The 57068-nt window shown below is 70.5% G+C and carries 49 protein-coding genes (1 of these 49 running past the window's edge); 28 read left to right on the top strand and 21 right to left on the bottom strand.

Annotation, left to right across the window (positions count from 1 at the left end; all coding sequences use genetic code 11):
* Positions 1-17 carry the 5' end (the start) of a LacI family DNA-binding transcriptional regulator gene (locus ABZ297_RS20390; RefSeq protein WP_355348133.1) on the bottom strand. It extends 985 nt beyond the left edge of the window, so the window shows 17 of its 1002 coding nt (coding positions 1-17); the start codon lies at positions 15-17; its stop codon lies off the left edge, out of view.
* Positions 18-83: 66 nt separating this feature from the next.
* The gene (locus ABZ297_RS20385) at positions 84-1301 is read right to left on the bottom strand and encodes a hypothetical protein (protein ID WP_355348130.1); all 1218 of its coding nucleotides are present in this window, start codon (positions 1299-1301) and stop codon (positions 84-86) included.
* 386 nt (positions 1302-1687) lie between these two features.
* Between ABZ297_RS20385 and ABZ297_RS20380 the strand changes: the two genes are divergently transcribed.
* Both ABZ297_RS20380 and ABZ297_RS20375 read left to right on the top strand, forming a co-directional pair.
* The gene (locus ABZ297_RS20380; protein WP_355348128.1) at positions 1688-2872 is read left to right on the top strand and encodes a thiolase family protein; all 1185 of its coding nucleotides are present in this window, start codon (positions 1688-1690) and stop codon (positions 2870-2872) included.
* Positions 2869-4971 carry a 3-hydroxyacyl-CoA dehydrogenase NAD-binding domain-containing protein gene (locus ABZ297_RS20375; RefSeq protein ID WP_355348125.1) on the top strand — a complete coding sequence of 701 codons (2103 nt, stop codon included), beginning with the start codon at positions 2869-2871 and terminating at the stop codon, positions 4969-4971. Before ABZ297_RS20380 ends, ABZ297_RS20375 begins: the two co-directional genes overlap by 4 nt.
* 46 nt (positions 4972-5017) lie before the next feature.
* On the opposite strand, the gene ABZ297_RS20370 is transcribed toward ABZ297_RS20375, so the two are convergent.
* Together ABZ297_RS20370 and dxs are read right to left on the bottom strand one after the other, a co-directional pair.
* Positions 5018-6487 (bottom strand): amino acid permease, encoded by a 1470-nt coding sequence (locus tag ABZ297_RS20370; RefSeq protein WP_355348122.1) that lies wholly within the window; start codon positions 6485-6487, stop codon positions 5018-5020.
* 40 nt (positions 6488-6527) lie between these two features.
* Positions 6528-8408 (bottom strand): 1-deoxy-D-xylulose-5-phosphate synthase, encoded by a 1881-nt coding sequence (gene dxs, locus ABZ297_RS20365; RefSeq protein WP_355348148.1) that lies wholly within the window; start codon positions 8406-8408, stop codon positions 6528-6530.
* Positions 8409-8555: 147 nt separating this feature from the next.
* Between dxs and ABZ297_RS20360 the strand changes: the two genes are divergently transcribed.
* Together ABZ297_RS20360 and ABZ297_RS20355 are read left to right on the top strand one after the other, a co-directional pair.
* Entirely contained in the window at positions 8556-9380 is an 825-nt protein-coding gene (locus tag ABZ297_RS20360) for a neutral zinc metallopeptidase (protein ID WP_355348119.1), read from the top strand.
* Between the two features lie 128 nt (positions 9381-9508).
* On the top strand, positions 9509-10309 hold the full coding sequence (locus ABZ297_RS20355; RefSeq protein WP_355348117.1) for a neutral zinc metallopeptidase: 801 nt from the start codon (positions 9509-9511) through the stop codon (positions 10307-10309).
* Between the two features lie 8 nt (positions 10310-10317).
* On the opposite strand, the gene ABZ297_RS20350 is transcribed toward ABZ297_RS20355, so the two are convergent.
* The 4 genes from ABZ297_RS20350 to ABZ297_RS20335 form a co-directional block, all read right to left on the bottom strand.
* Entirely contained in the window at positions 10318-11523 is a 1206-nt protein-coding gene (locus ABZ297_RS20350; protein WP_355348114.1) for an ROK family transcriptional regulator, read from the bottom strand.
* Between the two features lie 35 nt (positions 11524-11558).
* Positions 11559-12821, bottom strand: coding sequence for an ABC transporter permease (locus ABZ297_RS20345; RefSeq protein WP_355348111.1), 1263 nt, complete (start codon positions 12819-12821; stop codon positions 11559-11561).
* Positions 12818-13582: an ATP-binding cassette domain-containing protein gene (locus ABZ297_RS20340; RefSeq protein WP_350809414.1), complete on the bottom strand. Its 765-nt coding sequence runs from the start codon at positions 13580-13582 to the stop codon at positions 12818-12820. The genes ABZ297_RS20345 and ABZ297_RS20340 overlap by 4 nt, the downstream gene beginning before the upstream one ends.
* Before the next feature lie 64 nt (positions 13583-13646).
* A complete protein-coding gene (locus ABZ297_RS20335; protein ID WP_355348108.1) occupies positions 13647-14750 on the bottom strand; it encodes a substrate-binding domain-containing protein in 1104 nt (367 codons plus the stop codon).
* A gap of 101 nt (positions 14751-14851) precedes the next feature.
* Here ABZ297_RS20335 and ABZ297_RS20330 point away from each other — a divergent pair, with 101 nt between their 5' ends.
* Together ABZ297_RS20330 and ABZ297_RS20325 are read left to right on the top strand one after the other, a co-directional pair.
* Positions 14852-15076 carry a hypothetical protein gene (locus ABZ297_RS20330; protein ID WP_355348105.1) on the top strand — a complete coding sequence of 75 codons (225 nt, stop codon included), beginning with the start codon at positions 14852-14854 and terminating at the stop codon, positions 15074-15076.
* A 46-nt stretch (positions 15077-15122) separates the two neighbouring features.
* Positions 15123-15623 (top strand): GNAT family N-acetyltransferase, encoded by a 501-nt coding sequence (locus tag ABZ297_RS20325; RefSeq protein WP_355348102.1) that lies wholly within the window; start codon positions 15123-15125, stop codon positions 15621-15623.
* Positions 15624-15630: 7 nt separating this feature from the next.
* Here ABZ297_RS20325 and ABZ297_RS20320 read toward each other — a convergent pair whose 3' ends face one another.
* Positions 15631-15861, bottom strand: coding sequence for a hypothetical protein (locus tag ABZ297_RS20320; RefSeq protein ID WP_355348099.1), 231 nt, complete (start codon positions 15859-15861; stop codon positions 15631-15633).
* A gap of 105 nt (positions 15862-15966) precedes the next feature.
* Here ABZ297_RS20320 and ABZ297_RS20315 point away from each other — a divergent pair, with 105 nt between their 5' ends.
* From ABZ297_RS20315 to ABZ297_RS20270, 10 genes are all read left to right on the top strand, one after another.
* Positions 15967-18174 (top strand): Ig-like domain-containing protein, encoded by a 2208-nt coding sequence (locus ABZ297_RS20315; RefSeq protein ID WP_355348096.1) that lies wholly within the window; start codon positions 15967-15969, stop codon positions 18172-18174.
* 162 nt (positions 18175-18336) lie between these two features.
* Positions 18337-19476, top strand: coding sequence for a GntR family transcriptional regulator (locus ABZ297_RS20310; RefSeq protein WP_355348093.1), 1140 nt, complete (start codon positions 18337-18339; stop codon positions 19474-19476).
* 55 nt (positions 19477-19531) lie between these two features.
* Positions 19532-20824, top strand: coding sequence for a sugar ABC transporter substrate-binding protein (locus tag ABZ297_RS20305; protein WP_355348090.1), 1293 nt, complete (start codon positions 19532-19534; stop codon positions 20822-20824).
* Positions 20825-20826: 2 nt separating this feature from the next.
* The gene (locus ABZ297_RS20300; RefSeq protein WP_355348087.1) at positions 20827-21753 is read left to right on the top strand and encodes a sugar ABC transporter permease; all 927 of its coding nucleotides are present in this window, start codon (positions 20827-20829) and stop codon (positions 21751-21753) included.
* A complete protein-coding gene (locus ABZ297_RS20295; RefSeq protein WP_355348084.1) occupies positions 21746-22558 on the top strand; it encodes a carbohydrate ABC transporter permease in 813 nt (270 codons plus the stop codon). The genes ABZ297_RS20300 and ABZ297_RS20295 overlap by 8 nt, the downstream gene beginning before the upstream one ends.
* Before the next feature lie 29 nt (positions 22559-22587).
* A complete protein-coding gene (locus ABZ297_RS20290) occupies positions 22588-23595 on the top strand; it encodes a Gfo/Idh/MocA family oxidoreductase (RefSeq protein ID WP_355348081.1) in 1008 nt (335 codons plus the stop codon).
* Positions 23592-24362, top strand: coding sequence for a sugar phosphate isomerase/epimerase family protein (locus tag ABZ297_RS20285; RefSeq protein ID WP_355348078.1), 771 nt, complete (start codon positions 23592-23594; stop codon positions 24360-24362). Before ABZ297_RS20290 ends, ABZ297_RS20285 begins: the two co-directional genes overlap by 4 nt.
* A complete protein-coding gene (locus ABZ297_RS20280; RefSeq protein WP_355348075.1) occupies positions 24359-24580 on the top strand; it encodes a hypothetical protein in 222 nt (73 codons plus the stop codon). Before ABZ297_RS20285 ends, ABZ297_RS20280 begins: the two co-directional genes overlap by 4 nt.
* On the top strand, positions 24567-25592 hold the full coding sequence (locus ABZ297_RS20275) for an NAD-dependent epimerase/dehydratase family protein (protein WP_355348072.1): 1026 nt from the start codon (positions 24567-24569) through the stop codon (positions 25590-25592). Before ABZ297_RS20280 ends, ABZ297_RS20275 begins: the two co-directional genes overlap by 14 nt.
* Before the next feature lies 1 nt (position 25593).
* Positions 25594-26601 carry a dihydrodipicolinate synthase family protein gene (locus tag ABZ297_RS20270; protein WP_355348069.1) on the top strand — a complete coding sequence of 336 codons (1008 nt, stop codon included), beginning with the start codon at positions 25594-25596 and terminating at the stop codon, positions 26599-26601.
* Positions 26602-26651: 50 nt separating this feature from the next.
* Here ABZ297_RS20270 and ABZ297_RS20265 read toward each other — a convergent pair whose 3' ends face one another.
* A complete protein-coding gene (locus ABZ297_RS20265) occupies positions 26652-27797 on the bottom strand; it encodes a dipeptide epimerase (protein ID WP_355348066.1) in 1146 nt (381 codons plus the stop codon).
* 393 nt (positions 27798-28190) lie between these two features.
* On the opposite strand from ABZ297_RS20265, the gene ABZ297_RS20260 reads away from it, so the two are divergent.
* The gene (locus ABZ297_RS20260) at positions 28191-28517 is read left to right on the top strand and encodes an FAD-dependent oxidoreductase (protein WP_355348063.1); all 327 of its coding nucleotides are present in this window, start codon (positions 28191-28193) and stop codon (positions 28515-28517) included.
* Positions 28462-29160 carry an FAD-dependent oxidoreductase gene (locus tag ABZ297_RS20255; RefSeq protein ID WP_355348060.1) on the top strand — a complete coding sequence of 233 codons (699 nt, stop codon included), beginning with the start codon at positions 28462-28464 and terminating at the stop codon, positions 29158-29160. The genes ABZ297_RS20260 and ABZ297_RS20255 overlap by 56 nt, the downstream gene beginning before the upstream one ends.
* Before the next feature lie 227 nt (positions 29161-29387).
* On the opposite strand, the gene ABZ297_RS20250 is transcribed toward ABZ297_RS20255, so the two are convergent.
* Positions 29388-30113 (bottom strand): sulfite exporter TauE/SafE family protein, encoded by a 726-nt coding sequence (locus tag ABZ297_RS20250; RefSeq protein WP_355348057.1) that lies wholly within the window; start codon positions 30111-30113, stop codon positions 29388-29390.
* A gap of 268 nt (positions 30114-30381) precedes the next feature.
* Between ABZ297_RS20250 and ABZ297_RS20245 the strand changes: the two genes are divergently transcribed.
* Positions 30382-31323 (top strand): neutral zinc metallopeptidase, encoded by a 942-nt coding sequence (locus ABZ297_RS20245; RefSeq protein WP_355348054.1) that lies wholly within the window; start codon positions 30382-30384, stop codon positions 31321-31323.
* 38 nt (positions 31324-31361) lie between these two features.
* Here ABZ297_RS20245 and ABZ297_RS20240 read toward each other — a convergent pair whose 3' ends face one another.
* The 4 genes from ABZ297_RS20240 to ABZ297_RS20225 all read right to left on the bottom strand — a co-directional run bounded on the left by ABZ297_RS20240 (position 31362) and on the right by ABZ297_RS20225 (position 38303).
* Positions 31362-32030 (bottom strand): hypothetical protein, encoded by a 669-nt coding sequence (locus ABZ297_RS20240; RefSeq protein WP_355348051.1) that lies wholly within the window; start codon positions 32028-32030, stop codon positions 31362-31364.
* 382 nt (positions 32031-32412) lie between these two features.
* On the bottom strand, positions 32413-34419 hold the full coding sequence (locus ABZ297_RS20235) for a CBM35 domain-containing protein (protein ID WP_355348048.1): 2007 nt from the start codon (positions 34417-34419) through the stop codon (positions 32413-32415).
* Positions 34420-34692: 273 nt separating this feature from the next.
* Positions 34693-37431: an aconitate hydratase AcnA gene (gene acnA, locus ABZ297_RS20230; RefSeq protein WP_355348045.1), complete on the bottom strand. Its 2739-nt coding sequence runs from the start codon at positions 37429-37431 to the stop codon at positions 34693-34695.
* 143 nt (positions 37432-37574) lie between these two features.
* Positions 37575-38303: a metal-dependent hydrolase gene (locus tag ABZ297_RS20225; protein ID WP_355348042.1), complete on the bottom strand. Its 729-nt coding sequence runs from the start codon at positions 38301-38303 to the stop codon at positions 37575-37577.
* Between the two features lie 375 nt (positions 38304-38678).
* Between ABZ297_RS20225 and ABZ297_RS20220 the strand changes: the two genes are divergently transcribed.
* From ABZ297_RS20220 to ABZ297_RS20205, 4 genes are all read left to right on the top strand, one after another.
* Positions 38679-39407, top strand: a complete 729-nt coding sequence (locus tag ABZ297_RS20220; RefSeq protein WP_355348039.1) for a PadR family transcriptional regulator — start codon at positions 38679-38681, stop codon at positions 39405-39407.
* Between the two features lie 4 nt (positions 39408-39411).
* The gene (locus tag ABZ297_RS20215; RefSeq protein ID WP_355348036.1) at positions 39412-39960 is read left to right on the top strand and encodes a DUF1707 domain-containing protein; all 549 of its coding nucleotides are present in this window, start codon (positions 39412-39414) and stop codon (positions 39958-39960) included.
* Between the two features lie 222 nt (positions 39961-40182).
* Positions 40183-42132, top strand: coding sequence for an endo-1,3-alpha-glucanase family glycosylhydrolase (locus ABZ297_RS20210; protein ID WP_355348033.1), 1950 nt, complete (start codon positions 40183-40185; stop codon positions 42130-42132).
* Positions 42133-42372: 240 nt separating this feature from the next.
* On the top strand, positions 42373-44259 hold the full coding sequence (locus ABZ297_RS20205) for a potassium transporter TrkA (protein ID WP_355348030.1): 1887 nt from the start codon (positions 42373-42375) through the stop codon (positions 44257-44259).
* Positions 44260-44280: 21 nt separating this feature from the next.
* Here ABZ297_RS20205 and ABZ297_RS20200 read toward each other — a convergent pair whose 3' ends face one another.
* The gene (locus ABZ297_RS20200) at positions 44281-45144 is read right to left on the bottom strand and encodes an SDR family oxidoreductase (protein ID WP_355348027.1); all 864 of its coding nucleotides are present in this window, start codon (positions 45142-45144) and stop codon (positions 44281-44283) included.
* A gap of 122 nt (positions 45145-45266) precedes the next feature.
* On the opposite strand from ABZ297_RS20200, the gene ABZ297_RS20195 reads away from it, so the two are divergent.
* The gene (locus ABZ297_RS20195; RefSeq protein ID WP_355348024.1) at positions 45267-45908 is read left to right on the top strand and encodes a TetR/AcrR family transcriptional regulator; all 642 of its coding nucleotides are present in this window, start codon (positions 45267-45269) and stop codon (positions 45906-45908) included.
* A gap of 45 nt (positions 45909-45953) precedes the next feature.
* Here ABZ297_RS20195 and ABZ297_RS20190 read toward each other — a convergent pair whose 3' ends face one another.
* From ABZ297_RS20190 to ABZ297_RS20175, 4 genes are all read right to left on the bottom strand, one after another.
* Entirely contained in the window at positions 45954-47351 is a 1398-nt protein-coding gene (locus tag ABZ297_RS20190) for a sugar porter family MFS transporter (protein ID WP_355348021.1), read from the bottom strand.
* A 72-nt stretch (positions 47352-47423) separates the two neighbouring features.
* On the bottom strand, positions 47424-49886 hold the full coding sequence (locus ABZ297_RS20185; protein ID WP_355348145.1) for a polynucleotide kinase-phosphatase: 2463 nt from the start codon (positions 49884-49886) through the stop codon (positions 47424-47426).
* A 1-nt stretch (position 49887) separates the two neighbouring features.
* Complete coding sequence (locus ABZ297_RS20180; protein ID WP_355348018.1) at positions 49888-51441, bottom strand: 3' terminal RNA ribose 2'-O-methyltransferase Hen1; 1554 nt, start codon at positions 51439-51441, stop codon at positions 49888-49890.
* A gap of 49 nt (positions 51442-51490) precedes the next feature.
* On the bottom strand, positions 51491-52405 hold the full coding sequence (locus ABZ297_RS20175; RefSeq protein WP_355348015.1) for an LLM class F420-dependent oxidoreductase: 915 nt from the start codon (positions 52403-52405) through the stop codon (positions 51491-51493).
* Positions 52406-52524: 119 nt separating this feature from the next.
* Here ABZ297_RS20175 and ABZ297_RS20170 point away from each other — a divergent pair, with 119 nt between their 5' ends.
* Genes ABZ297_RS20170 through ABZ297_RS20155 form a run of 4 tightly spaced genes read left to right on the top strand, consistent with a single transcriptional unit; the run spans position 52525 to position 56366 of the window.
* The gene (locus ABZ297_RS20170; RefSeq protein WP_355348012.1) at positions 52525-53511 is read left to right on the top strand and encodes a hypothetical protein; all 987 of its coding nucleotides are present in this window, start codon (positions 52525-52527) and stop codon (positions 53509-53511) included.
* Between the two features lie 49 nt (positions 53512-53560).
* Entirely contained in the window at positions 53561-54682 is a 1122-nt protein-coding gene (locus tag ABZ297_RS20165) for a histidine kinase (RefSeq protein WP_355348009.1), read from the top strand.
* Complete coding sequence (locus ABZ297_RS20160; protein WP_355348006.1) at positions 54679-55770, top strand: histidine kinase; 1092 nt, start codon at positions 54679-54681, stop codon at positions 55768-55770. Before ABZ297_RS20165 ends, ABZ297_RS20160 begins: the two co-directional genes overlap by 4 nt.
* Positions 55767-56366, top strand: a complete 600-nt coding sequence (locus tag ABZ297_RS20155) for a response regulator transcription factor (RefSeq protein WP_350809438.1) — start codon at positions 55767-55769, stop codon at positions 56364-56366. Before ABZ297_RS20160 ends, ABZ297_RS20155 begins: the two co-directional genes overlap by 4 nt.
* 46 nt (positions 56367-56412) lie before the next feature.
* Here the strand turns inward: ABZ297_RS20155 and ABZ297_RS20150 are convergent, their stop codons facing one another.
* Positions 56413-56937, bottom strand: a complete 525-nt coding sequence (locus ABZ297_RS20150; RefSeq protein WP_355348003.1) for an NAD(P)-dependent alcohol dehydrogenase — start codon at positions 56935-56937, stop codon at positions 56413-56415.
* Positions 56938-57068: the final 131 nt, after the last annotated feature.

Below are 57068 nucleotides of genomic sequence, written 5' to 3'. Positions count from 1 at the left end.
TCTTCCAGCGTGACCACGAGACCTCCCGGAAAGCGGTTTCCCAGTGTGCCAGACCGGCACCTGGGTCCGCATCCTTACATGTCTCAGGCCCAGGGGAACAGGTAATCAAACAGCCCCTTCTGGCTCTGGGTCGGGGTCGGGGCCGGCTGCTGCGTCGCCGGCGGCTGGGTGGTCTCCTGCTGCTCGGGCTTCGGCTGCTCGGTCTCGCGCTGCTGCTCCCGCACGCTGGTGTCGTCCGAGCTGTCCTTGATCGACGTCTTCGCCTCGGACGTGGACCGGTGGGTCGGCCTCGCCGACGCGACGCTGGTGCGAGTGGGCGTCGGGCGCGCGGACGGCTCACGGGTCGGCCGGACCCTGGTCGCCGTCGGGACCGGCGCCTTGGTCTGCGAGATCTCCGGCTCCGGCGTGTCCGACTCCGTGGGATCGGCCAGGGGCTCCTCGGTCTGCTCGGCCTCCTCCGGAGTCGCGGACTTCTCCGGCGTGCCGACCTGCCCGACGCTGGCGCAGTGGCCGCCCGAGCACGGGTCGTCCGAGGACGTGCTGGTCAGCATCCAGCCCGCGCCCGCGCCCAGCACCACGACCGCGGCGGCGGCCGCGACGAGGAGCTTGGTCCGGCGGCGGACCTCTTTGTCCCCGTGCTCGAGGTCCCCATGCTTGCCGCGGTCACCGTCGGGGTCGGACCAGCCGGAGCCCAGGAAGCCGCGCCTGGGGGCGTCCTGGTCGTCGTCGTGGGCCTCAAAGCCCTTGTCGAGCGGCAGGTAGGAGGGGTCGTCGCCGTCGGCGTACCGGTTGTCGCGGCCGGCGTCGCCGTCGGTGCGGAAGGCGCCGGAGTCCGAGCGGAAGGAGTCGTCGTCGGCGCGGAAGGCGCCGGAGTCCGAGCGGAAGGAGTCGTCGTCCGGACGGAAGGCGCCGGAGTCCGAACGGTAGGCGTCGGCGTCGGTGCGGAACGCGCCGGAGTCCGAGCGGTAGGCGTCGGCGTCCACACGAAGGGGGTCGCCGTCAGTCCGGAAGGTATCGGCGTCCGAGCGGTACAGGTCGGCGTCCGGGCGGATGGCGCCGACGTCCGCGCGGGACTTGTCGGCGTCCAAGGGGTCGGCGTCCAGAAGGTCGGGGCTGCCGGCACGCGCGGAGTACGCCTCGCCCTCGGTGAACTGCGGGCCGCCGGCCTCCTGCGGGACGTACTTCTCGGGGACGCCCGTACCGGGCGGCAGGATGTAGGTCTCGTTGCCCGACACCACGATGGCCGGCTGCTCATCGGTGTCGTCCGTGCTCCAACGCGGCGACAGCACGTCGCCGGTCATCTCCGGGTTTAACGGCCTCCCCTGCGCATCCTCATAGGGCCTGTCGTTCTCGTCGCGCGCCACGGTGGACCTCTCTAGTACGAATGCGGACCGTGACCTTTCATAACAGATCCGTCCATCTTTTGTCCGGAAATTTCACTCCAACACCTCACTTTTCTTCCATCACACGGCCTGTCAACCGTTTCAGCGCCCCCTCGATCGGGCAAGGCCCGCCGGTCACGCCGCCTTCCCCCGCCCTGACCGCCCCTCTGACAACCGGGCGCCCCTTGATCACCCTGGCGCTCTTCCTCGGCGCGCCGCCCACGCTGGCCGCCGCCCTCGTCTGCACGTTGGTTACTGGCGAGTAGCATAGGTGGGGAACCCCATCCAGAACGAGGAGCGAATCCGTGCCTTCCTCTCGTGACGTCGTGTTCGTCGACGGCGTGCGCACGCCTTTCGGCCGCTCGGGACCGAAAGGGCTGTACGCGGAGACCCGCGCCGACGACCTGGTCGTCCGCGTCATCCGCGAGCTGATCCGGCGCAACCCGGACCTGCCGCCCGAGCGTGTGGACGAGGTCGCGATCGCCGCGACCACCCAGATCGGCGACCAGGGCCTGACCATCGGCCGCTCGGCCGCCGTGCTGGCAGGGCTGCCCAAGACCGTGCCCGGCTACGCCATCGACCGCATGTGCGCGGGCGCGATGACCGCGGTCACCACGGTCGCGGGCGGCATCGCGTTCGGCGCGTACGACGTGGCGATCGCCGGCGGCGTCGAACACATGGGACGCCACCCGATGGGCGAGGGCGTCGACCCGAACCCGCGCTTCCTGTCGGAGCAGCTGGTCGACCCGAGCGCGCTGGTCATGGGCATGACGGCGGAGAACCTGCACGACCGCTACCCGACGATCTCCAAGGAGCGCGCGGACGCGTACGCGGTGCTGTCGCAGGAGAAGGTCGCCAAGGCGTACGCCGACGGCAAGATCCAGCCGGACCTGGTGCCCACCGCGATCAGGACGGCCGAGAAGGGCTGGGGCCTGGCGGTCGAGGACGAGGCTCCCCGTCCGGGCACCACCATGGAGGCGCTGAGCGGGCTGAAGACCCCGTTCCGCCCGCACGGGCACGTCACGGCGGGCAACTCCTCCGGCATCAACGACGGCGCCACGGGCTGCATCGTGGCCGCCGCTCCCACCGCCGAGGAGCTCGGCCTGCGGCCCAAGATGCGGCTGGTGTCGTACGCGTTCGCGGGCGTGGACCCCGAGGTGATGGGCGTCGGGCCGATCCCGTCCACGGAGCGGGCGCTGCGGCTGGCCGGGCTGTCGATCTCCGACATCGGCCTGTTCGAGATCAACGAGGCCTTCGCCGTCCAGGTGCTGGCCTTCCTGGAGCACTTCGGCCTCGCCGACGACGACCCGCGCGTGAACGCCTACGGCGGCGCGATCGCGTTCGGCCATCCGCTGGCCTCCTCGGGAGTGCGGCTGATGACGCAGCTGGCCAGGCAGTTCGGCGAGCGCCCCGACGTGCGCTACGGCATCACCACCATGTGCGTCGGCATGGGCATGGGCGGCACCGTGATCTGGGAGAACCTGGCATGAGCAACCTCGTGGAACTCGACACCTGGCGCTCGCTGCTCACCGAGCGCGACACGGACGAAGTCGTCACCAAGGCCCTGGTACGCGACGTGGAACTGCCCGGCGGGGCGGGCACGATGGCCCTGATCACCCTCGACAACGGCTTCGACCACACCAAGCCCAACACGTTCGGCCCACGCGGCCTGTTCGCGTTGAACGGCGCGATCTCCGAGATCGCCGCGCGCACCGACCTGGTGGCCGTGGGCGTCACGGGCAAGCCGTTCATCTTCGCCGTCGGCGCCGACCTCAAGGGGGCGGCCACCCTGGCGACGCGCGAGGAGGCGCTGGCGATCGGCGCGCTGGGGCACCACGTGTTCCGGCGGCTGGGCGAGCTGCCGATCCCGTCGTTCGCGTTCGTGAACGGCGCGGCGATGGGCGGCGGGCTGGAGATCGCGCTGCACTGCACGTACCGGACGATCTCCTCCGGGGTGCCGGCTGTCGCGCTGCCCGAGTGCTTCCTCGGCCTGGTGCCCGGGTGGGGCGGCACGCAGCTCCTCCCCCGCCTGATCGGCCCGGCGAACGCGATCAAGCTGGTGATCGAGAACCCGCTGTCGCAGAACCGCATGATCAAGGGGCCGCAGGCGTTCGAGCTGGGCGTCGCCGACGCGATGTTCGAGCCGGCCGACTTCCTGGAGGAGTCGCTGCGCTGGGCGTCGCGGGTCCTGAAGGAGGACGTCACCGTCGAGCGGGCCTCGCACGACGGCGACGACTGGGACAAGGCGGTCGGCGACGCGCGCTTCCTGGTGGACCTGAAGCTGCACGGCGCCTCCCCCGCGCCGTACCGGGCGCTCGACCTGATCTCCCAGGCCCGCACGGCCTCGCGTGACGACGGCTTCGCGGCCGAGGACGAGGCCCTGGCCGACCTGCTGATGAGCGACGAGCTGCGGGCCGGGCTCTACTCCTTCGACCTGGTGCAGCGGCGGGCCAAGCGGCCGGCCGGAGCGCCTGGCAAGGAGCTGGCCCGCAAGGTCACCAAGGTCGGCGTGGTCGGCGCGGGCCTGATGGCCTCGCAGATGGCGCTGCTGTTCGCCCGCCGCCTGGAGGTGCCGGTCGTGCTGACCGACCTCGACCAGGCCAGGCTCGACAAGGGCGTCGGCTACGTCCACGCGGAGGTCGACAAGCTGCTGGCCAAGGGCCGGGTCTCGGCCGACCAGGCGAACCGGCTCAAGGCACTGGTCACGGGCTCGCTCACCAAGGACGCCTTCGCCGACGCCGACTTCGTGATCGAGGCCGTCTTCGAGGACCTGGCCGTCAAGAAGCAGGTGTTCCGCGAGGTCGAGGCGGTCGTGTCGGCCGAGTGCGTGCTGGCCACCAACACCTCGTCGCTGTCGCTGACGGAGATGGGCGCCGAGCTGGAGCATCCCGAGCGGCTGGTGGGCTTCCACTTCTTCAACCCGGTGGCCGTGATGCCGCTGCTGGAGATCGTCAAGGGCGCCTCGACCGACGACGCCACGCTGGCCACGGCCTTCTCGGTCGGCAGGTCGCTGAAGAAGTCGTCGGTGCTGGTCAAGGACGCTCCGGCGTTCGTGGTGAACCGGCTGCTGACCCGCTTCATGGGCGAGGTCGTGGCCGCCGTGGACGAGGGCACGCCGCTGGAGGTGGCCGAGCACTCCCTGGACGACCTCGGGCTGCCGATGACGCCGTTCGCGCTGCTGCAGCTCGTCGGCCCGGCGGTCGGCCTGCACGTGGCCGAGACGCTGCACGAGGCGTTCCCCGGCCGGTTCGGCGTGTCGGAGAACATGGCCAAGCTGGTCGCGTCCGGCAAGCCGGGGGTCTACCGCCCAGACTTCTCGCTCGACCCGGAGGCGGTGGCGCTCTTCGCGGGCGGCACGTCGCCCTCTACGGCCGCCGAGGTGCGGCTGCGGGTGCTGGAGGCGCTGGCGGAGGAGGTCAGGCTCATGCTGGACGAGGGCGTGGTCGCCGCCGCGCAGGACATCGACCTGTGCATGATCCTCGGCGCGGGCTGGCCGTTCCACCTGGGCGGGATCACCCCGTACCTCGACAGGGCCGGCCTGTCCGACCCGAGGTTCCTGCCGCCGGGCGTGGCCTCGCTGCCCGCCTGACCGTGGAAGGCGCCGGACGCCGCGCCGGCGCCTTCTTTCTCCCCGCTCAGCCGGCCGAGCTGTCGGTCCTGGCCGCGCGGCTGTGGCGGTAGCCGTACGCGAAGTAGACCGCCGCGCCGACGACCATCCAGACCAGGAACCGCAGCCACGTCTCGATCGGCAGGTTCAGCATCAAGTAGAGGCAGGCCAGCACCGACAGGATCGGCAGCACCGGCACGAACGGCGTGCGGAAGGCGCGCGGCAGGTCGGGCCGCGTGCGGCGGAGGACGATCACACCGGCCGAGACCACCACGAACGCGAACAGCGTGCCGATGTTGACCAGCTCGGCCAGCTCGCTCAGCGAGATGAACCCCGACAGCAGCGCCGACACCACTCCGATGATCACCGTGAGGCGGGCGGGCGTGCCGAAGCGGGGATGCACCTTCGCCATCGGGCGCGGCAGCAGCCCATCTCGGCACATCGCGAACAGCACCCGGGTCTGCCCCAGCATCAGGATCATCACCACGGTGGTCAGGCCCGCGATCGCGCCGATGCTGATCAGCGCGGCCGCCCAGTGCTGGCCGACCGCGGCGAAGGCGTCGGCCAGCGGCGCCTTGATGCTGAGCTGGTCGTAGCGCTGCATGCCGACCACGACCAGCGAGACCGCGACGTACAGCACCGTGCAGATGGCGAGTGAGCCGAGGATGCCGCGCGGCAGGTCCCGCTGCGGATTGATGGTCTCCTCCGCGGCCGTGGCCACGACGTCGAACCCGATGAAGGCGAAGAACACGACCGCCGCCGCCGAGAAGACGCCGATCACGCCGTACGCCACGGGGGTGACGCCGAACAGCACCTGGATCAGCGGCGCCTTCAACCCCGCCACCGCCGGCGTCGCCCGCGCCGGCGGGATGAACGGCGAGTAGTTGGCGGCCTTGACGAAGAACAGCCCGGCCACGATGACCAGCAGGATCACCGCCACCTTGATGGTCACGATGACCAGGTTGACCCGCGACGACAGCTTGATCCCCGCCACCAGGACCACCGTGAGGAGCAGCACGATGACCATCGCGGGCAGGTTCACCACGGGGTTCTCGCCCGCGATCGCGTCGGGCAGGTGGACGCCGATCGAGTTCATCAGGGACGCGAAGTAGCCGGACCAGCCGACCGCGACCACCGCCGCGGCCAGGGCCATCTCCAGCATCAGGTCCCAGCCGATCACCCACGCGGGGAACTCCCCCAGCGTGGCGAACGAGAAGGTGTACGCCGACCCGGCCACCGGGATCGTCGAGGCGAACTCCGCGTAGCAGAGCGCGGCCAGCCCGCAGACCACGCCCGCGACGACGAAGGAGAGCGCCACGGCCGGGCCCGCGGTCTGCTTGGCCACCTGCCCCGTCAGCACGAAGATGCCGGTGCCGACGATGACGCCGATGCCGAAGACCGTCAGGTCGAGGGCGGTCAGGCGCTTTCGCAGCCGGTGCTCGGGCGCCTCCGTGTCGCGGATCGACTGCTCGACGCTCTTGGTGCGAAAGATATCCACAGCCGGTGATCTGCCCTCACCGGCTGTGATCATGCCTGTTTCAGCGGCGTGCGGGCTGGTTCTCGACGGAGGTGCTGCGCTTGGCGACCGCCTCGGTGATCTCGCGGGCGAGGTCCTGGCCGGTCAGGCCGATCTGACCGAGGATCTTGGCGCGCTTGGCGTGGTCGAGGAAGCGCTGCGGGATGCCGTAGGTGCGTACCGGGACGTCCACGTCGTGGTCGCGCAGCAGACGGGCCACCGCGTCGCCGACGCCGCCGACCCGGCCGTTGTCTTCGACGACCGCGACCAGTTTGTGCGCGCTCGCCGCCAGGGCGAGCGCCTCGTCGAGCGGCTTGACCCAGCGCGGGTCGACCACGGTCGCCGAGATGCCCTGCGCGTCGAGCAGGACGGCGGCGTCCATGCAGACCTGCGCCATCGGGCCCACGCCGACGAGCAGCACGTCGGCGTCGCCCGCCCTGAGCACGTCCATCTCGCCCAGCTTGCCGACCGCCTCCAGGGGCTCGGCGACCGGGCCCTTGGGGAAGCGCAGCACGGTCGGGGCGTCGGAGACGGCCACGGCCTCGTTCAGCAGCTCCGTCAGCCGGTCGCCGTCGCGCGGCACGGCGATCCGCAGGCCGGGGATCACCTGCAGGATCGACAGGTCCCACATGCCGTTGTGGCTGGCGCCGTCGTCGCCGGTGACGCCGGCGCGGTCGAGCACCACGGTGACGGGCAGCCGGTGCAGGGCGACGTCCATGAGGAGCTGGTCGAAGGCGCGGTTGAGGAAGGTCGCGTAGACGGCGACGACGGGGTGCATGCCGCCGAGCGCCAGGCCGGCGGCGCTGGTGAGCGCGTGCTGCTCGGCGATGCCGACGTCGTAGATGCGCTCGGGGTAGGCCTCGGCGAAGGCGGCCAGGCCGGTCGGGTGGAGCATGGCGGCCGTGATCGCCACGAGGTCTTCACGCTCCTTGCCGAGCCTGACCAGTTCCTCGCTGAACACGTTGGTCCAGATGCGGCCCTTGGGCTTCTCCATGCCGGTGATCTTGTCGAACGGGCCGGGGCCGTGGAACTGGTCCTCGTCGTGGTTCTCCGCCGGGGAGTAGCCGCGGCCCTTCTGGGTGAGCGCGTGCACGATGACCGGGCCGCCGAAGCCGCGGGCCTTGCGCAGTGCCGCCTCCATGGCCTGCTCGTCGTGGCCGTCGATGGGGCCGACGTACTTCAGGCCGAGGTCCTCGAACATGACCTGCGGGGCGATGGCGTCCTTGACGCCCTTCTTGATGCCGTGCAGCGCGTCGTAGAGCACCGGTACGTTGCCGAGCTTGTCCTTGACGTACTCCAGCACGTCCTCGTAGCGGCGGTTGACCCGCAGCTTGGACAGATGGGAGGCGAGGCCGCCGATCGTGGGCGAGTAGGAGCGGCCGTTGTCGTTGACGACGATGACCACCGGAAGGTCCTTGACCGCGGCGATGTTGTTGAGCGCCTCCCAGGCCATGCCGCCGGTCAGCGCGCCGTCGCCGATCACCGCGACCACGGTGCGGTCGCGCTCGCCGCGCAGCTTGAACGCCTTGGCCAGGCCGTCGGCGTAGGACAGGGCGGTGGAGGCGTGCGAGTTCTCGACGAAGTCGTGCTCGGACTCGGCCTGGCTGGGATAGCCGGACAGGCCGCCCTCCTGCTTGAGCGCCTCGAAGCCCGTGGCCCGGCCCGTCAGGAGTTTGTGCACGTACGCCTGGTGGCCGGTGTCCCAGACGATGGGGTCGGCCGGGGAGTCGAAGACGCGGTGCAGGGCGATTGTGAGTTCCACCACACCCAGGTTCGGGCCTAGGTGGCCGCCGAACCTGGAGCAGGCGTCGATGAGCAGGTCACGGATCTCCTCCGCCAGCTGCGGTAGCTCCTCCGCTGCGAGCCGTTTGACGTCGTGCGGTCCCTTGACTGAGCCCAGCAACCCGCTCACGGATCCCGTTCCCCTCTGCTCTTGTTCGCCGACGCGTCGAGTCTAGTTCGCGGACGCCACGCTGACTGCATCGAGTCAAATGCACCCATATTTGTCCGATCTTGACCTAGTCTTTTCACCACTATGAACGCTCTCCCCATGAAGAAGCTAACGTCCCTTATGGCCGCCGGGGTGGTTGTCGCCCTGGCGGGCGTGGGCACGGCGTCGGCTGAAGCACAACCAGTCCAGCAGGTCCAGCAGGCCCAGCAGCAGGCGGCGCCGCCGCGTGGCAAGGCCGCCGCGACTGCCAACCCGCTGTACCGGACCGGACGGCTCGCCAGTTCCAACTGCTCGCCCGGTAGTCTTCCGAAGGGCAGCACAAGCGCCTACAAGCGCTTCCTGACGCGCGTCACCGACTGCCTGAACCGGTCCTGGAGCACCCAGTTCCGCAAGGCCGGGCTGACGTTCAGCAAGCCGAGGCTCCGCATCATCACCAGCAAGGTGCGCACCCCCTGCGGCCCGTGGAGCGCCGGTGCCGACGGCATCTACTGCTCCACCGACCGCACGATGTACATGCTGATCACCCGGTCGCAGCTCCGTAACCCGTTCGCCCTGGGCATCACCCGCCTGATGGCGCACGAGTACGGTCACCACGTCCAGTCCCAGTCCGGCATCTGGAACTACTACTGGGCCGCCAGGAACAGCGCGGGCAAGTCCGCCCAGCTCCAGCTGTCCCGCCGGTCCGAGCTGCAGGCCGAGTGCTTCTCCTCGGTCTTCATGAACACGGTCCGGGACACCCTGCCGGTCGACCCGGGCGAGTGGGACTACACCGTCGACTGGTTCCGCAAGAACGGCGCCAAGGGCTGGCCGCAGAACGACCACGGTCGCGGCCCGACCCAGGCTGCGTGGATGAACCGCGGCTTCAGCTCCGGTTCGCCGGGCGCCTGCAACACCTGGACGGCCTCGGCGCGCGCCGTCTCCTGACGTCCAGCTCCGCAACTGCTCGCCCATGCGGCCCGCGCCGGTCTCGGCGCGGGCCGCACTGCATTCCGGACGAGCTACCGCAAAAATGGGCTAACGCCGCCGCATGTGGTGGTCTAAGATCCGCGATCGTGCGTATCCCCCTTATCGCAGCGTCTGTGTGCATGGTGGCGGGCCTGGCGTTGTCCGGCACCGCCCATGCGGCGACGGTGCCCACCACGGCTCCGGTGGCCGCGCCCGCCGCGCTCCCGTCCGTGCTCCCGTCCGTGCTCACCAAGAACAAGATCTACCGCTCGGGAACCGCGTCGACGCTGTCGTGCGCGATCCCCGCGATCCGCGAGGGCAGCGCGGCCTCGCTCGAGACCTTCCACCGGGCGATGGCCGCCTGCGCCAACCGCTTCTGGGCCACCAGGTTCCGGGCGGCGGGCATGCGCTACAGCCCGCCGAAGATCGCCATCACGACCGGCAGCGGCTCGGTCTGCGGGAAGATCACCAGCAACGGCGCGCAGTACTGCCCGGCCCAGCGCACGATCGCGATCCGGATCATGAAGCGCGACCTGCGGGACCCGTTCAGGATGAACATCGCGCACTCCGTCGCGCACGAATGGGGGCACCACGTGCAGGAGCTCACCGGCATGCTGGACGCGCAGAACGTGCTGTACTGGCGCGCCTCGGGCAGCGCCCGCACGATCCTCAGCCACCGCCTGGAGATGCAGGCCGAGTGCTTCGCCGGCGTCTTCTACAGCGCCACGCTGGACTCGATCGACCCCGGGATCACCTGGGAGCAGTGGGTGGACGCCGTCAGCAGGGCCGGCGAGAGCAAGATCCACGGCAGGCCGGCCAACCTCGCCTACTGGCAGGACCGCGGCTACAGCCGCGGCTCGGCCCGCTCCTGCAACACCTGGACCGCCGCCAGAGCCGACGTCTCCTAGCGCAGGTTCTACCCGCCGGCCCTCGCCAGGACCTCCAGAGGGTCGGCCAGGACGTTGGAGAAGGCCAGCTCGGCGGCGCCGACGAGGGTCGCGTCGTCGGCCAGGGCCGAGGTGCGCAGCCGCAGCCGCTCCCGCTGCGGCGCCATCGCGTTCAGCGCGAGCTGGCTGCGCACCTGGGCCGCCGAGCCGAGATAGACCTCCCGCAGCACCCCCCCGAAGATCACCATCTCCGGGTTGAAGATGTTGACCAGGTTCGACACGCCCAGCCCGAGCCAGTAGCCCACCCGGCTCAGCGCCTCCTGCGCCACGATGTCGCCCCTGTCGGCGGCGTCGACGACCGCGCGGACCGCGTCGCGCCCGTACTGCTCCCCCACCAGCCGGCCCGCCGACTCCAGCAGCGCCCGCTCCCCCACCTCGGCCTCCAGGCAGCCGCGCGAGCCGCAGCCGCAGGCGCGCCCGCCCGGGTTGACGACCATGTGCCCGACCTCACCGCCGTACCCCTCGTGCCCGCCGAGCAGGTGGCCGCCCGCGATGATGCCGCCGCCGATGCCGACGTCACCGTGCAGGTAGACGAGGTCGCGGACGCCCGCGCCGACACCCCTGCTGTGCTCGGCCAGCGCCGCCAGGTTCGCGTCGTTGCCCACGCTGACCGGCAGCCCGAGGCCCAGCCTGCGGCCCAGCTCCTCGCCGAACGGCACCTCCTCGGCCAGCAGGTTCGGGCCGAACCTGATCACGCCGTCGCCCTTGCGCACGCCTCCCGACACCGCGGCCGCCACGCCGACGCAGACCGTGTCGGCCCTGGTCCTGCGGCGCATCTGCCTGGCGACCCCGGACAGCGTGCCGGCCAGCTCGTCCAGCTCGAACGGGCCGCGGCGGCGGGCCGCCACCCTGCGGTCGAGGATCACCCCGCCCAGGCCGACGCGCGCCACCGCGATCCGGTCGGGACCGACGTCGAAGGCGAACACGTACACCCGCGCCGACTCGGGACGCACCACCAGCGACGGCCGCCCGGCGCGGCCCGTCTCGCGCGGCAGCTCCTCCCTCACCAGCCCGGCGGCGGTGAGGTCGGAGGTCAGGGCCATGATCGTGCTGCGGTTCAGGCCCATCCGCGAGGTCAGCTCGGCCCGCGAGATCGGCCCGCTCAGATGGACATGGCGCAGCAGCGCGCCGAGGTTGTGGCGCCTGATGTCCTCCTGAGAGGGGCCGGCACGCATCGTCTGAGGTTCCTTGGACGGCTGGAAGTCGCTGATCACCTTAGACCAGCGGCAGCCGCCCGTTTGCGCGCCAGGGCGTCGACACCCGCGGCGAGCAGCAGGACGAACCCGGTGACCAGGTACTTGACGCTCGCACCGTACTGCATCAGGCCCATCCCGTTGTCGATGACCGCGATGACCGCGCCGCCGAGCACGGCGTCCAGGACCCGCCCCTTGCCGCCGAACAGGCTCGTGCCGCCGATCACGGCCGCGCCGACCGCGTACAGCAGCACCGAGCTGCCGCCCGTGTTCGGGTCCACCGAGCTGGCCCTGGACGCGGCGATGACGCCGCCGACGGCGGCCATCGAGGAGCAGATCACGAACGCGGTGATCTTGATCCGGTCCACGGCGATGCCGGCCCTGCGTGCCGCCTCCGCGCTGCCGCCGACCGCGTAGATGTGCCGTCCGAACGCGGTGCGGCGGAGCACGAACGTCCACGCCAGCAGCAGCCCGAGGATCACGGGCACCACGATGGGCACGCCGGTGAGCGACGTGAGCTGCGGGTTGAAGCTGCGCTCCAGGTTGAGGACGTACACCGCGAGGCCGGCGATGACCGCGAGCGCGCCGCCCCTGGCGGCGATCAGCGAGAGCGGCTCCGAGACCAGCCCCCGCCTGGCCCGCCTGCGCGCCCGCGTGAGCTGGACCCCGGCGTAGCCCGCGACGCAGACCGCGTACAGCGCCCAGCCCAGCGCGGGCGGCAGGTTCTTCTGCGCGACCGCCCTGATGACCGGGTCGTTGATGGAGATGTTCGTGCCCTCGTCCACCAGCACCAGGGCGAGGCCCTGGAAGGCGAGGAACGCGGCCAGCGTCACCACGAACGACGGGATGCCCACCTTGGCCACCAGCGTGCCGAGGGCCGTCCCGATGACCACGCCGCTGAGGATCGCCGCCGCCACCGAGACGTACCACGGCAGCCCCATGTTGGTCAGCGTCACCGCCAGGACCGCGGCGCACACGCCGCTGGTGAACCCCGCCGACAGGTCGATCTCGCCGAGCAGCAGCACGAACACCAGGCCCATCGCGATCACGGTGACCGCCGCGCCCTGGGTGAACAGGTTGGCGAAGTTGATCGCAGTGAGGAAGCTGGGACGGGCGACGGCGAAGGCCGTGCAGAGCACGACCAGGCCGAGCACGGCCGGCAGCGCACCCATGTCGCCGCCGCGCACCCGCTCCACGTAGGCGCGGGAGCTGTTGGCGATCGACGGCGACCTGACGGCCGTGACGAGCGCCTCGCCGGGCAGTTCCTTCACTTTGCTCATGGGGTGACCCCGTTCCTGAGTCCGAGGTCACCGCTGCGGCCGGAGGTGATCAGCTCGACCACCTGGGCGTGCGTCACGTCGGCGGTCCTGACCTGGGCGGCCATCCTGCCGAGGTAGAGCGCCGCGATCCGGTCGGAGACGGCGAACACGTCGTTCATGTTGTGGGAGATGAGCACGACCGCGAGCCCCGTGTCGGCGAGCCTGCGCACCAGCTCCAGCACCTGCGCCGTCTGGGCGACGCCCAGCGCCGCGGTCGGCTCGTCAAGGATGACGACCTTGCTGTTCCACAGGACGGCCTTGGCGATGGCGACGGTCTGCCGCTGGCCGCCCGACAGGCTGGAGACCTGCTGCCTGATGGATTTCACGGTACGCACCGACAGGCCGTTGAGCGTCTTCTCGGCCAGTTCCTCCATGGTGTCCTCGTCCAGGACGAGCCCGCTGCGGCGCTCCCTGCCGAGGAACATGTTCTGGACGATGTCGAGGTTGTCGCAGAGCGCGAGATCCTGGTAGACGATCTCGATGCCCAGCTCGCCCGCGTCGCGCGGGGTGTTCACCTGGACGGGGCGCCCGTCGAAGAGGATCTCGCCCGCGTCGATCGGATAGCTGCCGCCGATGCACTTGACCAGCGTCGACTTGCCCGCGCCGTTGTCGCCGACCAGCGCGGCGACCTCTCCGGCGTAGGCGGAGAAGGACACGTTGTGCAGGACCTGGACGGGACCGAAGCTCTTGTCGATCCCGCGCGCTTCAAGCAGGGGGGTCATGAGGCTCCCTCTAGGAGGGGTACGGCCGCCTGCGCTCGGGCGGCAACCGTACCCTGTGCCGCTTCTACTGGATTCCGGCCTCCGTGCACTTGGCGGCGAAGTCGCCCGTGCACAGCTCCTGCTTGGTGACGTAGCCGTCGGCCACGACGTCCTTGACGTTGTCCAGGGTGATGGCCTGCGGTTCGAGCAGCTCGGACGGCACGTCCTGGCCGGTCTGCGGGTCCTTGACGCTGCCGCTCGCCGTGGGCTTCTCACCCTTGGCCAGCGCGACGGCGAGCTTGGCCCCGGCGTCGGCCTCCTTCTTGACCGCCTTGTACACGGTCATGCACTGGTCGCCCGCGAGGATGTTCTGCAGCCCCTGGACGGTGGCGTCCTGGCCGGTGACCGGCACCTTGCCGTTGAGGTTGTTCTTCTTCAGCACGGTGATGGCGGCGTTGCCGAGCCCGTCGTTGGCGGCTAGCACCCCGGCGATCTTCGGCTGGCTGGTGAGCATCTGCTCGAAGATCGTGCCCGCCTGCGTGTTGTCCCACTCGGGGACGGCCTGGTCGGGGCCCTTGACGTACTCGCCGGAGTCGAACTTCGGCTTCAGTACGCCGTCGTAGCCCGCCTTGAACAAGGTGGCGTTGTTGTCGGTGGGCGAACCGTTGAGATAGGCCACGATCGGCTTGCTGGCCTTCTTGTCGGCCAGGCACTTGGCCAGGCCCTCGCCCTGCAGGGTGCCGACCTTCGTGTTGTCGAAGCTGACGTAGTAGGCGGCGCCGCCGCCCAGCGTCAGCCGGTCGTAGTCGATGGTCGCCACACCCTGCGACCTGGCCTTGTCGATCACCGTCTTGCCGGTGCCGCTGTCGAGGTTCACGATCATCAGGACGGTCGCGCCGTTGGTCATCATCTGGTCGGCGATGGTCTGGAAGGCGGTCTTGTCGTTCTGCGCGTTCTGGATGTCGTAGGCGACTCCAGCGGCCTTGAACGCCTCTTCCAGGTACTTGCGGTCCGCCGTCTCCCAGCGGGCCGAGGACTTGCTGTCAGGCAGGATGACGCCGACCTTCCCCGGCTTCTGCGAGTTCTGTGCGGTGGTGGTGCCACCCTGGCCGCCGCCGCCCCCACAGGCGGTGAGACCGAGGGTCAGCGCGGCGGCCGTGGCGGTCAGGCTGAGGATCCCCTTGCGCATGGTGCAGGGTCCTTTCTCCGGAGGAGCCCCGAATGAATGTTGTGTGCGGCAACGTATTCCGCCACGGACGGCTTGTGAAGAGGCGTCGAAGGGGTAGTTTGTTGTTCCCGGTAACAATCCAGAAACGTCGGGTCAACCTGTCCGGGCGGTTCGACGACGCTGAGACGCGATGGTTGGGCTGGGGTGAGGTCAGGGTGCTGTTCGGCACCGAGCCGATGTTCCGCGACCACCCGAAGCGGCTGTTCCCGCAGGTGGCCAGGGCGCTCTACCGGTCGCGCCCCGGTCACGGGCAGCACGGCCGTCACGCCGTGATCGGGATCTGCTAGCTTTACCTTTCCGGCCGGATGTTGCATCCGGCCGGAAAGTGTTTGTATGACCACTTTTCAGACAACCGTGCGGCCCGCGGGCACTGCGGACCGCCTCGCCGTCGAACGGCTCTGGCTCATGTTCCGGCATGACATGGCGGAGTTCCAGGGCGGGCTGCCCAGCCCCGACGCCACCTATCACAGCGACCGGCTACGCTCGGCGTTCGAGGACGACGACTGGGCGACCTACCTGTTCACCAGCGGCGACCGGCCTGTCGGGTTCTCGTTCGTGCGCGCGCTGTCCGGCCCGGCGCGCGTGCTGAACAGCTTCTTCGTGGTACGCGGCGCGCGCCGGTCCGGGATCGGGATGAAAGTTGTGCGGGAGGTGATCTCCCGGCACCCCGGCCCCTGGAAGATCGCCTTCCAGGACTCGAACACGGCGGCCGTCGCTTTCTGGCGGCGCGTCGCCACCGAGATCGCCGGTGACGCGTGGACGGAGGAACGCCGGCCCGTGCCGAACCGGCCCGACGTGCCCCCGGACGTGTGGATCTCCTTCACCACCGCCTGACCAGGGATCAAGCGGGAGTGTAAGCGGCGGGGCCCGTGGTGAACGTGCCCCGCCCCTGCGCCAGGAAGGTCGCGATACGCGTTCCGCCCCCCCACTGAGCGGCCACCGCCAGGACCGCCACGCTGACCTCAGCGGTGGAGGACTTGCCGCCCTCCTCGACGTCGACGACCTCGCCAAGGCCGTCTCGGGCACCGGCTTCGCTGCCGCGCAGGCAGGACCGGGCATGAATTCCTGCCATTTTTCTGCCATTAGTTCGGGGTTATTGTTTCGCCATCTCACGGATTCCTTTGTCCGGATATTTCGCAATTCGGCATAAATTCATTCCTGTGGAGGTGGCTTCTTCATGCGTGTAGGGCTCTTGCGGATCGCCGGCACTCTCGTGCTGGCCCTGGCGGGCACGGCGGCCATACCGGCCGCCGCCCATGCGGATGAGCCGTCATCGGTGGTGATCGACTCCTCCGAGACAGCCCAGGGCGTCGTACGGCTCGCCGGACGGTTCACCGGGGCGTACGACGTGAACATCGTGGTGAACGGCGAGCGGATCGAGCGCGCCAGGGTGAGCGATCCGGACGCCGACGACTCCGGCGCCTGGTCCTATGACCTGGACACCAGCGAGATGGACGGCGAGATCGAGATCTACGCCAAGGCGACGGACGCGGCGACGCGCTACGGCACGTGGTCGAAACCACTGACGCTGCGTGTGGACAACCCGCGCGCCAGGGCGCCGAAGGTGTCGATCGCCGAGCCCGCCGATGGGGCGAGGCTCACCAGGCCCGCGACGCTGCAGGTGAACGTCACCGGCGCGGACGTGCGTTCGGTGCGGGTCCGGGTCAACGGCGGCCCATGGAAGAACGCCTCCGGCGCGAACGGGCGGTACGTGACGCTGGTGGATCCGGCGAAGTACGGCGACGTCATGGCGAGCCTGGAGGCGGAGGCGGTCGACGCGCGCGGCAACGTGTCCAGGTCGGCCACCCGGTACGTGGCGCTCGGCGCGGCGAAGAAGGAGCGCCCGGTGCGACACCGACAGGACCGGGCGATGTGGATCTGGGAGAAGGCCTCCTACAACCTGGTGCTCAACCCGGGATCGCGCCGCCTGCTGGAGACCGTGCTGGCGCCCGGCTCGACGATCTACCTGGGAGTGGACACCTACGCCGGTCGCGACATGATCGAGGACGCCCGCTCCGAGCTGCGCGACCTCGTGGCCTGGGCGCATCGCCGGGGGATGAACGTGCACGCCACGGTGGCCGGCGGGACGCGGCCGCCCTATCTCGGCGCGCTCTCCCGATATCGCGACCGCGCGGTCAGGGAGATGGAGCGGGTTCTCGACTACAACCTCTCGTCGGCGCTGGCCGAGCGCTTCGACGGGATCAACGTCGACATCGAGCCGTACAGCCTGCCCTGGTTCGGGAGCGCCAAGCCCGACGTGCAGATCCAGTGGCTGGACACGCTGCGGGCGATGATCGCGCGCCGGGACGCGTCCGGGCAGCCCCTGCTGTTCGGCCCCGCCGTGCCCCGGTGGCTGGACACCTCCGCCTGCTGCACGGACGTCCCGTACGGCGGGACCACCCGTACCATGGCCGAGCACATCCAGGACATGACGGACTACATCGCGATCATGGATTACCGGGACCAGGCGGACGGCAGCGCCGGCATCATCGCGCAGGCCGAGGGTGAGATCGCCTACGCCGAGCGCATCGGCAAGCCGCTCTCAGTGGTGATCGGGGTGGAGACCCTGGACATCGCGACCAGCGGCGACCCGCACACCATCACCTTCCGCGAGCAGGGCAGGGACGCGATGGAGGCGGAGCTGGCGAAGGTCTACGGGGCGTTCTCGGACAGCCCCGCCTTCGCCGGGGTGGCGCTCCACCACTACGACTCCTATCGGGAACTGCCCACGATCTGGGGCCCCTCGGCGAAGTGGCCCGCGCCGCCCGCCGACTCCGGGCCGCCCACGGGCGTCGACTCGCCGCCGAAGGCCGTCGCGTTCGACCACTCCACGGCCGACCTGACCTACGGGCGGGCCCACGACGACGCCGAGGTCGGCTTCTACGAGGTGCATCGGTCGGTGGAGCCGGGCTTCACTCCCGGACCCGGCACCCTCGCCGGCCGGGCGCGCGGCCTGACCTACACCGACACCGGGCTGCTGCCCGGCACCGCCTACACCTACCGGGTCGTGCCCGTGGACGTGGCCGGACACCGCGGCCCCGCGTCGGATCCCGTCTCGGTGACGACCGGGAGCACCGACCTGCGCCCGATGGTGGTGGAGTCGATGACCGTCAAGCTTGAGGGCGGCGCGGCGCGAGTGCGGCTGCGCGTCGTGGACAAGACGACCGGTGAGCCGGTGGCCGCCACGGTGCGCGGGCGGTTCACCTTCTCCGCGGGGCGCTACGTGACGGTGACCGCGGACGCCGACGGCTGGGCCACCGCGACGTCCGAGGCCTTGGTACAGCCGACGGGCCAGGTCGGGTTCGCGGGGCACCGGCTGACCGCTCCCGGCCGCTACTGGGCCGGCGCCTATGACCGGGACAGGGACGTCTCCGCCCAGTGGTGACGACCCCGCTGCCCGCAGGGCCGCCTCCCGCCTGAGGCGGCTCTGCGCTGCTATCTAAAGGGAAGGAATTCATCCCTCTTTTCTGCAGAATTAGAGATGAATTCGTCATTGACATCGCCCCGATATGACGAGAAGAATCCCGTTATGGAGCCACCTGACGGAATGAATTCCCTCCCAAAGGGAAGGCGATACCGCACTCTCGCGGCACGCCTGCGGCAGGAGATCGTGCAGGGCCGCTGGCCGGTCGGCGGCAGGCTGCCGACCGAGTCCGAACTGGCACAGACCTACACGGTCGGGGTCAACACCGTGCGCCGCGCGGTCGACCTCCTGGTCGAGGAGGGGCTCGTCCGGCGTCGGCAGGGGTCGGGCACGTTCGTGACCGCCAGAGTGACCACCTCGGGCAGACCCTCAGGCACCACCGAGGCCAGGCCGCGGCTCATCGGCGCGCTCGTCCCGTCGACCACCTACTACTTCCCCCAGGTCGTCCAGGGCATCGAGCGGGCGGCCACCGCCGCGGGAGTCCAGCTCGTGCTCGCGTGCTCCAACTACGACCCCGGCGTCGAGCTCGCGCAGATCCAGCAGCTCGTCGACGTCGGGGTCGCGGGTCTGCTGCTGGTGCCCAACCTGCACCTCGCCGCGGACCCCGCCGCGCACCTGGCCCGCCTGCGCGAGCTGACCGTGCCGTACGTGCTGGTGGAACGCCGGCCGGCCGACCCCCGCCCGGCCGACCCCACGTCCTACGTCTGCACCGACGTGCACGGCGGCGGCTACGCGGCGGTCCAGCACCTCAGCGGGCTCGGCCGGAGCCGGATCGGCTACCTCGGCCGAATCGGCACCGCCACCTCCGAGGAGGTCTTCGCGGGATACCGCCAGGCCGTCACCGACCTGGGCCTGCCGGAGATCCCTGAGGCGGTGGCCCGGCAGCCCGTCTGGACCGGGCCCGACATGCTGGCCTACGCCAACTCGCTGGTCACCGAGAAGGTGCGCGCGGTGGTGTGCCTCGGAGACCGCGAGGCCACCGCGCTCCTGCCCTACCTGCGCCGGGTCGGCCTGACCGTCCCCGACGACATCGCCCTGGTCGCCTACGACGACGAGGTCGCCGACCTGGCCGAGGTGCCGCTCACGGCGGTGTCCCCGCCCAAGGCAGAAGTCGGCCGCATGGCGACCGAGCTGCTGCTCCGCCGGGTCGAGCTCGGTCCCGTCGCCCCGATCTGCCGTGTCGTGCTGCAGCCTCGCCTGGCCGTACGGGCCTCCTGCGGAGCCGCCTCCGGCACCCTCGTCGAGGTCCGCGTCCCCATGTGACGCCGGCCTTCATCCCCTCACCCCCCTTCCCCCCCTTTTCCTGTTGGAGGACCTCATGAGAGTGCGCATGCTCGCCGCCGCCGCGGTGGCCGTGCTCACGGTCGCCGGCACGACGTCGTGTGGCGGCTCGGCCGACGACTCCGGAGCGGCCACCCTGCGACTCGGCTTCTACGCGGCGGCGGGAGACCCCGCCGACACGACCATGCGGGAACTCGTCAAGGAGTTCTCGGCCGCCAACCCGTCGATCAAGGTGGAGCTGGAGGTCGCGCCGTACGTCAAGTTCTTCGAGCGGCTGCGGACCCAGATCGCCGGCGGCCAGGCGCCGCAGGTGTGGCTGTCCGACGGCGTGCTGGTGCAGGAGTTCGCCGCGCGCGGCGCCCTCACCGACCTGACCGACCGGGTCAGCACCGTCAACGCCGCCGACTACTCCGGCATCGAGCTGAACAAGGACGCCAAGGGCCGGATCTACGGCTTCCCGCAGGGCGCCCAGACACCGGTGCTGTTCTACAACAAGAAGATGTTCGCCGAGGCCAAGGTCGCCGAGCCGACGGCGGACTGGACCTACGACGACCTCGCCGCCGCGGCCAAGAAGCTCACCAAGGACACCAACGGCGACGGCAAGCCCGACACGTACGGGTTCCGCGCCTACTCGCCGGGCTTCACCGAGAGCTGGTGGCCCATCATCAAGGCGTACGGCGGCGACATCGTCACCGAAGGCAACCGCAAGGTGGTCGTCAACAGCCCGCAGTCCACCGCCGCGCTCGACTGGATGCTCGCCGCGATGGGCAAGGACGGCTTCGCCCCCGACTACGCGACCACGGAGGCCCTCGGCAAGGGCGTCGTCCACACGCTCTTCGCCACCGGCCGGGTCGCGATGTCTTACGGCATCTACGCCCGCACCCTGTCCGCGAAGAGCGCGGGCGTCGACTTCGGTGTCGCGCCGATGCCGAAGGGGCCGGCCGGCCGCGGCAACGTCGCGATCGTCAACTCGTGGGTGGTCAGCAAGGCGGCCTCGGCGGCGCAGGCCGACGCGGCGTGGAAGTGGATCACGTTCTTCGCCGGTGAGGGCCCGCAGCGCAAGTGGGCCGAACTCGGCGAGGCGATCCCGATCAACAAGCAGGTCGCCTCCTCGGCCCTTCCCGCCGAGCAGAGCAAGGCGTTCCTCGAGTCGCTCGACGCGGCCACCGACCTCGGCACCAACGCCGTGTGGTCGGAGTACACCGAGGCCCTGGCCAAGCGGATGAACGAGGCGCTGTCGGGTGCCGCGCCCGTCGCCACCGCGCTGGAGGCCGGGCAGAAGGAGGCACAGGAGGTCATCGACCGCTTCCATGCGGGGCAGACGCAGTGACGATGCTCACCAGACCACTGGGGAAGGCGGCCGCGGAACCGCGGCCGCCCGCCCGGAAACGGCACGCGGGAGAGCGGGCCTGGGCGTTCGCCTTCGCCTCGCCCTACCTGCTCCACCTGGTCGTGCTGGCCGCCTGGCCGCTGCTGGCCTCGCTCGTCTTCAGCATGACCGACTACGACCTGATGTCCTCGCCCAGGTTCGTCGGATTCGGCAACTTCACCCGGCTCTTCAGCGACGGCGTCTTCTGGCAGACGCTGGGCAACACCGCGTACTTCGCCGTGCTGTTCGTGCCGACCCAGACGGCGCTGGCCCTGGCCCTGGCGATCGCGCTCAACCAGCGGCTGCGCGGCATGGCCCTGTTCCGCGCGGCCTACTTCGTACCCGTCGTCTCCTCGTGGGTGGTCGTCGCGTACGTCGCCGACGCGGTCTTCAACCCGCAGACCGGCCTCGCCAACCAGGTGCTCGGCTGGTTTGGGCTGCCCGCCGAGAACTGGTTGCAGGACCCCGCGCTGGTGATCCCCACGCTCGCGGCCGTCGCGGTGTGGAAGGGGGTCGGCTACATGATGGTGCTCTTCCTCGCGGGCCTGCAGGCCATCCCCGAGGAGCGCTACGAGGCGGCGAAGATCGACGGCGCGTCGGCCTGGAACCGGTTCCGGTACATCACCCTGCCCGGCGTCTCCGGCACCACCTTCCTGGTGTTGGTGCTGACCTCCATCGAGACGCTGCAGTCGTTCGAGCAGGTCTTCGTGATGACCGACGGAGGTCCCCACGGGGCGAGCGAGCTGACCGTGCTCTACCTCTACCGGCAGGGCTTCCAGTTCTTCCAGATGGGCTACGCCTCGGCGATCGCGTGGGTGCTGTTCGTGCTGGTCCTCGCGCTCACGCTGGTGCAGTTCCGTCTCCAGCGCAGGTGGGTGCACTATGCGTAGAACCATCTCCTACGTGCTGGTGCTCGCGGGCGCCCTCGTCATGCTGGTGCCGTTCGTGGCGGCACTCGGGAACTCGCTCAAGAGCTTCGCCCAGTACATCCAGGTGCCACCGGTGTGGATCCCCGATCCGGTCCAGTGGGACAACTACCCGGAGGTGTGGCGGCGTACCCCGTTCGGGCTCTACCTCGTCAACAGCCTCGTGATCGCGGTCCTCGCCGTGGCCGGCAACGTGCTGACCAGCGCGATGGTCGGCCACGCCCTGGCCAGGATGCGCCTGCCGGGCAAGCAGACGCTGCTCACCATGGCACTCGGGACCATGATGCTGCCGACCGTCATCACGATCGTCCCGAACTTCCTGCTGTTCCGCTCGCTGGGCTGGCTGGACACGCTGCTGCCGCTCATCGTGCCGTACTGGCTGGCCACGCCCATCGGGATCTTCCTGATGCGGCAGACCTTCCTCGGCATCCCCAAGGACTTCGAGGAGGCCGCGGGCCTCGACGGAGCCAATCCCTGGCAGGTGTTCTGGCGGGTCCACCTCCCGCTGGCCAAGCCGGCCCTGGCCACGCTGGCGGTCTTCACCTTCACCACCTCGTGGAAGGCCGTGCTGGAACCCACCATCTATCTCACCTCACCCGAGAACTACACGCTGCCGGTCGGCGTGCTGAGCCTCAAGGGCCAGTTCGTCGGGAACGACCAGCTCGTCACGGCTGCGGCGATGATGAGCCTGCTGCCGATGCTGGTCGTGTTCATCCTGGCCCAGCGTTACTTCGTCCGCGGAACCATGTCCGCGGGACTCAAGGGCTGACGCCCTTCATCCCATCCAGGAAGGAAATCGTGACAACAACATCCGGGCTACGCCTGGGCGTCATCGGCGCGGGCACCATCGCCGAGCTCCACGTGGCCGCCGCTCGTCAGACGGCCGGCCAGGTGAAGATCGTCGCGGTGTGCGACGTGCGGGCCGAGGTGGCGGAGAAACTGGCCGCGGAGGCCGGCGCCCGCGTCTTCACCGACCATCGGGAGATGATCGACGCGGGCGGCCTCGACGCGGTCGTGATCACCGTCCCGCACGCCCTGCACGCGCCGATCACCCTGGACGCCGCCGCGGCCGGGCTGCACGTGCTCTTGGAGAAGCCGATCGCCACCACGCGCGAGGACGCGATCCGCATGATCGACGCCTGCCGTGCGGCCGGAGTCGTGTTCACGGTCGGGCACGTCCTGCGCTTCGTCCCGACGCTGCGCGCCGCGGCCGCCTATCTCGCGTCCGGGGAACTCGGCCAGGTCGTGGTGGCCTCGGAGCGGCGTACCGCCGACTACGCCGACCCCTCGCGGCCCCGCTGGTTCCTCGACGCCGACATGGCCGGCGGCGGAATCGTGCTCAACGTCGGCACCCACAGCATCGACAAGCTCCAGATGCTCGTCGGCTCGCCGATCGTCGAGGTCACCGGCCACATCGCCGGACCCGCCGGCGCATCGGTCGAGACGGAGGCGGTGGCCCTGGCGCGGCACGCCGACGGCACCCGCTCGACGATCTCCGTCACCGGCACCGGCCTGCCGTTCACCGACGAGGCCGAGCTCGTGTGCGGCGAGGGCGCGGTCAGGATCAGCCGGGGCGAAGGCGTCTGGTCCTTCCGCGGAGGCGTCGCCACCCAGGTCGCCGCCCCCGAGCCCGGCGAGATGACCAAGGCGTTCGCCGCGCAGCTCGCCGACTTCGCGCGCGCCTGCGCGGCGCGGAGCGCGCCCCAGGTCACGCCGGAGTACGCGCTGTCCGTCCTGGACGTCGCCCTCGCCGTCTACGACTCCGCCCGCAACGGTTCCACCGTCACAGTGAAGGGACAGATGTGAACCCGATCGCGTTCAGCACGCTCGGCATGCCGGGCGCCCCCGCCGACGAGGTGATCGCGGTGGCCGCCACGTACGGCTGCGCCGGCGTGGAGCTGCGCTGCGCCGACGGCGAGATCGTCGCGCCGGACACGTCGGCCGCGGACCTGCGTCAGGTCCGCCGCGCCTTCGACGAGGCAGGAGTCGAGATCGTCGCCGTCTGCTCCTACACGCGCGTGGCGCGGCCGGACGGCGACACCGTGGCCGAGGTGCTGCGCCACGTCGAGATCGCCGAGGCGCTCGGCTCGCCGTTCGTGCGCGTCTTCGGCGGGGTCGAGGGACAGGACGATCCGGCCGCCGCCGCGACTCGGAGGCTCGCGGAGGTGGCGGACCGGCTGCCGGACAACGGCGTCGACGTGCTGCTGGAGACCCACGACGTCTTCCTCACCGGCGAGGCGATCGCCGGAGTGCTCGCCGGGGTCGGCTCGCCACGGATCGGCGCGCTGTGGGACGTGGTCAACCCGTGGCGGGCGGGCGAGACGGCCGCCGCCACGGCGGACGCGCTGGCGCCGTACCTGCGGCACGTGCAGATCAAGGACGCGGCGGCGCCGACCGAGCTGGCCCCCGTGCTGCCCGGCCGGGGCGCGGTGGGGGTGCCCGGCGTGCTCGCCGAGCTCGACCGTCTCGGCTACACGGGCTATCTCGCGCTCGAATGGGAACGCGTGTGGTACCCCGACGCGCCGCCCGTCGGCGATGCCCTCGCCGCCTTCCGCGAGGTGCTCGGGCGATGATCTCCCCGCTGATCCTGCGGGCGGGCCTCCCCACCAGGGAACGTTTCGACGACAACGCGTTCCCCCGCCTGTGCGCCGTCGCCGAGGCCGCCTGGTCCTCCGGCAGGGACCTCGGCGACTTCACCCGGCGGCTGACCGCGCACCTGCCGCTCCTCGACCGGCTGGGCATGCGCTACCGGAGGCCGGACGACGAAGGAGCGCGACATGTTCACCTCTGAGCGGGAACTCGAGGACCGGCTGGCCACCCCCTCGGCCGCGCTGGTCGCCGACGTCGGCGAGTTGGACGGCGACCTCGTCGTGCTCGGCGCCGGCGGCAAGATGGGGCCGAGCCTGGTCCGGCTTGCCCGGCGGGCGCTGGACACCGCGGGACGCGGCTCCGCCCGCGTGTACGCCGTGTCACGCTGGTCGGACGACGCCGCCGCCAAGGAGCTGGCGGAGCAGGGCGTCGACGTGGTGCGCCACGACCTGATGGGCGACGACGACCTCGCCGGGCTGCCCGACGCGGCGAACGTCGTCTTCATGGTCGGCGCCAAGTTCGGCACATCGGCGGCGCCGTACCAGGCGTGGGCGGTCAACGCCGCGTTGCCCGCCGCCGTCGCGCGGCGCTACCGCGACTCGGCGATCGCGGCGTTCTCCACCGGCAACGTGTACCCCCTGGTGGACGTGGCCTCCGGCGGGAGCGCGGAGGACGACCGGCCGGGACCGGTCGGCGAGTACGCGATGAGCTGCCTCGGCAGGGAGCGCGTCTTCGAGCACGCCGCCGCTTCGTACGGCACCCCGGTCACGATCCTGCGCCTCAACTACGCCGTGGACCTGCGCTACGGCGTCCTGGCGGACATCGCCGCGACCCTGGCGGCGGGCGAGCCGGTCGACCTCACGACCGGCCACGTCAACGTCGTCTGGCAGGGGTACGCGAACGAGGTCGCGCTGCGCTCGTTGGGGCACGCGCGGGCACCGGAGGCGTTCACGCTCAACCTGACCGGCCCCGAGACGGCCTCGGTGCGGCGCACGGCCACCCGGCTGGCCGCAGCACTGGGCGTCGAGGCGACCTTCACCGGCCAGGAGAGCGGCACGGCGCTGCTGAACGACGCCTCCCGCTGTCACGGCCTGTTCGGCTACCCGGACGTGCCGCTCGACACGCTGATCGCGTGGCAGGCCGACTGGCTGTCGCGCGGGCTGCCCCTGTCAGGGAAGCCGACCAAGTTCGCGGTGCGCGACGGGAGGTTCTGAGATGTCGATCGACCTGCTCAGGGAGGGGACCGTCATCCCCGCCCACCCGATGGCGTTGACAGGACGGCGCACGCTCGACGAGCGTCGCCAGCGGGCGCTCACCCGCTACTACCTCGCCTCCGGAGCGGGCGGGGTGGCCGTCGCGGTGCACACGACGCAGTTCGAGATCCGCGAGGCGGGGCTGCTCAGGCCGGTGCTGGAGATCTCCGCCGACGTGGTGGCGAAGGAGGCCGACCGGCCCTTCGTCATGATCGCGGGGGCGTGCGGCGACACCGCACAGGCCGTCGCCGAGGCCGAGCTCGCCGCCTCGCTGGGCTACCACGCCGTGCTGCTGTCCCCGAAGGTGCCGGGCGCCGGCGAGGCCGAGCTGCTCGACCGGGCCAGGGCCGTCGGGGAGGTGCTGCCCGTCATCGGCTTCTACCTGCAGGAGGCGGTGGGCGGCAGGAGGCTGAGCCCGTCCTACTGGCGCTCGCTGAGCGAGCAGGAGTCGGTGGTGGCGATCAAGATGGCGCCCTTCGACCGCTACCGTACGGTCGACGTGGTCAGGGCCGTCGAGGCGTCGGGGCGCGGCGACGACATCGCGCTCTACACCGGCAACGACGACAACATCCTGACCGACCTGCTCACGCCGGTCGCGGGGCACCGCATCGTCGGCGGACTGCTCGGCCAGTGGGCGGTGTGGACCCGCGCGGCGGTACTCATGTTCGAGGAGGTACGCCAGGCATGGGCCGGGGACGACCAGGTCCTCCGCTCCCTGCTGGCCCGCGCCGCCGACCTCACCGACGCCAACAGCGCCGTCTTCGACGTGGCGGGCGACTTCCGCGGCTGCATCGCCGGAGTCCACGAGGTGCTGCGCGGGCAGGGGCTCCTGGCCGGAACGTGGTGCCTCGACCCGCAGGAGGGACTGTCTCCGGGACAGGCCGACGAGATCGCCAGGGTCGGCGCCGCCTACCCCTGGCTGGTCGACGACGACTTCGTCGCCGCCGGCCTGGACGACTGGCTGCGCTGAGCGCTCTGGTGTTCCGCCGCCCTCCTCGGGGAGCGGCGGAACACAGTCCGTCAGACGCTCCAGTGGGCCGAGGCGAGGGCGCGGACCGCGTCCTCGTCCACCTCGACCCCCAGGCCAGGCCCCGTGGGCACCAGCGCCGTGCCGTCCACGACCTCCACCGTGCTCCCCCCGACGTACGCCGAGTGGACGAACTGCCGCCCGTTGAGATCGACGGGAGTGTCCACGCCGAACGCGGCGAACAGATGCAGCGAGGCGGCGAATCCGAGATCGGTGTCGGTCAGTCCCGAACCCATGATGCGCAGCCCCGCGTCCTCGGCGAACTGGCACAGCCGGCGGGAGAGCGTGAGACCGCCCGAACGCTGGACCTTGGCGATGGCGATGTCGACCGCGTCGAGTTTCACGAAGGTGGCCAGGTCGGAGGGGTGGCGCAGGCTCTCGTCCAGCGCCACGGGCAGCGGACTGCGGTCCCGCAGCCGGCGCAGCCCGGTGACGTCGTTGGCGGGCAGCGGCTGCTCGAACGCCGACACGTCCAGGTCGGCGAGCCTGCGCGCCATACGCAGCGCGCCGTCCACGGTGTAGGCCTGATTCGCGTCCACCCAGATGGGCGCGCCCGGGGCCGCCTCCCTGACCGCCGCCACGACCGAGACGTCCGTCGCCTCGTCGTGCAGGCCCACCTTGACCTTGTACGCCTGGTAGCCCTGCGCCCTGCCCTCCTCGACCGCCTGCCGTACCTCGGCCGGGGTCTGGCCGGCCACGATCCACCCGAGCGTGATGCGGTCGACGCGGCGCTGGCCCCAGAGCACGCCGACGGAGACACCGAGCGCCCGGCCGAGCAGGTCGTGCAGCGCGATGTCGAGTGCGGACTTGGCGATGGGGGAGCCGATCGTCAGCCCTCGGTTGATCACCTTCTCGTAGGCCGCGCAGGCGCCGTCGAGATCCCACGCCGACCGTCCGACCAGCGCGGGAGCGAGGTAGCGATCGATCGTCGTCGAGATCGACTCCACGGTCTCGTAGGTCCAGGCGGGTGTCGGCGTCGCCTCTCCCCAGCCGGTCAGCCCTCCGGCCGTCACCTTGACAAGAACCCGTTCGGCGGGCTTCCCCGCCGTGGTGACACTTCCCCCGGAAATGCTGAACGACCGGATGGACGGCAATTCCACGACAAATGTGTCCACCCGCTCGACGATTAGCGACTCCATGATTCTCCCAATGGCATGAATTCGTGCTATTTCCGTTACCGCGACGCCCTGAACCTAGCACGCTGGAAATGATTCACGAATTCATGGAATGAATTCATGGCGCTCGCCGATGGTTGTGTGTCGCCGTTGTCGTCATGGCTGCCGTGAGACGCCCGATGTGGCGGGTGTGGCCTGTAATTTGGCGCAACTCGGCAGGTACATCGCGCGCAAACGGGCAAGGTCTGGTGGAGACGGGGTGTGGGCTCCCCGCCGGCTGCCCCGCGCCCCGCTGGTCGGTACGCGAACAGGGGCTCGCCGTACGCAACGAGCTACTCACCAAGGAGAAGGAACTCACCCGCCGGGTCGTACGAAAGCTGGTGAGGCATGCGGAAGACGGCGCGGGGAGGAGACGCAATGACCGATGAGCACTACGACGCGATCGTGATAGGGACCAGCCAGGGTGGCCGGTTCCTCCCCGTCGAGCTGGCGAAGGCGGGCCAGAGGGTGGCGCTCGTCGAGCGTGACCAGCTCGGCGGCGTCTGCGTCAACACGGGGTGCACCCCGACCAAGACGATGGTCGCCAGCGCGCGCCTCGCCTCCCAGGCGCGGCGCGGCGCGGAGTACGGCGTGCGTACTGGTCCGGTATCGGTGGACCTGGCCGTGGTGCGTGAGCGCAAAACGGGCCATGGTCGCCGGCGCGCGGCAGAACTACGCGAGCCGCCTGGCGCAGGACGGGCTTGACCTGATCGAAGGCGAGGCCCATTTCACGGGGCCGAAGTTCGAAGGCTCGCACCTGCTGTCGGCCATCGGCCGCATCCCGAATACGGAGGCGCTCACCCTCGAGGCGGCCGGCATCCGTCTCAACGACCACGGCTTCATCGAGGTCGACGAGTACCTGGAAACCAGTGTCCCCGGCGTCTACGCGATGGGGGACGTCAAGGGCGGCCCGGCCTTCACCCACCTCTCCTACGACGATTACCGCATCCTGCACGCCAACCTCATCGGGCACGAGAAGGCGAGCACGCGGGACCGGATCGTCCCGTACACGGTGTTCATCGACCCGCAACTCGGCCGCGCCGGCATGACCGAGCGCGAGGCCAGGGCGCAAGGACGCGCGATCCAGGTGGCGAAGCTCCCGATGAGCGCCGTCATCCGGGCTGTCGAGACCGGGGAGACGCGCGGCTTCATGAAGGCCGTCGTCGATGCGGACAGCGGGCAGATCCTGGGTTGCACGGTCCTCGGCAGTGAAGGCGGCGAGATCATGACTATGATCCAGGTCGCCATGCTGGGCAAGCTCACCCACACCGCGATGGCGGACGCGATCTTCACACACCCGCTCCTGGCGGAAGGCCTCAACACCCTCTTCGCGATGTTCGACGCCTAGGGGCCAGGTGGACTGACCACAGGGTTGAGTACGCAGTGACACGATCTTCGGAGTTGTTGAAATGAGGGAGAGCCTGCGAGTTCGGTGTGGATTACGACATCTACGCCAAGCTTCCGGTGGCCCTCGTGTCGCACCGTAACGCCCCACTGACCTCAAGCTGAGGAAGTGACAGGCGGGCCGAAGAATCGTCCACGTGGACACCGGCGGGCGTTCAGGGCCGAGGACCCTCAGGCGGCCAGGCTCTGGACGATCAGGGTCGTCGCCGAGAGAGCGGCCACCGCCAGGACCGCCACGCGGACCCTGCCGCCGTCCAGATAGCGCCGCAGCGGCCCGGAGACCAGGAAGCCGGCGACCATGGGCACGACGAGCGTCGCCCCCGTGCTGAGCGCGCGCACCGGCAGCTTGTCGACCAGGGCCAGGATGACCAGCGACTGCCCGGCGCTCAGGAAGAAGAACATCGCCAGCGTGGCCCGGATCTGCGGCCCCTTGGCGCTCTGGTAGACCAGCGCGATGGGCGGACCGCCGATGCCGGTGGCGGTGCCGGTGATCCCGGAGACGAACCCGGCCCCGGTGATCGTCCGCCCGTTGCGGGGCAGGCTGATCGCCCACGTCGTGAGCCCCACGGCCACCAGCACCATGACCCCCACGAACACGCCCAGGACCTGGGTCGACACATAGACCACGATCAACGCCCCGATGGCGCTTCCTGGCAGCCTGCCGAGCACCGCGAACCCCAGCCCGCGCCAGTCGACCCGCCGCCACTCCACGGCCAGTGTGAACAGCGGCAGCGTCAGATTGACCACCTGGATCGCCCCGGGCATCACGCCATGGTCGAGCATCGTGAGCACCGGAGCGGCCACCAACCCCAGCCCGAACCCCACACTGCCCTGAACGACCGCCCCGACAAATACCGCTAAACCACCAACAACCAGGAGCAACTCCGCGTGACTCATGGGGAAGAGTCAACCATCATCCCCTCCGTGAACCTGACCGCACAGGGCCATGAACCCGCACGGATGACGCATCGGGCGGTACCGGAGCGCCGAGGACCGCTGACCGGCGGTTGTCAGGGCCAAGCGCCGCCCTGTAGGCCTGATCCAGCAGGGCACGGACCGACCGCCATACGCTGGGGAGGGGCCACCCAGCGAACCAGCACTTCGCCGGGTGGCGCTCCCATCGTGCCAGACTCCGACGGGCCGCACTGCTCTAAGCTCCGAGATCGTGCGCCTCACCTTCCAGCCCGCCGCACCTCCGGCACCCCCCGTCCGCTCCACCGACGACACGTCCACCCAACACCCAGTTCAACCACCCCTCGCAGGCCACCTCCTGCACCAGCCCGACACCGGCGAACCCCGCGCGCGGCACCCCCTCGCCCGCCGCCCCCTTGCCGGCGGCACCAGGCGGGCCGCCGGACGCGCGGTGGTAGCTCTGCTGGCCGCCGTCGGCCTCGTCACTCTGGCATCTGGGGCTGCTGAGGCCGCCGCGAGCAAGGGCCCGTTCGCCGGGACAGGGAGGCTGACCGTCACGTCGTGTCCGGAGCCGTCCCTCTCGTACGGCGGTATCCCGAGGACGCGGGAGTACCTCACCGCGATGTTAAAATGCCTGGACAAATCATGGTCCGCTCACTTCGCCCGGAATGGGCTGGCCTTCCGCAAGCCGGAGGTCCGCTTCTACGAGGCCCCGGAACGGACGGTGTGCGGCGTCCCGTGGCCCACCGACGCCGCCGCCTTCTACTGCACCAACCGCGGCACGCTCGTCTTCCCCCTCACCGGCGACTGGATCGAGAAGCGAACCGATCTGTACCCCCTGAAGGTGGCCGCCCACGAGTACGGCCACCACCTGCAGAGCCTGGTCGGCCTCAGACGCCACTATGAGTCGCGCATCCGCGCCGACCGCGCTCACCAGGCGGAACTGGGCCGCCGCTACGAGCTCCAGGCCGACTGCCTGTCGGGCGTCTTCCTGGGCGGCGTCCGGCACTCACTCTCCCGGACGGCCGGCGACTGGAACGCCCTCCTGGAGGCCACCCGGGCCAGCGGCGACGACGCCGACTACCGCAGCCACGGCAAGGGAGCCAACCGGGCGTACTGGCTGAAGCGCGGCTACCAGGCCGTCTCCCCGTCGGCCTGCGACACCTGGACGGCCCCACGCTCCCGCGTCGCCTGACCCCGGACGGCGCGCGCGGAGCGGCTGAGCTTCGCCCGTCACTTCTTGGAGAGTATGCGCCCCCTGAACATCGGGTGCTTGGTCTCCCAGTATCTCCAGCCTTCGATCCGCGCGGGAACGCTGGATATTCCGTGGGCGATTCTGTGAATGCGGCAGCTGCCTAGCTGTGAATACTGCGCCCAGCCGACGCGGTATCCGAAGACGCGGTACCACATGTTGCCGTACATTCCATCGCTGATCTTCCGCGTGTAGTCGTGCCCCGTGAAGACCATGTGCCGCAGTTCGAGGTGGGGAGTCACCTGCTTGCGCAGGTGGCGGACCAGGTCCCTGATGGTGAGCTCGTTCTGCTTCTCTCTTTCGAGTTCGGTGAACGCCCGGATCTCGTGCTCCCGCGTGACGTGCGCCGCCATCTCGCCACCGGGGCCGTCGGTGTAGCGGGTGCGGGGCACGAAGAAGTTCCTCGGCTTGAGGAACTGGACCCTGAAGAAGGTCGTCGGCCCGCAGCGGCTGAGGCCCTGCCCGGGCGGTGCGTGCAGTTCCTGGTCGTGGTCGTTGTTGTTGCTGCTGCTGGTGGTGGTGCTGCTGCTGCCGCTGTTGTGGTGGTCCTTGGTGCTGTTGGTTCTGGCGCTGGGTTCGTCGTCGAGCGGAGCGGCGAGGGCCGGCGCGGCCACGGTGACGACGGCGGCCATGGAGAGGGCTCCGGCCATGGCCAGTCCGTTGATTGAGCGGTGCGCACGCCGGGGTATGGCCTTCTTTCGGGGACTGGACGTGCACATCGACGTACCATTCCTTTCGGAATGCGGCCCTCAGCCGCGGCTGACCCACCGGCCGAAATGGTCCAGTGGACGATCCAGCCCGACGGTATAGATGCTTACACTTGCCGCAAGCCCCCTCCACGACGCCACGCCGGGATGAAGTTCCCAGCACGGGAAAGGACCGGTGAAAAAGCATTAACCATCGGACCTAGGAGGACTCCTCCGAAATAACGCCTTGGTGCGAAGAATGCCGGAAAAGCGCCCCAGCACTGAAAATAGAGCCGCCCTGACACCAAGGCGGACCTCGGTGTCAGGGCGGTCTCACGGTAGAAGGTCAGCCGGTGTACTGAGCGATGATCTTGGTGTAGTCGTACGGCTGCTGGGAGACGCCGCTGCACGCGTTGAGGTCCCCGCCCGAGCCGCACGCGCGGTCGCGGTCGAGCTCCCAGAACGTGAGCCTGGCGATGTGATGCTGCTGCGCGTAACCGAGCATGGTCTGGAAGTCCGCCAGCGAGACCGTCTCGTCCGCCTCATCCGTCTTGCCGTTCATGGACGACAGGCCCAGGTGCGCGTACGTGACACTGTCGCTGTACCCGTACGCGGCCTTCACCTTGGCCTTGAGCCCCTCCAAGGCGCTGACCGTGGCCGAGCCCATGGAGCCCGAGTGGCCGCCGAAGTCGAACGGCATGATGGTCCAGATGTCGTTCTGCAGGCCGGAGGCGGCGCCTCGGTTGATCATGTCCACGCCGGTCGAGTCGGGCCCCGTCGGGGTGGTGCCGAACGTGATGACGGTCTTGAGGCCCGGGTTGTCGGCCTTGACGGTCTTGAGCGCGTCGATGACCCGCTGCCTGACCGTGGCGCTGGCCCATTCGGTGTTCTCGATGTCGATGTCCAGGGCCTTGAGCCGGTAGGCGGAGATGACCTTCTGGTAGGCGGCCGCCAGGGCCGAGGCCGAGGTGCACTTCTCGCCCAGCTTGGTGCCGCTCCAGCCGCCCACCGAGACGATCACGTCGCCGCCGTTGGCGCGGATGGCGTTGACGCCGGCCTCGTCGGAGCCGCCGGTGAGGGCGCGGGTGCCGTCCCACTTGGGGTTGCAGGTGCCGTCCGAGAGGATGAACGCCAGCGTGAACCACTTCACGCCCGTCGCGCTCATCACGCCCGCGGGCGAGCCCGCGCTGCCCCAGCCCCCGTACTTGTACGGCGCGACCGCCATGCCCGGCCCGGTCGGCGCGGGCTGGGTGGTGCCGGCGACCTGGGCGCTGGCCGGCGAGAGGTTGCCGGCCGCGTCGGTGGCGACGATCGTGTACGTGTGGCTGCCGGCGGCGGCGAGCCCGCCGACGGTCGCGCTGGTGCCGGAGGGGCCGGCGACGACCGTGCCGCCCTCGCGCACCTGGTAGCCGGTCACGCCGATGTCGTCGGTCGAGGCGTCCCAGGCCAGCGAGATGCTGCTGCTCGTGGTCGCGGTCACCCGCGGGTTGCCGGGCGCGGTGGGCGGCCGGGTGTCGGGGGCGGCGACGGTGAGCCTGTCGAGGTTGGGGCCGCCGGTGGCCCCGGTCGCGGTGGCCCTGACCGTGTTGGTGCCCGCGGCCAGCGTGGCGGGGACCTGGACGGTGGCCCAGGTGTCCCAGGTGGCGGTGGGCTGGAACGCGGTGTTCGCGGCGATCACGGTGCCGTTGACCGCGATGTCCAGCGGCCTGTTGCCGGTGGTGCCGTTGGCGTAGCTGAAGACCAGCACCGCGGGGCCGCCTTGGCCCTGGACGCTCCATTCGACGTAGCCGCCCGCCGTGTTCACGTAGTCGACGAACCCGGTGCCGGTGTAGCCGGTGTGGTTGGTGGCGACGGCGGCCTGGCTGAGCGTCGCGTCCTCGGCCTGGTAGTCGTCGCCGGCCTCGGTGACGGCCACGTCCAGGTAGTCGACGTTGGGGCCGCCGTTGGCGGTGGTCGCGGTGGCCTTGACGGTGTTGGGCCCGGCCTGGAGCGTGACGGTCAGGGTGGCGGTGGCCCAGGTGTCCCAGCTGCCGGTGCCGTTGAAGTCGCGGTGGGTGGTCGCGCCGTTGACGGCGAGGTCCATCGGACGGTTGACGGTGGTCCCGTTGGCGTAGCGCAGCGCCAGGGTGGCGGTCCCGGCCCGCGGGGCGTTGACCGTCCACTGGAGCGAGCTGCCGGTGACGTTGTCGTAGTTGACGAAGCCGGCGCCCGAGTAGCCGGTGTGGTTGGACTCGACCACGCCCTGGCTGATGGTGGCGTTCTCGGCCTCGTACCGGGTGCTGTCCGCGGACGCCGGCACGGCGCCTGCGACCAGCAGGGCGAGGGCGGCGAGGAGGGGGGTGATCCTGCGCACGGGCTCGTGCCTTTCCGCCAGGCAGAGCCGCCCCGATCGGCGCGCCGGGCACGCTGGAAGTTCAGTTGTTAGGAAGGCTTACTAACAAATAGGGCGTTGTCAAGAACAGAGAGCCGCCCGGCGGTGGATGTCCCGCCGGACGGCTCTCTGATGGTTCGGGTGGTCCCCCGATGTCGGCGCGTGAGGATCGCGCCCTCCCGTCCGCTTACGCGGCCGGGCCCCCGTCACCGCCGCGCGGCTGATGGCCTGGCGGCGGCGCGGGAAGCTGTGGCCTCAGTTCTTGGCGAGCAGCGAACGAAGAACGTACTGCATGATGCCGCCGTGCCGGTAGTAGTCGGCCTCGCCGGGCGTGTCGATGCGGACGACCGCGTCGAACTCCACGTCACCGGCCTTGACGTGCACCGTCTGCGGGATCACACCCTTGTTGAGCTCTTCGACCCCGGTGATGTCGAACGTCTCCTCGCCGGTCAGCCCCAGCGACTCGGCCGTGGCCCCGTCGGGGAACTGCAGCGGCAGCACGCCCATGCCGATCAGGTTCGAGCGGTGGATGCGCTCGTACGACTCGGCGATGACGGCGCGGACGCCGAGCAGCGCCGTGCCCTTGGCCGCCCAGTCGCGCGACGAGCCGGAGCCGTACTCCTTGCCCGCCAGCACCACCAGCCGCGTGCCCGCCGCGGCGTAGTTGACCGAGGCGTCGTAGATGAACGACACGGGCGCGTCGGCCTGGGTGAAGTCGCGGGTGTAGCCGCCCTCGGTGCCCGGCGCGATCTGGTTGCGCAGGCGGATGTTGGCGAACGTGCCCCGGATCATCACCTCGTGGTTGCCGCGGCGCGAGCCGTACGAGTTGAAGTCCTTCACCTCGACGCCGTTGGCCTGCAGGTACTGCGCGGCGGGCGTGCCGACCTTGATGGACCCCGCGGGCGAGATGTGGTCGGTGGTGACGGAGTCGCCGACCTTGACCAGCACGCGGGCGCCGGAGATGTCGGACACCGGCTCCGGCGTCGACGGCATGCCGTCGAAGTACGGGGCCTTGCGGACATAGGTGGAGGCCGGGTCCCACTCGAAGGTGTCGCCCGTCGGGACCGGCAGCGACCGCCAGTGGTCGTCGCCCTTGAACACGTCGGCGTAGTCACGCTCGAACATGTCGCGCCCGATCGAGGAGTTGACCACGGCCGCGATCTCCTCGGGCGACGGCCAGATGTCGCGCAGGAACACCGGCTCGCCGTCGGCGCCGACGGCGAGCGGCTCGGTGTCGAGGTCGATGTCCATGGTGCCGGCGAGCGCGTACGCCACCACGAGCGGCGGGGACGCCAGGTAGTTCATCTTGACGTCGGGGTTGATCCGGCCCTCGAAGTTGCGGTTGCCGGACAGCACGGCGGCGACCGCGAGGTCGTTGGCCTGCACGGCCTCGGAGATCTCGGCGGGCAGCGGCCCGGAGTTGCCGATGCAGGTGGTGCAGCCGTAGCCGACGAGGTTGAAGCCGATCTTGTCGAGGTACGGCTGGAGGCCGGAGCGCTCGAAGTACCCGGTGACGACCTGCGAGCCGGGGGCCAGCGACGTCTTCACCCACGGCTTGCGGGTCAGGCCCTTCTCCACCGCGTTGCGCGCCAGCAGGGCCGCGCCGAGCATGACGTACGGGTTGGAGGTGTTGGTGCACGAGGTGATCGCGGCGATCGAGACGATGCCGTGGTCGATCTCGAAGGAGGTACCGTCGGCCAGCGTGACCGGCACCGGCTTGTGCGGGCGGTCGCCGTTGGCCCTGGCGTTGGAGGCGGGCGCGTCGGAGGCCGGGAAACTCTCCTCGCTGGCCTCGTCGACGCCGTCGTCTTCGGCGACGTAGACGCGCACGTCGCGGCGCCAGGTGTCCTTGGCCGACGACAGCGCGATGCGGTCCTGCGGGCGCTTCGGCCCGGCGATGGACGGGACCACGGTGCCGAGGTCGAGCTCGATGTACTCGGAGAAGACCGGCTCGGGCGCGGACGGGTCGAGCCAGAGGCCCTGGGCCTTGGCGTACGCCTCGACGAGCGCGATCTGCTCCTCGGAGCGGCCGGTCAGGCGCAGGTAGTCGACGGTCTGGCCGTCGATCGGGAAGATGGCGCAGGTGGAGCCGAACTCGGGGCTCATGTTGCCGATCGTCGCCCGGTCGGCCAGCGGCACGGAGGAGACGCCCTCGCCGTAGAACTCGACGAACTTGCCGACCACGCCGTGCTTGCGCAGGATCTCGGTGATGGTCAGCACCAGGTCGGTGGCGGTGGCCCCGGCGGGCAGCTTTCCGCTCAGCTTGAAGCCGACCACGCGCGGGATCAGCATGGAGATCGGCTGGCCGAGCATCGCGGCCTCGGCCTCGATGCCGCCGACGCCCCAGCCGAGCACGCCGATGCCGTTCTCCATGGTGGTGTGGGAGTCGGTGCCGACGCAGGTGTCGGGGTAGGCCTTGCCGTCGCGGACCATCACGACGCGGGCCAGGTGCTCGATGTTCACCTGGTGGACGATGCCGGTGCCGGGCGGGACGACCTTGAACTCGTCGAAGGCGGTCTGGCCCCAGCGCAGGAACTGGTAGCGCTCGCGGTTGCGCTCGTACTCGCGCTCGACGTTGCGCTGGAAGGCGTCGGGGTGGCCGAAGTAGTCGACGATGACCGAGTGGTCGATGACCATCTCGGCGGGGGCCAGCGGGTTGATGCGCGCCGGGTCGCCGCCGAGGTCGCGGACGGCCTCGCGCATCGTGGCCAGGTCGACCACGCACGGGACACCGGTGAAGTCCTGCATGATCACGCGGGCGGGGGTGAACTGGATCTCCACGCTCGGCGCCGCCTTCGGCTCCCACTCGCCCAGGGCCCGGATGTGGTCGGCGGTGATGTTGGCGCCGTCCTCGGTACGGAGGAGGTTCTCCAGCAGGATCTTCAGGCTGTACGGGAGGCGAGCTGCGCCCTCGACGGCATCCAGCCGGAAGATCTCGTATGAAGCGTCGCCGACGCGTAGCGTGTCACGGCTGCCGAAGCTGTTCGCGGACACGGTGATTCGCCTCCTCGATAGACAATTCTCAGTTGAATCCTGCCGCACCTCGAGAGCGCACCGTACGTTAGGTGACCCTTACCCCGCAGGTTGCAGCGGATGTCTCGACGTCAAGATATCTCGCCAAGTATCTCGACATCAAGTTAACCGGGGGCCAGCCGCCAGAACAGCAGTCCGACGATGGCGACGGAGAGCACGGGGGCCAGGATCTTCTGCTCGAACTTCTTGCCGGTCTTGATGCCGATCTTCCACGGCAGCACGAACTTGACCGACAGCGGCCAGAGCACCGGGCAGCCCCGCTCGGTCATGCAGTCGCCCACCACGTGGATCAGGCAGCCGACCGCTACGGCCAGCCCTAACCAGGCGTAACCCACCGAAAGCGAGAGGAACACCGCGTAGAGCCCGGCGGTCAGCCCGATGTTGATCGCCGCCGAGCCCAGCTTGTTGCCCGGGATGCCGATGCCGATCGCGCGTAACGCCAGCCCGACGAGCAGGACGACCATGATGTCGCGCCCGATGGGGTAGGTGCCGGCCAGCCAGTGCGCGCCGAACCCCATGGCGGCGGCGAACACCAGCGAGTGGGTGGCGCCCCTGTGCCCGCCGCTCACCCAGGCCACCGCCTTGCTCAGCGCCCAGGTGACGGGGCCGAAGGTGTGCGCGATCGTCGCGCTCGGATGGTCGAGGTCGGGCAGCATGGCCGCACCCGCGCAGACGAGCGCCCCGGCGATGAACTCGGCCGGGGTGAGCGCGTTGACCATGATGCCGGTCTCCATGAAACGACTCGAATCGGTGATCAACGGTAAGGCGGCGAGCCCCGGCGCCAGCCCCAGCCAGGCGATGGCTCCCGTCATCGCATGCGTGTGCCCCATCATGATCCGGACTGTACGGCAAAGCGCCGCCCTGCGCGCCGACTCCCACCTCCGCGCTTTACGCCCTCACGCCCCCAGCCGCGCGTGTTCGGCGCCGAGGCCGCACAGCGCCGCCGGCGGCGCCTTCCGGAGGCCGTACTGACCGCGGGGAATCTGGCGGGAAACGCAGACGAGGTCGTCTCCGCGGCGACAGCACCCCCCAGCCCTGCCGACGCGGAACGACCTCGTCTGCTCTAGATAACGAGACCCTCCCCGATCCTGTTCCCGAATTCCGCAACTTTTTCGTGATCTGGCTCACTCTCTCCTTTACCTTGCCAACGACATACTATCGATATATCTTTGAAGCATCTAGAACAGTCTTAGAAGAAGGAGTCCATCATGACTTCCGCACAAGCAGCAGGAGGGCAGTGGCCCGACGCGCGCGAGTTCAAGCGAGCCGCCCGCGAGGCGTTCCGCACCCTGTCCGAGGCCTGGGAGCAGGCCGGCCACCACCATCACCGCGACCACCGCGGTGGCCCGCACGAGGGCAGGCAGCGCGGCCGCAGAGGGCCGGGCCCGTTCGACTTCGGCCGCGGGCCCTGGAGTGGCGGGGGCCCCTGGGGCGGCGGGCCGTTCGGCGGAGGCCGCGGCTGGGGCGGCAGGGGCCGCAAGGCCAAGCGGGGCGACGTCCGCGCCGCGATCCTGGCGCTGCTGGCCGAGGAGCCGCGCAACGGGTACCAGATCATCCAGGAGATCGCCGAGCGCAGCGAGGGCGGCTGGAAGCCCAGCCCCGGAGCCGTCTACCCGGCGCTCCAGCAGCTCACCGACGAGGGCCTGGTCATCTCGGAGGAGACCGACGGGCGCAAGGCCTTCCATCTCACCGACGAGGGCCGCGCCTACATCGACGCGCACGCGGACGAGGTGCGCGCCCCCTGGGACGAGATGCGTCCCGACATCGACGACAACACCGCGGACCTGTGGGACACCGCCCGGCAGTCGGCGTTCGCGATGATGCAGATTCTGCAGACCGGGAGCGACGCACAAATCCGCGAAGCGCGTAAGACTCTTGTTGAGACCCGGCGCAAGCTGTACCAGATCCTGGCCGACGGCGACCCGGGCGAGGAGTGACCGTATGACCGGCTCCGCACCGGATGGCCGGTTCGGGGAGAGCGAGGAACCAGCCATGGACCCCAACGATCTCCGCATCGGCGACGCCGAACGGGAGCAGACGATGGCCGACCTGCGCGAGCACTTCGCGCAGGGACGCCTGACCCACGAGGAACTGGACCAGCGCCTGGACCAGGCGCTGGCCGCGCGTACGGCCCGTGACCTCGCCCAGGTGACCGGCGACCTGCCCGTGCAGGGGCGCGGCAACCCCGCAGCCGGGTATCGCGAGGCGTACCCGCAGCAGGGCTTCGACGTGGGCGCCTTCCGCGAGTCGATGAGGGCGCAGCGGCAGCAGATGCAGTCGATGCGCCACGCGCACAGGCAGGCGCAGCGTGCATGGACCCACGCGGGTCACCCGTGGCGGCACCGGCGCGGGCCCGGCCCGTTCCTGCCGATCCTGTTCGTGTTCCTGATCCTCGGGCTGATCTTCGGCGGCTTCGGGATCTTCAAGGTGCTGTTCGGGGTGTGGATCGTCGCCATGATCTTCGGGTTCATCCACCGCCGCTCGCACTAGCGCCGCCCCTGACCCCTCCGCTGCCGGGAGGTCCGGGTCGCATGGCGCTGGAGCCGGGCCGGGGGCGCTCGGCCATCACCTGGGGCCCGCCGCACAGACCCTCAGTTGCGACATCTGACGCATTTCTGGGATCTCTGTGACAGGTGTTGTCTATGATCATCGCCATTCTGACGACATGTCAGGAAATATGCCTGTTTCATAGACCTGCCTTTGGAGGGCACTGTGCGAACTCGCTTACGCGCGATGACGCTGGCGATGGTCACCCTGGTAGGAACGGGCGGGGCGATCGCGCCGGCCTCCTTCGCCGTCGCGACCGTCCGCGACACCTCCGCCGCCAGGTCGGTCACCATCGAGGCGACCGACGACACCTACGCCAGCCAGGCCAGTCCGGCGAAGCCGCACGACACCCAGACCTGGCTGTCCGCCTGCCCGGCCACGTGCGACGGCGCGGCGGGGTCCGAGCGCAGCGCGTACGTCCGCTTCACGGTGAAGGACCTGCCCGCCAACGCCGCTAACGTCACGATGACGCTGAACCTGCGGCCCGCCAGGACCACCGACACCACCATCGAGGTCCGGCCCGTGACCGGCGCCTGGACCGAGACCGCGCTCACCTGGGACAACCGCCCCGCGACCGGCTCGCCGCTGGCCACCCGCACCGGCCTGACCAGCGGCGAGACGGTGAAGCTGGACGTCTCGGCCGCCTTCACCGGCAACGGCACGTACTCCTTCGCGATCACGTCCGCGAAGGGCGCCCAGGGCGTGCTGCACTCCTCGCGCGCCACGGCCGGCGAGGGGCCGACGCTGACGGTCGGCTACGACACGCAGGCGGCCGCACCTGGCCCGCTGCCCTTCGACCTGCCCTCGACCTCGACGCTGCGCGCGTCGTCGCGCAAGGTCTTCGCGCACTACTTCACGCCGTATCCCGTCTCGCTGAACAACAAGGCCGGCGCCGACGACTACTACACGAAGAACTACCTCAACCCGGCTGGCGAGGGCGGCAAGCACGCGGCGTACGGCGGCCTGCTGAGAGACCGCCCGCTGCCGAGGGACGTGCTGAGCGGCGACTGGCAGCTCGCCGACATGAAGACGGAGGTGCGGACCGCCGTCGCGGCCGGCCTCGACGGCTTCACCGTGGACGTGCTGTCCCTCAACAGCGCCAACTGGGACCGGCTCAAGGTGCTGGTCAAGGCCGCGGAGGCGGTGGACCCCGGCTTCAGGATCGTGCCGATGCCGGACATGACCTCGCTGTCGGCCGACGCGGCCACGCTGGCCGCCTCGATGGCCGAGCTCGCCGCCTCCAGGTCCGTCTACCGCCTGCCTGACAACCGCCTGGTGATCTCACCGTTCAAGGCGGAGAACAAGCCGGTCGCGTGGTGGCAGAGCTTCATCAAGATCATGAATGACGCGCACGGCATCAAGGTCGCCCTGGTTCCGGTGTTCCTGAACTTCTCCGCCAACGCCTCGGCCTTCGCGCCGATCAGCTACGGCTTCTCCAACTGGGGCAACCGCAGCCCGGCGCAGCAGAGCGGCGTCGAGTCCAACATCACCAAGGCGCACAGCCTGAACAAGATCTGGATGCAGCCGGTTTCGGTCCAGGACGAGCGTCCCAACCAGAGCATCTACGACGAGTCGAACAACACCGAGAACCTCCGCCTCACCTGGGCGAAGTCCATCTCCGGCGGCGCGGACTGGATCCAGCTGGCCACCTGGAACGACTTCTCCGAAGGCACCCAGTTCGTCCCGTCGGTGCACAACGGCCACGCCTACCTGGACATCTCGTCCTACTACCTGACCTGGCTGAAGACCGGCAAGGCGCCGGCGATCACCCGCGACACGCTGTACCTGACGCATCGCACGCAGAAGGCCACCGCCCGGCCGACCTTGGGGACGCAGACCAGGTTCATGGCCCCGCGCTCGGGCACCAGCACCCCGCGCGACAAGGTCGAAGTGCTCTCCTTCCTCACCCGGGACTCGACGGTGAAGGCGACCATCGGCGGCGCCGAGCAGAGCTACGCCGCCAAGGCCGGAGTCCAGGCGCAGCTGTTCCCCCTGGCGTTCGGGGTGAACAAGGCGTCGGTGGGGTCCGTCACCGTCTCCTCGCCGTGGGAGGTCAAGCAGGAGTTCTCCGTGCAGGACCTGCAGTACCACGCGGTGAGCAGCGGCCGGAAGTAACGCCAGAGGCCGAGCAACTCCCCCATTAGGGGCACTTTCCCCGGTTTCGCCGGGCTAAGGCGGCAATCGTCGCTATTGTTAGCGGTCGCGTGCCCCAGTGCTCCCTTTGGTGACTCGGCTACCACTGCTTTCGCGGACGGAACCGCCCAGGGATCGGCACGCCAACGGGGCTCTGCCCGGCATGGGGGTGAGGGGCAGAGCCGCCCGTCCCATGCAGTGATCCACGGAGGCAGGAAGATCATGGCCACGCGGCGAGCACGTCTGCGTTACTGGTTCGACAACACCATGTCGAAAGGCACGCCGGCACTGATCGGCTGGCTCGCGCTGCTGTCCGCCGTACTGGTCGTGGCCTTCGGCGTGCTCATCTTCGTTCTCGCGCACGACGACCTGCCGGGAGACAAGACGTGGGGCGAGGCGTTCTGGGGCAGCCTCATGCGCGCGATGGACGCCGGCACCGTCGCGGGCGACAACGAGGCGAACAGCCCGCTCTTCACGCTCCTCGGGTTCGCCGTCACGATCGGCGGGCTGCTGATCGTCAGCTCGCTCGTCGGTGTGCTCACCACCGGCCTGGACAACAAGCTGCAGGACCTGCGCAAGGGCCGCTCGGTGATCGTGGAGACCGGGCACACGGCGATCATCGGCTGGTCCGACCAGATCTTCACGATCATCCCTGAGCTGGTCGAGGCCAACGCGAGCGAGGCGCAGTCCTGCGTCGCGATCCTCGGCAACAGGGACAAGCTGGAGATGGAGGAGGAGTTGCGCACGCGGCTGGGCGGCACCGGCAAGACCCGGATCGTCTGCCGCACCGGCAGCCCGACCGAGCCGACCGACCTCGACCTCATGAGCCTCGACACCGCGCGCTCGATCATCGTGCTGTCGCCGTCCGGCGACGACCCGGACGCGCACGTCATCAAGACGCTGCTGGGCCTGAACAACCGAACCTGGCGCCGTCGCCGGCCGCCCATCATCGCCTCCGTCGTCGACTCGAGCAACCTGGTGGCGGCCGAGCTGGCCGGAGGCAGCTACGCGCAGGTGGTCGACACGGACGACATCGCGTCCCGGCTCGTCGTGCAGTCCTGCCGCCAGTCGGGCCTGTCCGTGGTCTGCACGGACCTGCTGGACTTCGGCGGCGACGAGATCTACATGCGCCCCGAGCGCAAGCTGATCGGCTTCCCCTACGGCGAGGCGCTGATGGCGTACGAGACCGCCTCGCTCATCGGCCTGCGGCGCGGCGACGGGTCCGTGGTGCTGAACCCGCCGATGAACACCGAGATCGCGCAGGGCGACCACGTGATCGTGGTCGCGGAGGACGACTCGTCCATCAGGCTCGTGCGGAGCTTCCCGCCCGTCATGGAGGCCGCGATCACCCGCCCCGCCCGGCGTCCGACGCCTCCGGAGCGGACCCTCATCCTCGGCTGGAACAACCGCGCCACGAAGATCGTCGAGCAGCTCGACCACTACGTGTCGCCGAACTCGACCGTGCACGTGGCCGCCGCCTCCGTCGAGGACGGCGAGCACCTCGACCGGCTGAAGGTGGGCCTGCGCAACCTGGCCGTGAACGTCAAGGAGTGCGAGACCACCGACAGGATCGCCCTGGAGTCGCTCGGCGTGGGCACGTTCGACCACATCATCGTCCTGGCCGACAGCGCCCTCGACCCCCAGCACGCCGACTCGCGCACGCTGGTGACGCTGCTGCACCTGCGCGACATGGCGTCGCGGTCCGGCGAGCGGTACGCGATCGTCAGCGAGATGAACGACGACCGCAACCGCCGGCTGGCGCAGATCACCAGGGCCGACGACTTCGTCGTCAGCGACAAGCTGATCAGCCTCCTGATGACCCAGCTCTCGGAGAACCCGCACCTCGGGCAGGTGTTCCGGTACCTGTTCGACCCCGAAGGGTCCGAGATCTACCTCAAGCCGGCGACGGACTACGTCCATCCGGGCGTGGAGGTCAGCTTCGCGACCGTGATCCACTCCGCGAGGCTGCGCGGCGAGACCGCCATCGGCTACCGCCTGCAGGCGGAGGCCGGCACGCCTCCGGCGTACGGGGTGGTGCTCAACCCCGGCAAGTCCGACCCGGTCACGTTCACCCCTCGCGACCTGGTGGTCGTCCTCGCCGAGGACTGAGCGGGGCGCGGGCCTGGGCCCTCACGAGCCGTACCCCTCGGGCGCCTCGGCGGCCTGCTCGGCGGCCCGGCTGGTCTCCTCCCACGCCGCCCAGGTCTGCATCCGCTGCCGCGAGACGTCGAAGGCCAGGTCGTAGGCGAGGCTGCCGAGCAGCAGCCGCAGCGGCGGCTCGGGGCTGTCCACGAGCTTCATGACCGCCTCCGCGGCCAGGTGCGGCATGCTGTCCACGGACCCCTCGGCGAAGCGCTTCTCCAGGTCGGCCCGGAGCGGCGCGTAGGCGTCGAGCGGGTCGGTGGCGGTCAGCCCGGTGGTGTAGAGGTCGGTCCAGTACCCGCCGGGCTCGACGATGGTGAGCTTGACGCCGAAGGACGCGGCCTCGGCGGCCAGGGCCTCGCTCATCCCTTCCAGGGCGAACTTGCTGGCGCTGTACATCCCGGTCAGGGGGTACCCGCCGAGCGCGCCGATGCTGGAGATCTGCACGAGGTGCCCGGATCGCTGGGCGCGCAGGTGCGGCAGCACGGCCTGGCTGACCCAGAGGGCGCCGAAGAAGTTGGTCTCCATCTGGGCGCGCGCCTGGGCCTCGGTGAACTCCTCGATCATTCCCATGGCGAGGAAGCCGGCGTTGTTGACGACGACGTCCAAGCGGCCGAAGTGCCGCACCGCCTCCTCGACGGTGGCGTGGACGGCCGCGCGGTCGGTGACGTCCAGGGGAAGGGCGAGCAGGCGGTCGCCGTGCTCGGCGGCGAGCGGTTCCAGGGAGGTGAGGGTGCGGGCCACGGCGACCACGCGGTCGCCGGCGCCGAGCGCGGCTTCGGTGAAGGCGCGGCCCAGGCCCTTGCTCGCTCCGGTGATGAACCAGACCCGGCCGGTCGGTGCGGTGGCCATATGGGTGCTCCTTTGGTCGGACGAGTCGAGACGGACCGTCTCGACTCGCCGTACTCTACGCACACCTCCGTCGAGATGACAAGACGGGCCGTCTCGTCTCACGTCTGGCGTATGCTTGCTTCATGACAACGCAGCGCAGAGCCCCCGACGCCGCCCGGCGCAGCCAGGCCACCCGCCGGGCCATCCTCACCGCCGCGCTTGACCTCGCCGGAGAGGTCGGATACGCCCGGCTGAGCATCGAGGGCATCGCGGCCAGGGCCGGCGCGGGCAAGCAGACGATCTACCGCTGGTGGCCGTCCAAGGGCGCGGTCCTGTTCGACGCGCTGCTGATGCTCTCCCAAGAGGACGGCCCAGAAGGGGACGGCGAACAGCTCGCCGAGCTGCCCGACACCGGCGACCTCGAAGCCGACCTGAAGACGGTCCTCCGCGCCACCGTCATCGAGCTGAACGACCCCCGCTACAGCGAGCCGATGCGCGCGCTCGCCGTCGAGACGCTCCTCGACCCGGCCCTCGCCGCCGACTTCGCCGAACGGCTCGACGAGCCCGTGAAGGAACTCAAGAGGCGCCGGCTCCGCAGCGCGCAGCGCGCCGGGCAGCTCTCGCCCGACGTGGACCTCGACGTGGCCATCGACCTGATCTGGGGGACGCTGCGCGGCCGCTGGCTGCACCGGGAGGGCCCGCTCACGGCCGCGTTCGCCGACACCGTGGTGGAGACCGCCCTCAACGGCCTGCGCCCGCGTCCCCCTGGTTCGCCTACAGCGTGACGACGCCGCCGGGGCGGGGCAGGTTCGTCGAGCACGTCCCGGAGGCTAGCCCATGTCCTCCAGCGGGCGGCCCTTGGTCTCCCTGACCCGCCGGGCGACGAAGACGAACGACAGCACGGCGAAGAACGCGTACATGGCGTACGTGAACGGCAGGTTCCACGCCGCCAGGGCGGGGAACGAGACGGTGATCGCCCAGTTGGCGACCCACTGGGCGGCCGCGGCGACGCCCAGGGCGGCGGCACGGATCCGGTTCGGGAACATCTCGCCCAGCAGCACCCAGACGACCACGCCCCAGGACATGGCGAAGAACAGCACGAACACGTTGGCGGCGACCAGCGCGACCAGCCCCTGCGCATCCGGCAGGCTCACGACGCCCAGCACCCGCCTGGCGGCGCTGAACGCCCAGGCCGCGGTGCCCAGCGAGATCGCCATCCCGGCGGACCCGATGAGCAGCAGCGGCTTGCGGCCGATCCTGTCGACCAGCGAGATCGCGATGAACGTGCCGATGATGTTGATGACCGAGCTGGAGAAGCTGATCAACAGCGAGTTGCTCTGGGTGACGCCGACCGACTGCCAGAGCACCGACGAGTAGTAGAAGATCACGTTGACGCCGACGAACTGCTGGAAGGCCGACAGGGTGATACCGACCCAGACGATCGGCAGCAGCCCGAACGCCGGCCCCCGCAGGTCCTTCATCGTCGGGACACGCTCGGTCCTCAGCACGTTTTGGATCTCGGCCACCCTGGCTTCCAGATCGACGTCCGCCCCCTCGACCTCGGCCAGGACTCTGCGGGCCTCGGCGGTACGTCCGGACGCGATCAGGTACCTGGGCGACTCGGGGATGGCCGAGGCGAACAGCAGGTAGAGCAGCGCGGGCACGACGCAGGCGCCGAGCATCCACTGCCAGGCCCGCACCCCCCACACCACGTTGTTGACGTCCCCCCGGGCCAGCCGCACCAGGACGTAGTTGACCAGCTGCGACGCGGCGATGCCGAGCACGATCGCGAGCTGCTGGAACGACCCGAGCCTGCCCCGGTAGGCGGGCGGCGCGACCTCCGCGATGTAGGTGGGGCCGAGCACCGAGGCCATGCCGATCGCGATGCCGGCCAGGACCCGCCAGAAGGCCAGGTCCCAGAGGGCGAACGGCAGCATCTGCCCGATCGAGCTGACGGCGAACAGCACGGCCGCCGCCTGCATCGTCCTGGTACGTCCCCAGCGGTCGGCCAGCCCGCCTCCCACCCACGCGCCGGCCGCGGAGCCGAGCAGCGCGATGGCCACCACCACACCGATCTCGACGGGCCCGACGTGGAAGTACCGCTGGATGCCCGTCACCGCGCCGTTGATCACGGAGCTGTCGTAGCCGAACAGGAAGCCGCCGATGGCGGCCGCTGCCGTGATGAAGACGATGTGCCCGAGGTTCTCCTGGTGGTGTTGAGCAGCCATCCGGGCCCCCTCCCCTGGCTCGGGAAGTACCCCGGGTCCCCCGCGCTAGGCGCGCTCGGCGGACTTCGGCTGCTACAGGCGCGGGTCCACGGGCTCCGACTCCAGCGCCAGGACGGCGAACACCGGCTCGTGGACGCGCCAGCCCGCCTCGCCGTCGGCCAGCCGGGACAGCGCCTCCAGCCCCAGCGCGTACTCGCGCAGCGCCAGGGAGCGCTTCTTGCCGAGGAAGCGCCTGCGCAGCACGTCCAGCGACTCGGTGTAGTCGGGGCCGTAGATGATGCGCAGGTACTCCCTGCCGCGGACCTTGACGCCGGGCTGGACCCGGCCCGGCGTGTGGACGGCGGGCTTGACGACCATGCCCTCCCCTCCGGCGGCCGTCAGCGACTCCCACCAGGCCACCGCCTCGGCGCGTGACCGCGGCGAGTCCAGGGAGACGAACACGTGCCTGGTCTGCGCGATGAGGGGCGAGTCGAGCAGGGCCAGCGTCGACAGGTGCCAGGCGTGCGGCTCCAGGGCCGTGGCCCGTCCCTCGCAGGCCAGGATCTGGAACGGCGCAAGCCGAATCCCGTCCAGGCCGTCGACCGGCCAGCAGTAACGCGCATACGCGTCGCGGAACAGGGCAGCGTTCTCGGTGCGGCGCCGGGCGCGGGTGAGCATCGTGCCCACATCCAGCCCTCGCCCGGCCGCCGCCTCAAGCGCGGCGACCGCGTCCGGCAGCGCCGCCCGCGCGGCGGCGCCGACGCTGGCGTACTGGCTCCTGATCAGCTCGCCCGCCTTCGCCGACCAGGGCAGCAGCTCGCAGTCGAGCACCACCCAGTCGGAGCCGAGCGCGTCCCACAGTGGCTCGCAGGCCGCGCGCAGCCGATCCACCAGCGGCGTCACGTCGTCGAAGAACGGGCGGCCGGTACGGGTGTAGACCGCGCCCGCGCTGCCGTCGGTGACGCCGAACCGCGCCGCCGCCACTTCGGGCGTCCTGGCGAGGACGGCCACGGCCCGCGAGCCCATGTGCTTCTCCTCGCACACGACCTCGGCCACCCCGTGGGCGGCGAACTCCTCGAACGCCTCGTTCGGGTGCTCCAGGTGGCCGTCGAGGGACGACGTCTCCGGCGGCGCCATGGTCGGCGGCAGGTAGACCAGCCAGCGGGGGTCCACCGCGAACCTGCTCATGACCTCCAGCGCGGCGGCGGCGTTCTCCTCCATCACCTTGACGCGCGCCCCGAACCGGGTCTCGACGTGCCGGGTGCCCTGGACGTCGTTGATGTCCAGCATGGCCGGGTCGCGGACGGCTCCGGCGAGCGGCTTGGCCGGCTCGTACCAGACCTTCTCGGCCGGGACGGAGACCAGCTCCCGCTCGGGGTAGCGCAGCGCGGTCAGCTCGCCGCCGAAGACGCAGCCCGTGTCGAGGCAGATCGTGTTGTTGACCCACTCGGGGGCGACCGTCGGCGTGTGGCCGTAGACGACCATCGCGCGGCCCCGGTACTCCTCCGCCCACGGGTAGCGGACCGGCAGGCCGTACTCGTCGGTCTCGCCGGTCGTGTCGCCGTACAGGGCGAACGAGCGCACCCTGCCGGAGGCGCGGCCGTGGTAGGCCTCCTTGAGCCCGGCGTGCGCGACGACGAGCGCGCCGCCGTCGAGGCGGTAGTGGCTGAGCAGGCCGTCCATGAACGCGCGGGCCCGCTCGGTGAACTCGGGCGGCTCGGCCGCGAGCTGGTCGAGCGACTCCCGCAGGCCGTGCGCGACCGTGACCTTGCGCCCGTTGAGCGCCCTGACCAGCTTCTGCTCGTGGTTTCCCGCGACGCAGATCGCCGTGCCCGCCTCCACCATGCCCATGACCAGACGCAGCACGCCCGGCGTGTCGGGGCCGCGGTCGACCAGGTCGCCGACGAACACGGCGGTGCGGCCCTCCGGGTGCCGCGCGCCGGTGGCGGTGACCTCCCAGCCGAGCCGGTCCAGCAGCGACACCAGCTCGGAACGGCAGCCGTGGACGTCGCCGATGACGTCGAACGGGCCGGTCAGCTCGCGCTTGTCGCTCCACGACTTCTCGTAGCTGACGTTGGCGTGGTCGATCTCGTCCAGGCCGCGGAGCACGTGGACCTTCCTGAACCCGTCGCGGGAGATCTTCCCCAGCGAGCGCCGCAGGTCCTTGCGCTGGCGGATCACCACGCCCGGCCCGAAGTCGCGGTCGGGACGGGCGGCGTTCCGCTCGATCGCGACCTCCTCGGGAGCGTCGAGGACGATCGCGTCGGCCATCACGTCGTGCTTCCTGGCCAGGTCGATCAGGCTCTTGCGGGCGGGGTACTGCACGTTCGTCGCGTCCACGACCGTGAACAGGCCCCTCGCCAGCCGCACGCCGACGATGTGGTGCAGCAGGTCGAACGCGGCGGGCGTGGCCGACTGGTCGTTCTCGTCGTCGGCGACCAGCCCGCGGCAGAAGTCGGACGAGATCACCTGCGACGCTTTGAAGTGCTTGGCGGCGAACGTCGACTTCCCGCTGCCCGAGACGCCGACGAGCACCACAAGGGACAACTCGGGCACGCTAATCACGGGTGAACACTCCCATCTGGGTGGGCGGGCCGACCTCGGGGTCGTCCTCGCCCACGGGCTTGACGGCGACGCGGTAGCCGTACCGCTCGGCCACCCGCGACGTCCAGGCGGCGAACTCGGCGCGGGTCCACTCGAAGCGGTGGTCGGGGTGGCGCAGGCCGGTCAGGAACTCGTAGCGGACGTTGTACTCGACGTTCGGCGTGGTGACCACGACGTGGGCCGGCCTGGCGTGCCCGAACACGACCCGCTCCAGCGCGGTCAGGCGCGGCGGGTCCACGTGCTCGATCACCTCCATCAGGACGGCGGCGTCGTAGCCGGCGAACCGCTTGTCGGTGTAGGTGAGCGCACCCTGGAACAGGGTGAGCCTGGCGCGCTTGCTGTCAGGCATCCGGTCGAGCCTGAGCTTGCGGGCGGCGATGGTGAGAGCCATCGCCGAGACGTCCGCGCCGGCGACCCTGGCGAACCTCGGCCTGGCCAGCAGGGCGCCGACCAGCTCGCCCCGGCCACAGCCCAGGTCGATCACGCTCGTCGCGCCGAGCTCCTCCAGTGTCCGCAGCACGGCCTCGCGCCGGCGCACGTTGAGCGCCTTCGGCACCGCCTCCCCGGACGCGCCCCCCGTCCCGGGGCCGTCGGGCGAAGGAGGGGTCTGCGGCTCGGCCTCGGTGGCCGCGGGGGTGGCGAGCTGCGGGTCGTCGGCCTCGGTGGCCGTGAGGGCGTCCTGCGACTCGGCCGCCAGGGCTTCGTCCGCGGCGGAGTCGCCGGGGGCCGGTTCCTCGGCGAGGGCGGGCTCCAGGTGCTCCTCGGTCTCGTCCCCGAGCTCCGCCAGCCTGGAGAGCGCGGTGCGGGCGAGCGCACGGCGGCGGCCGAGGTAGCGGCGTGCGATCAGGCCGCGCTCGGGGTGCTCGGCGAGCCACCCCTCCCCCGCCCTGATCAGCTTGTCGACCTCGTCGGGTGCGATCCAGTAGTGCTTGCCGTCGTCGAGGACGGGTAGCAGCACGTACAGGTGGTTGAGCGCGTCGGCCAGCCGGACGGTCCCGCTCAGCGCGAGCCGGACGTAACGTGAATCGCCCCACTCGGGAAACCCCTCGTCGAGCGGGACGGCCTGCGCCGATACCTCCCACCCCAGCGGCTCGAACAGCCGCCGTGCCAGGTCGGGCCCGCCGCGGCAGGGCAGCGCGGGCAGCCGGATCTCCAGCGGCAGCGCCGTGCCGGGCAGCTCGGGCCGGGCCTTGCAGCGCCCCGCCCGCGCGGTGCGGAAGACGTCCGCCAGGGCGACGGCCAGCAGCGACGAGGCGGCGTAGGGACGGTCGTTGACGTACTGCGACAGGCTGAAGTCGGGCGAGCCCTTGCCGCGCGACCTGACCAGCGCGATCGGGTCGACGTCCAGCAGCAGCGCCGCCGTGCAGCGGTCCTCGCCCGACTCCGGGTAGAACACCGTGGCCGTGCCGAACGACTGGCCGAACTCCTGCAGCCGGTCGGGGTGCTTGTGCAGGAGGAAGCCCAGGTCGGTGGCGGGCCTGGCAGTGGTCGAGATCGTCAGCAGCACTTTTCCAGCATGACGTAACCAGCCAAACCCGCGCCAACCGTTATGCCGATCACACGTGCGGCAGCACCTCGGCCGCGATCAGCTCCACGTGCTCCAGGTCCGACAGGTCCAGCACCTGGAGGTAGAGGCGCTCGGCGCCCAGCTTCGCGAACTCGCCGATCTTCTCCAGGACCTCGGCAGGGGTTCCCGCCAGCCCGCCCTCCCTCAGGGACGCCACGTCCTGGCCGATCGCGGCGGCCCGCCGGTCGAGCTCGGCCTGGTCGCGTCCGACGCACACGGTCTGCGCCACCGACAGCACGAGCGTGCGCCCCGTCTCCTCGCACGCCTCCCGCACCCGGCCGAAGGCCGCGCCGGTCTCGGCGGGCGTCCGGAACGGCACGTTGTACTCGTCGGCGTAGGTGGCCGCCAGGCGCGGGGTGCGCTTGGCGCCGAGGCCGCCGATGATGATCGGCGGGTGCGGCCGCTGCACCGGCTTGGGCAGCGCGGGCGAGTCGACGAGCCGGTAGTAGCTCCCCTCGAACGCGTAGGGCTTCTCGGACGTCCAGAGCCCCTTGACGATCTCGAGCTGCTCCTCGAACCGGCCGAACCGCTCCCTGGCCGGCGGGAACGGGATGCCGTAGGCGGCGTGCTCGCCGTCGAACCAGCCGGTGCCCAGCCCCAGCTCGACCCGCCCGCCGCTCATCTGGTCCACCTGCGCGACGCTGATCGCCAGCGGGCCGGGCAGCCGGAAGGTGGCGGGGCTCACCAGTGTCCCCAGCCTGATGGTGGACGTCTCCCTGGCCAGCCCTGCCAGCGTGATCCAGGCGTCGGTCGAGCCCGCCCCCGGGTCGCCGGGGCCGATGCGCTGGTAATGGTCGGACCGGAAGAACGCGTCGAAGCCCAGCCGCTCCGCGGTCTGGGCGGCTCTGAGCAGGTCGTCGTACGTGTAACCCTGCTGGGGCTCGGTGAAGATCCGCAACTTCATGCCCACATTATCCGCACACAACGGACGTCATCCGGAGAATGCCCCCGCGACACCGCGAACGCTTGCTAACGTTCACCATCCAGCGCTCTCTGTAGCCGGAGTAACACGGAGGGTGTCCCATGCCGCGCCGGAAGAGGGAGCCAGGCACGCTCCCGCCTCCTGTCTCGTTCCTGGCCACGCTGACACTGGCGGGGGCGACCGTGACGGCGATCTCGCTGCTGCCCGCGCGTGTCCCCCCGGAGCGGCCCCCGTCGCCGTCGCCGGTGGTGCGACCTCCCGTCCCCGCCGTCCAGCAGGTGGTGCCCGACGGCCCCTCGGGGTTCGTCGGCTTCGTCGACACCGCCCGCGCCCCCGGCTTCGACCTGCCCGCCGACTCGCGCCGCACGGGCGTGCGCTGGTACGCCCTCGGCCACCTGGTCGCGGGGGCCGACGGCTGCTCGCCCGTCTGGGCCAAACCCGGCTCGACGGCCAGCGGGATCGAACTGCTGCGCGACATGGGCGGCGACGCGGGCCCGGTCCTCGGCGGTCCCGCCGGGCGGGAGCTCGCCGCCACCTGCACCAGGCCGGGCGCCCTGCTCACCGCCTACCGGAAGGTGGCCGACACCTTCCACGCGTCCTACCTGGAGGTCGAGGTCCGCGACAGCGCCGACACCGCCACCGTGCTGCGCCGGGCGCGGGCGATCCACGTCCTGCAGCGGGAGCGGCGGCTGCGGGTGGGGTTCACGCTGCGGCTGCGTCCGTCCGGGCTGTCGGGCGGCGACATCGCCATGCTGCGCCTGACCCGCGAGGCCGGCGCGGACCTGGCCACGGTCAACCTGCTCGCCCCGATCGAGCCGCAGAGCGCGCCCGCCGGGCGGCTGCGCCGGCTGGCCGAGGCGGTGCGGGCCGCCAGGAGCGAGGTGGGGCACGCGCTGGGGCTGACGGACGACGAGGCGTGGAAGCGGCTCGCGCTCACCGCCGTGCTGGCGAGCCCGTCCGATCTGAGTGAGTCCGCCGCCCGGGAGCTGGTCGCCTACGCGGGGCGGCACGAGCTCGCCTGGCTGTCGCTGCGCGGCCCCGCTCCGCCGCCCGCCGTCGAACGTCTTCTGTGGCGTACCGCTGATTGACTTATAGGATTTTCGTACAACGGGGTCTTTGTCGGCGAGGGGAGGGTGATTGGCTACCCGTCCCGAGACCGCGCGGAAGATCCTGCTGTACTGGATGGACGGCACGATCGGCCTGTTGGCGATCGCGATGAGCCTGCTCGTCGTCGCCGCGCTCGTCCCTCCCGCGCGGATCTCCGTCCCGCACGCCGTCGCCGCCGTGCTCTGCCTGCTGGGCTCGTCCGCGCTGGTCCCCTTCGTTCTCCGGGCGGCCTACGACAACGAGCCGCGTCCCACGGTCAAGCTGGTGGTCAGCGGGCTGTTCGCGGCGGGCGCGCTCGCGCTGCTCCCGCCGGGGCCCGTCAGCCCGAGCGGGACGTGGGAGATGGTCGCCACCCTCTGGCTGTCGGCCGCCGTCCTGTATCTGCCGCTGTGGTGGGCGGTGTGCGCGATCGTCGCGACCGCGGGGGCGGTCACCGCCGTCGTCGCCGTGATCACCGGGCAGCCGTGGCAACTGCTGCTGATCTCGCAGACGATCAGCTCGGTCCTGCTGCCCGTGGCCATGTGGCTGTGGCGCTGGCTGTGGTGGACGATCAGGGAAGCTCATGAGAGCCAGGAGGCCAAGGCCAGGCTGGCCGTCTCGGAGGAGCGGCTGCGCTTCGCCCGCGACCTGCACGACCTGCTCGGCCACAGCCTGTCCGTCATCACGCTGAAGAGCGAACTGGCCGCCAAGCTCGCCACCAAGGACGCGGGCAAGGCGGCGGCCGAGATGGCCGAGGTGCGCCGCCTGGCCGGCGAGTCGCTGGCCGAGGTGCAACTCGCCGTCGACGGCTACCGGGACCTCGACCTGGACCAGGAGCTCGCGGGCGTGCGCGCCGCGCTGGAGGCCGCGGGCACCCGGTGCGTGATCGACACCAGGGCCGAGGAGTTGTCGCCCAGCGCCCGCGCGCTGCTCGCCTGGGTGGTGCGCGAGGGCGCGACCAACGTCCTCAAGCACAGCGCCGCCACGCGCTGCTCGATCACGATCGACGGCGGGGTGCTGGAGATGCGCAACGACGGCGTCGTCGAGCCGGCGACCGGCTCCGGCAGCGGGCTGCGCGGCCTGTCCGAACGGCTGGCGACGGCGGGCGGCACCTTCTCCGCGCAGACCACCCCCGGCGGGGAGTTCCTGCTGCGCGCGGCGGTGCCGGCATGAGGCGCGCGTCGAAGCTCGACAAGGTTCGCTGGCTCGTCGTCTACTCCACCGACGTCATCCACCTGATCCCGCTGATCGGGCTCCTCGACCTGTACATCCGCCGGCAGGCCGGGCTGTCGCTGCCGCTGGTGGTGGGAGCGTCGGTGCTGCTGCTCGTCTTCACGGCCCTGTCGACCCGGCCGTTCAGGATCGCCGTCAGGGGCGGGCCCCGGCCGACCGCGATCCTGGCCGTTTCCGGGGCGATCGTGGCCGTGCTCGCGGCCTTTCCGATCGTCTGGCCGATGCCGGTGTGGCTGGCGATGCTGGCGCCGTTCGTCCGCAGGCGCACGATCGTCCTGCTGTCGCTCGTGTCGGTCGTGGTCGTCAACCTGCGCATCACGTCCGAGGCCGGCTTCGTCGCCTGGCCGGTGGCCCTGATCCAGACCGTCATCACGGCGCTGGCCGTCGGCGCCGTGCGTGCCAACCTGTGGCTCTGGCGGGTCGCCAGGGAGGCGCACGAGGGGCAGGAGGTCAAGGCCAGGCTGGCCGTCTCGGAGGAGCGGCTGCGCTTCGCCCGCGACCTGAACGACCTGCTCGGCCAGAGCCTGGCCGACATCTCGGCCAGGGCCGCGGTCGCCGAGAACGCGCTGCGGCTCGACCCGGCGGCGGCCGCGGCGGAGATGTTCGAGGTGCGCGACCTGACCAGGCAGTCGTTGCGGGAGGTGCGCGCCGTCGTCCAGAACTACCGGGCGCTCGACCTGGACGAGGTGCTCGCCAGCGTGCGGGCGGTGCTGGAAGCGGCGGACGTGCGCTGCACCGTCCGCGCCGAGACCGGCTCGCTGCCCGCCGAGACGCGCACGCTGCTCGCCACGGTGGTGCGCGAGGGCGCGACCAACGTCCTCAAGCACAGCAAGGCAGGGCACTGCACTATCACGATCAAGGATGGAGTGCTGGAGATGTCCAACGACGGGGTGGGAGGTCCGGTGGGCGAGCACGCGCCGAACGGGCTCGGTGGCTTGTCGCAGCGCGTCACCGCCGCGGGCGGCACGCTCTCCGCCGCGCCGACACCTGACGGGGTGTACCTGCTCAAGGCCGAGGTGCCAGCATGACGACCCGCGTGCTGCTGGCCGACGACGAACACCTGATCCGCGGCGCGATCGCCGCCCTGCTCGACCTGGAGGCGGGCATCGAGGTGGTGGCGCAGGTCGGCAGGGGCGACGAGGTCCTCGCCGCGGTGGCCGAGCACCACCCGGACGTCGCCGTCCTCGACATCGAGATGCCCGGCATGGACGGGCTGAGCGCCGCCGAGCAGATCAGTTCCCAGTGCAAGATCGTCATCCTGACGAGCCTCGGCCGTCCCGGCTACCTGCGCAGGGCGATGGCCGCGGGCGTCAGCGGCTTCCTCGGCAAGGACGCCTCCGCCGAGGAGCTGGCGATGGCGATCCGCAAGGTGCAGGCGGGCGGCCGCTACCTCGACGCCGAGCTGGCGGCGGCGGCGATGGCGGCCGGCGACAGCCCCCTCACGGAGCGGGAACGCGACGCCCTGCGCCTGGCGGGCGACGGCGCGACGGTGGCCAGGATCGCCGCCGAACTCCACCTCACGGAGGGCACGGTCCGCAACTACCTGTCGAGCGCGATGACCAAGCTGAACGCCCAGAACCGGCTGGAGGCCATCCGCACGGCCCAGCGCATGGGCTGGCTGTAGGACGGCCGTGGCCCGCACGGCGGGTGGTCTGTTCACACGTGACGACTCACACGGTGATGACGGTCTTTCCCGCCGCGTGGCCCTCGGCGAGGTGGCGGATCGCGTCGGGCGCGTCGCTGAGGGCGTAGGTGCGGTCGATGACCGGCGTCACGGCACCGGACTCGATCAGCCGTCCCAGCTCCTCAAAGTCCTCGGCACGCTCCTTGGCGGCCAGGCTGCGCAGCCGCTGGCTCACGAACGGCGACACCAGCGGCGCCCGGAGCTGACGGTCGTAGCCGCCGAACAGCGGGCCCCCGCCGAACCCGCTGCCGACCAGCACCAGGGTCCCGCGCGGCGTCATGGCGCGCCGCAGCAGGGACAGCGGGCGGTTCCCGGCGGTGTCGATGACGACGTCGTACCGCGGTCCGTCGCGGTCGATCTCGTGCCGGGTGTAGTCGATGACGTCGTCGGCGCCGAGGGAGCGCACCAGGTCGGCCTTGGCCGCACCGCACACGCCGGTCACGCTCGCGCCGAACGCCTTGGCGAGCTGCACGGCGAACGTCCCGACGCCTCCCGCCGCGCCGATGATCATGACCTGCTGCCCTGGCCGCACGCGGGCGCTGTCGCGGAGAATTGGGATGCACCCTTCGTGGTGACCACCACCATACGGTTGTTCGAGTCGCTGTTCTCTCACAAGCCCGCGGCGATGCGTCGCGTGCACCG

It is taken from the genome of Nonomuraea sp. NPDC005983 (assembly GCF_040614375.1).
GTDB lineage: Bacteria > Actinomycetota > Actinomycetes > Streptosporangiales > Streptosporangiaceae > Nonomuraea.
This window is presented reverse-complemented; position numbering and strand designations above follow the sequence as displayed.

Coding starts and splice junctions, on each gene's coding strand:
- ABZ297_RS20275 (WP_355348072.1), top strand. CDS start 24,567: ATGTTCACCTCTGAGCGGGAACTCGAGGACCGGCTGGCCACCCCCTCG.
- ABZ297_RS20385 (WP_355348130.1), bottom strand. CDS start 1,301: ATGACCGGCGACGTGCTGTCGCCGCGTTGGAGCACGGACGACACCGAT.
- ABZ297_RS20315 (WP_355348096.1), top strand. CDS start 15,967: ATGCGTGTAGGGCTCTTGCGGATCGCCGGCACTCTCGTGCTGGCCCTG.
- ABZ297_RS20305 (WP_355348090.1), top strand. CDS start 19,532: ATGAGAGTGCGCATGCTCGCCGCCGCCGCGGTGGCCGTGCTCACGGTC.
- ABZ297_RS20155 (WP_350809438.1), top strand. CDS start 55,767: ATGACGACCCGCGTGCTGCTGGCCGACGACGAACACCTGATCCGCGGC.
- ABZ297_RS20335 (WP_355348108.1), bottom strand. CDS start 14,750: ATGCGCAAGGGGATCCTCAGCCTGACCGCCACGGCCGCCGCGCTGACC.
- ABZ297_RS20160 (WP_355348006.1), top strand. CDS start 54,679: ATGAGGCGCGCGTCGAAGCTCGACAAGGTTCGCTGGCTCGTCGTCTAC.
- ABZ297_RS20220 (WP_355348039.1), top strand. CDS start 38,679: ATGACTTCCGCACAAGCAGCAGGAGGGCAGTGGCCCGACGCGCGCGAG.
- ABZ297_RS20310 (WP_355348093.1), top strand. CDS start 18,337: ATGAATTCCCTCCCAAAGGGAAGGCGATACCGCACTCTCGCGGCACGC.
- ABZ297_RS20150 (WP_355348003.1), bottom strand. CDS start 56,937: ATGATCATCGGCGCGGCGGGAGGCGTCGGGACGTTCGCCGTGCAGCTC.
- ABZ297_RS20375 (WP_355348125.1), top strand. CDS start 2,869: ATGAGCAACCTCGTGGAACTCGACACCTGGCGCTCGCTGCTCACCGAG.
- ABZ297_RS20345 (WP_355348111.1), bottom strand. CDS start 12,821: ATGAGCAAAGTGAAGGAACTGCCCGGCGAGGCGCTCGTCACGGCCGTC.
- ABZ297_RS20260 (WP_355348063.1), top strand. CDS start 28,191: ATGACCGATGAGCACTACGACGCGATCGTGATAGGGACCAGCCAGGGT.
- ABZ297_RS20225 (WP_355348042.1), bottom strand. CDS start 38,303: ATGATGGGGCACACGCATGCGATGACGGGAGCCATCGCCTGGCTGGGG.
- ABZ297_RS20265 (WP_355348066.1), bottom strand. CDS start 27,797: ATGGAGTCGCTAATCGTCGAGCGGGTGGACACATTTGTCGTGGAATTG.
- ABZ297_RS20240 (WP_355348051.1), bottom strand. CDS start 32,030: ATGGCCGGAGCCCTCTCCATGGCCGCCGTCGTCACCGTGGCCGCGCCG.
- ABZ297_RS20295 (WP_355348084.1), top strand. CDS start 21,746: ATGCGTAGAACCATCTCCTACGTGCTGGTGCTCGCGGGCGCCCTCGTC.
- ABZ297_RS20340 (WP_350809414.1), bottom strand. CDS start 13,582: ATGACCCCCCTGCTTGAAGCGCGCGGGATCGACAAGAGCTTCGGTCCC.
- ABZ297_RS20350 (WP_355348114.1), bottom strand. CDS start 11,523: ATGCGTGCCGGCCCCTCTCAGGAGGACATCAGGCGCCACAACCTCGGC.
- ABZ297_RS20175 (WP_355348015.1), bottom strand. CDS start 52,405: ATGAAGTTGCGGATCTTCACCGAGCCCCAGCAGGGTTACACGTACGAC.
- ABZ297_RS20270 (WP_355348069.1), top strand. CDS start 25,594: ATGTCGATCGACCTGCTCAGGGAGGGGACCGTCATCCCCGCCCACCCG.
- ABZ297_RS20250 (WP_355348057.1), bottom strand. CDS start 30,113: ATGAGTCACGCGGAGTTGCTCCTGGTTGTTGGTGGTTTAGCGGTATTT.
- ABZ297_RS20200 (WP_355348027.1), bottom strand. CDS start 45,144: ATGGCCACCGCACCGACCGGCCGGGTCTGGTTCATCACCGGAGCGAGC.
- ABZ297_RS20195 (WP_355348024.1), top strand. CDS start 45,267: ATGACAACGCAGCGCAGAGCCCCCGACGCCGCCCGGCGCAGCCAGGCC.
- ABZ297_RS20190 (WP_355348021.1), bottom strand. CDS start 47,351: ATGGCTGCTCAACACCACCAGGAGAACCTCGGGCACATCGTCTTCATC.
- ABZ297_RS20170 (WP_355348012.1), top strand. CDS start 52,525: ATGCCGCGCCGGAAGAGGGAGCCAGGCACGCTCCCGCCTCCTGTCTCG.
- ABZ297_RS20360 (WP_355348119.1), top strand. CDS start 8,556: ATGAAGAAGCTAACGTCCCTTATGGCCGCCGGGGTGGTTGTCGCCCTG.
- ABZ297_RS20215 (WP_355348036.1), top strand. CDS start 39,412: ATGACCGGCTCCGCACCGGATGGCCGGTTCGGGGAGAGCGAGGAACCA.
- ABZ297_RS20325 (WP_355348102.1), top strand. CDS start 15,123: ATGACCACTTTTCAGACAACCGTGCGGCCCGCGGGCACTGCGGACCGC.
- ABZ297_RS20320 (WP_355348099.1), bottom strand. CDS start 15,861: ATGGCAGGAATTCATGCCCGGTCCTGCCTGCGCGGCAGCGAAGCCGGT.
- ABZ297_RS20300 (WP_355348087.1), top strand. CDS start 20,827: ATGCTCACCAGACCACTGGGGAAGGCGGCCGCGGAACCGCGGCCGCCC.
- ABZ297_RS20255 (WP_355348060.1), top strand. CDS start 28,462: ATGGTCGCCGGCGCGCGGCAGAACTACGCGAGCCGCCTGGCGCAGGAC.
- ABZ297_RS20280 (WP_355348075.1), top strand. CDS start 24,359: ATGATCTCCCCGCTGATCCTGCGGGCGGGCCTCCCCACCAGGGAACGT.
- ABZ297_RS20205 (WP_355348030.1), top strand. CDS start 42,373: ATGGCCACGCGGCGAGCACGTCTGCGTTACTGGTTCGACAACACCATG.